Origin of the sequence: Secundilactobacillus mixtipabuli (assembly GCF_002217925.1) — a bacterium.
Lineage (GTDB): Bacteria > Bacillota > Bacilli > Lactobacillales > Lactobacillaceae > Secundilactobacillus > Secundilactobacillus mixtipabuli.
Genome location: NZ_BCMF01000004.1, coordinates 57,672 through 114,649, shown reverse-complemented (window position 1 = coordinate 114,649; position 56,978 = coordinate 57,672). Strand labels below are relative to the sequence as shown.

The 56,978-nt window shown below is 44.4% G+C and carries 57 protein-coding genes, 1 tRNA gene, 1 pseudogene and 1 riboswitch (2 of these 60 cut by a window edge); of the genes and pseudogenes, 35 read left to right on the top strand and 24 right to left on the bottom strand.

What is annotated here, in order from left to right:
* Nucleotides 1-219, top strand: partial view of an SIS domain-containing protein gene (locus IWT5_RS04430; protein ID WP_089108755.1) — the end only. Its footprint begins 771 nt before the window's first position; only the last 219 of its 990 coding nucleotides appear in the window; its start codon lies beyond the left edge, outside the window; it ends in the stop codon at nt 217-219.
* A gap of 105 nt (nt 220-324) precedes the next feature.
* Here IWT5_RS04430 and IWT5_RS04425 read toward each other — a convergent pair whose 3' ends face one another.
* Complete coding sequence (locus tag IWT5_RS04425; RefSeq protein ID WP_089108754.1) at nt 325-1,434, bottom strand: lactate oxidase; 1,110 nt, start codon at nt 1,432-1,434, stop codon at nt 325-327.
* A 141-nt stretch (nt 1,435-1,575) separates the two neighbouring features.
* A complete protein-coding gene (locus IWT5_RS04420; RefSeq protein ID WP_089108753.1) occupies nt 1,576-2,931 on the bottom strand; it encodes a DUF2252 domain-containing protein in 1,356 nt (451 codons plus the stop codon).
* Nucleotides 2,932-3,171: 240 nt separating this feature from the next.
* Here IWT5_RS04420 and IWT5_RS04415 point away from each other — a divergent pair, with 240 nt between their 5' ends.
* From IWT5_RS04415 to IWT5_RS04395, 5 genes are all read left to right on the top strand, one after another.
* Nucleotides 3,172-4,899, top strand: a complete 1,728-nt coding sequence (locus IWT5_RS04415) for a phospho-sugar mutase (protein WP_089108752.1) — start codon at nt 3,172-3,174, stop codon at nt 4,897-4,899.
* Between the two features lie 265 nt (nt 4,900-5,164).
* The gene (locus IWT5_RS04410) at nt 5,165-6,337 is read left to right on the top strand and encodes a galactokinase (RefSeq protein WP_089108751.1); all 1,173 of its coding nucleotides are present in this window, start codon (nt 5,165-5,167) and stop codon (nt 6,335-6,337) included.
* Nucleotides 6,338-6,425: 88 nt separating this feature from the next.
* Nucleotides 6,426-7,430 carry a UDP-glucose 4-epimerase GalE gene (gene galE / locus IWT5_RS04405; RefSeq protein WP_089108750.1) on the top strand — a complete coding sequence of 335 codons (1,005 nt, stop codon included), beginning with the start codon at nt 6,426-6,428 and terminating at the stop codon, nt 7,428-7,430.
* A gap of 1 nt (nt 7,431) precedes the next feature.
* Nucleotides 7,432-8,895: a UDP-glucose--hexose-1-phosphate uridylyltransferase gene (locus tag IWT5_RS04400; RefSeq protein ID WP_089108749.1), complete on the top strand. Its 1,464-nt coding sequence runs from the start codon at nt 7,432-7,434 to the stop codon at nt 8,893-8,895.
* A 26-nt stretch (nt 8,896-8,921) separates the two neighbouring features.
* Nucleotides 8,922-9,917, top strand: coding sequence for a LacI family DNA-binding transcriptional regulator (locus IWT5_RS04395; RefSeq protein ID WP_089108748.1), 996 nt, complete (start codon nt 8,922-8,924; stop codon nt 9,915-9,917).
* 97 nt (nt 9,918-10,014) lie between these two features.
* Here the strand turns inward: IWT5_RS04395 and IWT5_RS04390 are convergent, their stop codons facing one another.
* The 3 genes from IWT5_RS04390 to IWT5_RS04380 all read right to left on the bottom strand — a co-directional run bounded on the left by IWT5_RS04390 (nt 10,015) and on the right by IWT5_RS04380 (nt 13,438).
* On the bottom strand, nt 10,015-10,962 hold the full coding sequence (locus tag IWT5_RS04390) for a nucleoside hydrolase (protein WP_089108747.1): 948 nt from the start codon (nt 10,960-10,962) through the stop codon (nt 10,015-10,017).
* Nucleotides 10,963-11,086: 124 nt separating this feature from the next.
* Nucleotides 11,087-13,006, bottom strand: a complete 1,920-nt coding sequence (locus tag IWT5_RS04385) for a M13 family metallopeptidase (protein WP_089108746.1) — start codon at nt 13,004-13,006, stop codon at nt 11,087-11,089.
* A gap of 207 nt (nt 13,007-13,213) precedes the next feature.
* Entirely contained in the window at nt 13,214-13,438 is a 225-nt protein-coding gene (locus IWT5_RS04380) for a hypothetical protein (protein WP_089108745.1), read from the bottom strand.
* A gap of 244 nt (nt 13,439-13,682) precedes the next feature.
* On the opposite strand from IWT5_RS04380, the gene IWT5_RS04375 reads away from it, so the two are divergent.
* From IWT5_RS04375 to IWT5_RS04355, 5 genes are all read left to right on the top strand, one after another.
* Nucleotides 13,683-14,111 (top strand): universal stress protein, encoded by a 429-nt coding sequence (locus IWT5_RS04375; RefSeq protein ID WP_089108744.1) that lies wholly within the window; start codon nt 13,683-13,685, stop codon nt 14,109-14,111.
* A gap of 347 nt (nt 14,112-14,458) precedes the next feature.
* Nucleotides 14,459-16,192 carry an ABC transporter ATP-binding protein gene (locus tag IWT5_RS04370; protein ID WP_089108743.1) on the top strand — a complete coding sequence of 578 codons (1,734 nt, stop codon included), beginning with the start codon at nt 14,459-14,461 and terminating at the stop codon, nt 16,190-16,192.
* Complete coding sequence (locus IWT5_RS04365; protein ID WP_089108742.1) at nt 16,185-17,987, top strand: ABC transporter ATP-binding protein; 1,803 nt, start codon at nt 16,185-16,187, stop codon at nt 17,985-17,987. The genes IWT5_RS04370 and IWT5_RS04365 overlap by 8 nt, the downstream gene beginning before the upstream one ends.
* 390 nt (nt 17,988-18,377) lie before the next feature.
* Nucleotides 18,378-19,514, top strand: coding sequence for a YibE/F family protein (locus tag IWT5_RS04360; protein WP_089108741.1), 1,137 nt, complete (start codon nt 18,378-18,380; stop codon nt 19,512-19,514).
* Entirely contained in the window at nt 19,493-20,260 is a 768-nt protein-coding gene (locus IWT5_RS04355; protein ID WP_089108740.1) for a YibE/F family protein, read from the top strand. Before IWT5_RS04360 ends, IWT5_RS04355 begins: the two co-directional genes overlap by 22 nt.
* 50 nt (nt 20,261-20,310) lie before the next feature.
* On the opposite strand, the gene IWT5_RS04350 is transcribed toward IWT5_RS04355, so the two are convergent.
* The 3 genes from IWT5_RS04350 to IWT5_RS04340 form a co-directional block, all read right to left on the bottom strand.
* The gene (locus IWT5_RS04350) at nt 20,311-21,309 is read right to left on the bottom strand and encodes a peptidoglycan recognition protein family protein (protein WP_089108739.1); all 999 of its coding nucleotides are present in this window, start codon (nt 21,307-21,309) and stop codon (nt 20,311-20,313) included.
* Nucleotides 21,310-21,592: 283 nt separating this feature from the next.
* Entirely contained in the window at nt 21,593-22,057 is a 465-nt protein-coding gene (locus IWT5_RS04345; RefSeq protein WP_089108738.1) for a Fur family transcriptional regulator, read from the bottom strand.
* A gap of 80 nt (nt 22,058-22,137) precedes the next feature.
* Nucleotides 22,138-22,527, bottom strand: a complete 390-nt coding sequence (locus IWT5_RS04340) for a hypothetical protein (protein WP_089108737.1) — start codon at nt 22,525-22,527, stop codon at nt 22,138-22,140.
* A 179-nt stretch (nt 22,528-22,706) separates the two neighbouring features.
* Between IWT5_RS04340 and IWT5_RS04335 the strand changes: the two genes are divergently transcribed.
* The 3 genes from IWT5_RS04335 (at nt 22,707) to IWT5_RS04325 (ending at nt 25,099) form a co-directional block, all read left to right on the top strand.
* Nucleotides 22,707-23,750: a lactonase family protein gene (locus IWT5_RS04335; RefSeq protein ID WP_089108736.1), complete on the top strand. Its 1,044-nt coding sequence runs from the start codon at nt 22,707-22,709 to the stop codon at nt 23,748-23,750.
* A 194-nt stretch (nt 23,751-23,944) separates the two neighbouring features.
* The gene (locus tag IWT5_RS04330) at nt 23,945-24,226 is read left to right on the top strand and encodes a hypothetical protein (protein WP_143443081.1); all 282 of its coding nucleotides are present in this window, start codon (nt 23,945-23,947) and stop codon (nt 24,224-24,226) included.
* 159 nt (nt 24,227-24,385) lie between these two features.
* Complete coding sequence (locus tag IWT5_RS04325; RefSeq protein ID WP_089108734.1) at nt 24,386-25,099, top strand: SGNH/GDSL hydrolase family protein; 714 nt, start codon at nt 24,386-24,388, stop codon at nt 25,097-25,099.
* A gap of 41 nt (nt 25,100-25,140) precedes the next feature.
* Here IWT5_RS04325 and IWT5_RS04320 read toward each other — a convergent pair whose 3' ends face one another.
* The 3 genes from IWT5_RS04320 to IWT5_RS04310 are packed head-to-tail and all read right to left on the bottom strand — an operon-like array spanning nt 25,141 to nt 29,113.
* Nucleotides 25,141-26,031 (bottom strand): sce7725 family protein, encoded by an 891-nt coding sequence (locus IWT5_RS04320; RefSeq protein ID WP_089108733.1) that lies wholly within the window; start codon nt 26,029-26,031, stop codon nt 25,141-25,143.
* Nucleotides 26,028-26,723, bottom strand: a complete 696-nt coding sequence (locus tag IWT5_RS04315) for a hypothetical protein (protein ID WP_089108732.1) — start codon at nt 26,721-26,723, stop codon at nt 26,028-26,030. The genes IWT5_RS04320 and IWT5_RS04315 overlap by 4 nt, the downstream gene beginning before the upstream one ends.
* Nucleotides 26,720-29,113, bottom strand: coding sequence for a helicase C-terminal domain-containing protein (locus tag IWT5_RS04310; RefSeq protein WP_089108731.1), 2,394 nt, complete (start codon nt 29,111-29,113; stop codon nt 26,720-26,722). Before IWT5_RS04310 ends, IWT5_RS04315 begins: the two co-directional genes overlap by 4 nt.
* A gap of 364 nt (nt 29,114-29,477) precedes the next feature.
* On the opposite strand from IWT5_RS04310, the gene IWT5_RS04305 reads away from it, so the two are divergent.
* From IWT5_RS04305 to IWT5_RS04290, 4 genes are all read left to right on the top strand, one after another.
* On the top strand, nt 29,478-30,422 hold the full coding sequence (locus IWT5_RS04305; protein WP_089108730.1) for an aspartate carbamoyltransferase catalytic subunit: 945 nt from the start codon (nt 29,478-29,480) through the stop codon (nt 30,420-30,422).
* Nucleotides 30,423-30,424: 2 nt separating this feature from the next.
* Nucleotides 30,425-31,705: a dihydroorotase gene (gene pyrC / locus IWT5_RS04300; RefSeq protein WP_089108729.1), complete on the top strand. Its 1,281-nt coding sequence runs from the start codon at nt 30,425-30,427 to the stop codon at nt 31,703-31,705.
* Between the two features lie 71 nt (nt 31,706-31,776).
* Complete coding sequence (locus tag IWT5_RS04295; protein WP_089108728.1) at nt 31,777-31,986, top strand: hypothetical protein; 210 nt, start codon at nt 31,777-31,779, stop codon at nt 31,984-31,986.
* A gap of 132 nt (nt 31,987-32,118) precedes the next feature.
* Nucleotides 32,119-32,508, top strand: coding sequence for a hypothetical protein (locus tag IWT5_RS04290; protein WP_089108727.1), 390 nt, complete (start codon nt 32,119-32,121; stop codon nt 32,506-32,508).
* A 74-nt stretch (nt 32,509-32,582) separates the two neighbouring features.
* On the opposite strand, the gene IWT5_RS04285 is transcribed toward IWT5_RS04290, so the two are convergent.
* Nucleotides 32,583-32,921 (bottom strand): hypothetical protein, encoded by a 339-nt coding sequence (locus IWT5_RS04285; protein WP_089108726.1) that lies wholly within the window; start codon nt 32,919-32,921, stop codon nt 32,583-32,585.
* Between the two features lie 234 nt (nt 32,922-33,155).
* Here IWT5_RS04285 and IWT5_RS04280 point away from each other — a divergent pair, with 234 nt between their 5' ends.
* The 3 genes from IWT5_RS04280 (at nt 33,156) to IWT5_RS04270 (ending at nt 34,733) form a co-directional block, all read left to right on the top strand.
* Entirely contained in the window at nt 33,156-33,836 is a 681-nt protein-coding gene (locus IWT5_RS04280) for a Crp/Fnr family transcriptional regulator (protein WP_089108725.1), read from the top strand.
* 65 nt (nt 33,837-33,901) lie between these two features.
* A tRNA-Ala gene (locus tag IWT5_RS04275) sits at nt 33,902-33,974 on the top strand.
* 96 nt (nt 33,975-34,070) lie between these two features.
* Entirely contained in the window at nt 34,071-34,733 is a 663-nt protein-coding gene (locus IWT5_RS04270; protein WP_089108724.1) for a hypothetical protein, read from the top strand.
* Nucleotides 34,734-34,820: 87 nt separating this feature from the next.
* Here the strand turns inward: IWT5_RS04270 and IWT5_RS04265 are convergent, their stop codons facing one another.
* Complete coding sequence (locus IWT5_RS04265) at nt 34,821-35,528, bottom strand: MIP/aquaporin family protein (RefSeq protein WP_089108723.1); 708 nt, start codon at nt 35,526-35,528, stop codon at nt 34,821-34,823.
* A gap of 90 nt (nt 35,529-35,618) precedes the next feature.
* Nucleotides 35,619-35,987 (bottom strand): hypothetical protein, encoded by a 369-nt coding sequence (locus tag IWT5_RS04260; RefSeq protein ID WP_089108722.1) that lies wholly within the window; start codon nt 35,985-35,987, stop codon nt 35,619-35,621.
* 175 nt (nt 35,988-36,162) lie between these two features.
* Between IWT5_RS04260 and IWT5_RS04255 the strand changes: the two are divergent.
* A pseudogene (locus tag IWT5_RS04255) lies at nt 36,163-37,613 on the top strand (MFS transporter).
* On the top strand, nt 37,613-38,299 hold the full coding sequence (locus IWT5_RS04250; RefSeq protein WP_089108721.1) for a YjjG family noncanonical pyrimidine nucleotidase: 687 nt from the start codon (nt 37,613-37,615) through the stop codon (nt 38,297-38,299). Before IWT5_RS04255 ends, IWT5_RS04250 begins: the two are co-directional and overlap by 1 nt.
* 221 nt (nt 38,300-38,520) lie before the next feature.
* Here the strand turns inward: IWT5_RS04250 and IWT5_RS12195 are convergent, their stop codons facing one another.
* Nucleotides 38,521-38,685, bottom strand: a complete 165-nt coding sequence (locus tag IWT5_RS12195; protein ID WP_159459284.1) for a hypothetical protein — start codon at nt 38,683-38,685, stop codon at nt 38,521-38,523.
* A gap of 132 nt (nt 38,686-38,817) precedes the next feature.
* Here IWT5_RS12195 and IWT5_RS04245 point away from each other — a divergent pair, with 132 nt between their 5' ends.
* Nucleotides 38,818-39,984 (top strand): hypothetical protein, encoded by a 1,167-nt coding sequence (locus IWT5_RS04245; RefSeq protein WP_089108720.1) that lies wholly within the window; start codon nt 38,818-38,820, stop codon nt 39,982-39,984.
* Between the two features lie 12 nt (nt 39,985-39,996).
* Nucleotides 39,997-40,332, top strand: a complete 336-nt coding sequence (locus IWT5_RS04240) for a hypothetical protein (protein WP_143443080.1) — start codon at nt 39,997-39,999, stop codon at nt 40,330-40,332.
* 68 nt (nt 40,333-40,400) lie between these two features.
* Here IWT5_RS04240 and IWT5_RS04235 read toward each other — a convergent pair whose 3' ends face one another.
* On the bottom strand, nt 40,401-41,240 hold the full coding sequence (locus IWT5_RS04235) for a DegV family protein (RefSeq protein WP_089108718.1): 840 nt from the start codon (nt 41,238-41,240) through the stop codon (nt 40,401-40,403).
* Between the two features lie 143 nt (nt 41,241-41,383).
* Here IWT5_RS04235 and IWT5_RS12190 point away from each other — a divergent pair, with 143 nt between their 5' ends.
* Both IWT5_RS12190 and IWT5_RS04230 read left to right on the top strand, forming a co-directional pair.
* Nucleotides 41,384-41,551, top strand: a complete 168-nt coding sequence (locus tag IWT5_RS12190; RefSeq protein ID WP_159459283.1) for a hypothetical protein — start codon at nt 41,384-41,386, stop codon at nt 41,549-41,551.
* A 9-nt stretch (nt 41,552-41,560) separates the two neighbouring features.
* A complete protein-coding gene (locus IWT5_RS04230; protein ID WP_089108717.1) occupies nt 41,561-42,061 on the top strand; it encodes an O-acetyl-ADP-ribose deacetylase in 501 nt (166 codons plus the stop codon).
* A 79-nt stretch (nt 42,062-42,140) separates the two neighbouring features.
* Here IWT5_RS04230 and IWT5_RS04225 read toward each other — a convergent pair whose 3' ends face one another.
* The gene (locus tag IWT5_RS04225) at nt 42,141-42,329 is read right to left on the bottom strand and encodes an LBP_cg2779 family protein (RefSeq protein ID WP_089108716.1); all 189 of its coding nucleotides are present in this window, start codon (nt 42,327-42,329) and stop codon (nt 42,141-42,143) included.
* Between the two features lie 286 nt (nt 42,330-42,615).
* Here IWT5_RS04225 and IWT5_RS04220 point away from each other — a divergent pair, with 286 nt between their 5' ends.
* Together IWT5_RS04220 and IWT5_RS04215 are read left to right on the top strand one after the other, a co-directional pair.
* Nucleotides 42,616-43,209: a C40 family peptidase gene (locus IWT5_RS04220; RefSeq protein WP_225360219.1), complete on the top strand. Its 594-nt coding sequence runs from the start codon at nt 42,616-42,618 to the stop codon at nt 43,207-43,209.
* A gap of 105 nt (nt 43,210-43,314) precedes the next feature.
* The gene (locus IWT5_RS04215; protein ID WP_089108715.1) at nt 43,315-43,854 is read left to right on the top strand and encodes a hypothetical protein; all 540 of its coding nucleotides are present in this window, start codon (nt 43,315-43,317) and stop codon (nt 43,852-43,854) included.
* A gap of 79 nt (nt 43,855-43,933) precedes the next feature.
* Here the strand turns inward: IWT5_RS04215 and IWT5_RS04210 are convergent, their stop codons facing one another.
* From IWT5_RS04210 to IWT5_RS04190, 5 genes are all read right to left on the bottom strand, one after another.
* Complete coding sequence (locus tag IWT5_RS04210) at nt 43,934-44,284, bottom strand: hypothetical protein (protein WP_089108714.1); 351 nt, start codon at nt 44,282-44,284, stop codon at nt 43,934-43,936.
* 59 nt (nt 44,285-44,343) lie between these two features.
* Entirely contained in the window at nt 44,344-45,000 is a 657-nt protein-coding gene (locus tag IWT5_RS04205) for an energy-coupling factor transporter transmembrane component T family protein (protein WP_089108713.1), read from the bottom strand.
* On the bottom strand, nt 44,997-46,436 hold the full coding sequence (locus IWT5_RS04200) for an ABC transporter ATP-binding protein (protein ID WP_089108712.1): 1,440 nt from the start codon (nt 46,434-46,436) through the stop codon (nt 44,997-44,999). Before IWT5_RS04200 ends, IWT5_RS04205 begins: the two co-directional genes overlap by 4 nt.
* Nucleotides 46,437-46,451: 15 nt before the next feature.
* Complete coding sequence (locus IWT5_RS04195; RefSeq protein ID WP_089108711.1) at nt 46,452-47,024, bottom strand: ECF transporter S component; 573 nt, start codon at nt 47,022-47,024, stop codon at nt 46,452-46,454.
* A gap of 102 nt (nt 47,025-47,126) precedes the next feature.
* Nucleotides 47,127-47,218, bottom strand: a riboswitch (TPP riboswitch).
* A gap of 66 nt (nt 47,219-47,284) precedes the next feature.
* Nucleotides 47,285-48,508, bottom strand: coding sequence for an MFS transporter (locus IWT5_RS04190; RefSeq protein ID WP_089108710.1), 1,224 nt, complete (start codon nt 48,506-48,508; stop codon nt 47,285-47,287).
* A 270-nt stretch (nt 48,509-48,778) separates the two neighbouring features.
* Between IWT5_RS04190 and pyrF the strand changes: the two genes are divergently transcribed.
* From pyrF to IWT5_RS04170, 4 genes are read left to right on the top strand one after another with little or no spacing between them, the layout of a single operon-like run.
* Nucleotides 48,779-49,489: an orotidine-5'-phosphate decarboxylase gene (gene pyrF / locus IWT5_RS04185; protein WP_089108709.1), complete on the top strand. Its 711-nt coding sequence runs from the start codon at nt 48,779-48,781 to the stop codon at nt 49,487-49,489.
* Between the two features lie 2 nt (nt 49,490-49,491).
* Nucleotides 49,492-50,136 carry an orotate phosphoribosyltransferase gene (pyrE, locus tag IWT5_RS04180; RefSeq protein WP_089108708.1) on the top strand — a complete coding sequence of 215 codons (645 nt, stop codon included), beginning with the start codon at nt 49,492-49,494 and terminating at the stop codon, nt 50,134-50,136.
* 19 nt (nt 50,137-50,155) lie between these two features.
* Nucleotides 50,156-50,962, top strand: a complete 807-nt coding sequence (locus tag IWT5_RS04175) for a Cof-type HAD-IIB family hydrolase (protein ID WP_089108707.1) — start codon at nt 50,156-50,158, stop codon at nt 50,960-50,962.
* 56 nt (nt 50,963-51,018) lie between these two features.
* Nucleotides 51,019-51,819 carry a Cof-type HAD-IIB family hydrolase gene (locus IWT5_RS04170; protein WP_089108706.1) on the top strand — a complete coding sequence of 267 codons (801 nt, stop codon included), beginning with the start codon at nt 51,019-51,021 and terminating at the stop codon, nt 51,817-51,819.
* A gap of 71 nt (nt 51,820-51,890) precedes the next feature.
* Here the strand turns inward: IWT5_RS04170 and IWT5_RS04165 are convergent, their stop codons facing one another.
* Nucleotides 51,891-52,850, bottom strand: coding sequence for a nucleoside hydrolase (locus tag IWT5_RS04165; RefSeq protein ID WP_089108705.1), 960 nt, complete (start codon nt 52,848-52,850; stop codon nt 51,891-51,893).
* 251 nt (nt 52,851-53,101) lie between these two features.
* Between IWT5_RS04165 and IWT5_RS04160 the strand changes: the two genes are divergently transcribed.
* Together IWT5_RS04160 and IWT5_RS04155 are read left to right on the top strand one after the other, a co-directional pair.
* Nucleotides 53,102-54,121, top strand: coding sequence for a PrsW family intramembrane metalloprotease (locus IWT5_RS04160; protein ID WP_089108704.1), 1,020 nt, complete (start codon nt 53,102-53,104; stop codon nt 54,119-54,121).
* Nucleotides 54,122-54,143: 22 nt separating this feature from the next.
* Nucleotides 54,144-55,136 (top strand): NAD(P)/FAD-dependent oxidoreductase, encoded by a 993-nt coding sequence (locus IWT5_RS04155; protein WP_225360218.1) that lies wholly within the window; start codon nt 54,144-54,146, stop codon nt 55,134-55,136.
* 249 nt (nt 55,137-55,385) lie between these two features.
* Here IWT5_RS04155 and IWT5_RS04150 read toward each other — a convergent pair whose 3' ends face one another.
* Nucleotides 55,386-56,978: the 3' portion of an LTA synthase family protein gene (locus tag IWT5_RS04150; RefSeq protein WP_191981285.1), read on the bottom strand. The gene runs 543 nt beyond the window's last position; the window shows 1,593 of its 2,136 coding nt (coding positions 544-2,136); its start codon lies off the right edge, out of view; it ends in the stop codon at nt 55,386-55,388.

Sequence of the window (56,978 nt, the reverse complement as noted above, 5' to 3'; positions counted from 1 at the left end):
TCTCGTGCGTTAGAATTTCTGCAGCGTTTTGATACCAAATATACGGTTATTGATGCAAAGGATTACTGGTTAGATAGTCAGATTGACGGTTCTGTTGTTGACTATTTTGATCCAATGGTGCTAACAGCGGTCATGAGAAAATTTGCTGAACATTTAGCTGATGCACGCAATCATCCACTTAGTAAACGGCGTTACATGTGGAAACTGGAAAATTATTAAGGCTGAAGATTTTATTCAGAAAGCTTTGTTAAACTTTAAAATGAGCAGCAAACAAAAAGAACTACACGTCAAAGCGTGCAGTTCTTTTTATTTAGCAGGATTAAATTAATACTGAACATTCAACAATTCAGCGTGCTTAATATCTTCAATCGTCTTCGTACCAGCTAATTGCATCACGATCTTTAATTCATTGTTCAAGTGTTCGAAGACAGAGTAGACACCATCGGCACCGCCCAGGGCTAAGCCATAGATTGCTGGACGGCCGATACCGACCAAGTCGGCCCCTAGCGCGATTGCCTTAAAGACATCAGATCCGCGACGGACACCAGAATCAAAGATGACGGGTACTTGATGGTTGACGGCTTTCGCAACGCTCTCAAGGACGTCAAAGCTAGCTGGGCCACCGTTCAGTTGACGGCCACCGTGATTAGAAACGTAGACACCAGCAGCACCAGCGCCAATGGCATACAGAGCGTCTTCTGGGGATTCAATTCCTTTTACGATCACAGGTAAATCAGTGTAATCAATGATGCGTTTAACGTCGTCTGGACCGATTTTTTGAGCAGCTGAAGCGTAAATCTCTGAGATACCTTTGCCCTCGCCATCGCCTTCGCTGAATTTAATCAGGTTAGCCATTGGGATTGGGAATTGGAAATGATTAATAATATCAGCTTCACGGTAGCCGCCCACTGTGGCATCAACGGTGAGGATGATGGCTTTTACGCCGGCCTGCTTGGCCTCATCCAAAAGTGAACGGTTAAAGTCCCAGTCTTTACTCATGTAGAGCTGGAAAAATTGAGGCGCACCTTCACCACCAGCAGCGGTGTCAGCAATCGAGGTTGATGAATAAGTACTTTGAGCCATTAAGCCACCAGCTTTTGCGACACCCTTTGCGGTATCAACTTCACCTTTGGCGTGAGCCAATCCCTGTGCGGCTGCTGGGGCCATCATGATTGGTGTTTTCAGGCCTAAGCCGAAGACGTTGGTATCCGTTTGTGGATCTTCAATATTACTCAATGCCTTAGGAACGATTTGACGGTGTTGGAATGCCTTACGGTTAGCCTGTAAGGTCCATTCGTCTTCTGAACCGCTCACGATGTAACCAAAGCCACCGGTAGGAATAATCTTTTTGGCATCTGCTTCTAGTTGGGTCAAATTTAAAATATCGAGTGTTTTTTCGTTTTCATTTTGTTCGTAACCGTTAGTCATTACCATAATCGTTGCCTCCACAAAGTTAATTATTTTTGAATGACTACAGCTTACTTACTTTTTATAAGTGAGTCAAGAATAACCACTTGCTGTTTATCTTAAAAAAACCGTTACCCGACTAAAATCTTGCCAGGTAACGGTTTTATCTTATAAACGGTATTGCTTAAAAGCTTCAAAATCCTGTTCAACTTGCTGAACGTAAGCCGCTGTCCAATTCTGGATGGCAGAATCAAATTTTTCAGAATGGCCAGTATAACCAAGAATCACGCCAGCAGTTGGACTTTGTGCATGAGCAATGCCCAATACCCAGGCACAGGTCTTGGCGTAGGCTTCAAACTGATCCCAATCCAGTTCAGACAGTTCGATGGAGGCTTTCATATCACGGAATTGCCGCACGTAAAAGCTCTTCTTTTCCGTTGCAAAATAACCTAAGAACGGGTCAGAAGCAGATTGAAGAATTTTTTGACAGTCAACGATTCGCTTACCTTCATTTAGTTCGTATTGAACGCTTTCTTCATCCAATTGGTCTGCTAACTGACGGTGAGGCAGGGCTTCTTTAATCTGTAAAACCAAGTGTGAATCGTCCGTGCCGGTCAATAGCAACAAGTAGCACAGTGAGCCAAAGCTGCCGACCCCGACGCTATGACGAACGATGTCAGTGACGTGGTACTGGGAAAGCATTAAGCTCACGTCTGTGGCAAGGGTTTGCCGGTACTGGGTGAGGTACTTGGCGATGTGTTTGGTTACCTGATCTTTGACGTGTTGCGTTCTCGGTGGATTTTCCCGGAATGAGATCTGTCCCTTACTGTCCGTAACAGTAAACTTGCGAACTACCTGTTCAGAATCACGCTTGCCGGCTTTGGATAGAAACTTCATTAATTTTTCCGTGTGCATTACCTTAGACGGAATGGTGTTCAAAATGTTTTCCACGCTATTTACAGGATAGAAACGATTGAGCGCGGTTTTCTCAAACATGTTTTGTAAGCATTTACGGTAAGATTCACCGAGTTCGTTCACGAGACCGTTCAATTTTTCAGCCTCGAATTGGTGCTCTTGACCAGCCAGTAGCGTGCTGACGGCGAGGCGTTTTAAATCCCATTCGAAGGGGTTGATGCCAGCTTCATCAAAATCATTTAAATCAAATAACAGCTGACGCTCCGGAGAGCCGAAGAAGCCAAAGTTACCGATGTGTGCGTCGCCGCAGCTGACAGTATGAATGGGGGAATTATCTTGGTGTGCCAAGTCATACTCCATTAATTCAGCGGTCCCTCGAAAGAAGGTGAAACTCGATTGACTCATGCGCTGGGTTCGCTCTGGTAGTAATTCGGGAATCAAAATGGACCGGACTTCATTCATCAGCTGGTTAGGATCACGCTGTGCTGGCACGTATTCTCCTAGTGCTTCAAACGGATAAGCTTGGCGGAGTTTCTTGCCAAACTTCCTTTGTTCTTTTAAAGACTGCTGTACGACTAACTGACTAAAATCAAATGGTTTCACACTCATTATCGTTCACCTCAGGATTATCATTATGTCCAGTTTACCACTCATACCTGTAAAGAACGGGCTGCTATGTACGAGTTACCGAATGCAAGTTATTCATGAAGATGGTAAAATTATCAGGTATTCAGAAGATAAATACAATTGTTTAGTAAAATTTTTACTCTTTTCGTGTATTTCGGATTATACTAATAGACGGAAGTAGAATTGAGAATGAATAATAGCAATTAAGAGGAGTGCGATACGATGGCTTGGCAAGATAATTATCAAGTATGGAAGAACTATAAAGACCTAGATCCAGCATTAGCACAAGAATTAGCTGATATGAGCGATGACCAAGAAGCTTTGGAAAACGCCTTTACGAAACCAATGGCGTTTGGAACGGCAGGTATGCGGGGACTGATTGGCCCCGGTATCGGTCAAATGAACGTTTATACCGTTGGTGCGGCTGCAGAAGGCTTAGCCCGGTTTATGGATACTTTGGATGATAAGGACAAGCAGCGCGGTGTCGCAATCAGTTTTGACTCACGTTATCAATCACGTGAATTTGCTCATCATTCAGCGGAAGTTTTGGGTGCACACGGCATTCCAAGTTTTGTCTTCGACGACATTCGCCCTACACCAGAACTTTCCTTTGCTGTGCGGCATTTACACACCTATGCCGGTATCATGATCACGGCTAGCCACAACCCTAAACAGTACAACGGGTTTAAGATTTACGGTCCCGATGGCGGTCAAATGCCACCAAAGGCTGCTGACCAAATTACTGACTATGTTAACGGCATCGATAACATGTTCACCGTTAAGACAGTTAAGGAAACCACTTTACGCAAGCAAAAGCTGGTTCACATTATTGGTGAAGATGTTGATGAGGACTATCTAGCTGGTGTTAAAGCGGTATCGGTCAACCCTAAACTGATCGATGAAGTCGGCAAAGACATGACCCTGATTTACACGCCATTACATGGTACGGGGCATATTATTGGGTACCGTGCGCTAAAAGATGCCGGCTATAACCACTTTACAATGGTGAAGGAACAGGCTATTGCTGATCCTGAATTTCCAACGGTTACTCATCCAAATCCCGAATTCCCAGAAGCCTTTAACATGGCGATTGAATTAGGTAAAAAGGAAGGCGCTGACTTACTGGTTGCCACCGATCCCGACGCTGACCGTTTAGGGGCTGCTGTTCGGATGCCTAACGGCGAATACCAACTGATGACCGGTAACCAGATTGCTTCAGTCTTATTGAACTACATCTTGAAGGCTAAGCAGGACGCTGGCAAGTTACCAGCTGACGGGATGGTTGTGAAGTCAATCGTTTCTACTGAGCTGGCCACGAAGATTGCTGAACACTATGGTGTCAAGATGGTCAACGTGCTGACTGGATTCAAGTACATTGCTGAGCAGATCAAACTGGCTGAACAAAAGCATGACCACACTTTCCTGTTTGGTTTTGAGGAAAGTTTCGGTTATCTGATCAACCCATTTGTCCGTGATAAGGATGCGATTCAATCAACGATTCTGTTGGCTGAAGTTGCTGCTGATTACAAGCAGCAAGGACTAACCCTTTACGATGGTATCCAACAACTCTACAAGACGTATGGTTACTTTAAGGAAAAGACGACTGCTAAGGAATTTGACGGTGTCGATGGCGCTGACAAGATGGCAGCTATTATGAAGACGTTACGTGACAGTAAGCCAACGGAATTTGCCGGCATTAAAGTTGAAACGACCGATGATTATCAAACCCAAGTTGCAACCCACCAAGATGGCAGCACTGAAAAGTTAGACTTACCGGTTTCAAACGTTTTGAAGTACTGGTTAGCCGATGGTACTTGGATTGCTGTTCGACCATCAGGGACTGAGCCTAAAATCAAGTTTTACATTGGGACGAATGGGCAGTCTGATGAAGAAGCCACACAGAAGTTAGCTGATTTTGAAAAAGCCTTGACCCAGTGGGTTAAAGATTAAAAACGGCAATTCGCTGAGGAATACTCGGCGTCAGCCCAGTAAAATAAAAGCAATTCGATCGAGTTAATGTGGTATTGATAACGTCGGATTGCTTTTGTTTCAGATGGCAATGATTAGCAGGGGTACATGGTGTGAATTAGTTGTGAGCACGGCTAAAGATTGATTTAAAGCTAAAGAAAACGATTTCATTTTTCGTTGACTTTCACTAAATTTTAGGTTATTTTAGAAGTAGTAAAAATTTAGTAAAATCTGTGGAGGCATAATTATGGATTATCAAAGCTTAAAAGAAGAATTCAACAAAGCTTTTGGCTACGAAGGCGAACGCGTTTACTTTTCACCAGGCCGAATTAACCTCATTGGTGAACACACCGATTACAACGGTGGTCACGTTTTTCCTTGTGCGATTACGATGGGTACTTACGGCGTTTACGCCGCTCGTGAAGACGACCAGGTTCGCCTTTACTCCGCTAACCTTCCAGACGCAGGCATTTTAACATTCCCAATTGACAAGCTAGATTTTGATAAGAACGATAGCTGGGCCAAGTTCCCGCGTGGTGTGATGTACGAAATGGCTAAGCAGGGCAAGACGGTCAACCATGGTTTTGACCTCTTTGTTCATGGTGACTTACCAGATGCTTCTGGCCTGTCTTCATCAGCATCAATTGAACTTTTGATTGGTAACATTTTGAACCAAGAGTTTAACTGGGGCGTCGATCAAATGACGTTGATCAAGAACGGCCAAGCGGTTGAAAATGATTACTTAGGCCTTAACACTGGTATCTTGGATCAATTCGCTATCGGCATGGGTAAGAAGAACCAAGCCGTATTGCTTGATGCAAATACCATGAAATATGAATATGTACCCGTTGAATTGGGTGACAACGTGATTGTGATCATGAACACTAACAAGCGTCGTGAACTCACTGATTCTAAGTACAACGAACGTCGGTCAGAATGTGAAAAGGCAGTGGCTCTTTTGCAAAAGGGCGGCGTTGATATTAAGACGTTGGGTGACTTGTCACAAGAAGAATTTGATAAGAATGCCTACTTGGTTAACGATGACACCTTGATCAAACGGGCACGCCACGCTGTAATTGAAAACCAGCGGACATTGCGTGCTAAGAAGGCTTTGAGCAATGGTCAACTTGAAGAATTCGGTAAGTTAGTCAACGCTTCACACATTTCCTTACATTATGACTATGAAGTGACTGGTAAGGAACTGGATACTTTAGCTGAAACTGCATGGCAGCAACCTGGTGTCCTTGGTGCTCGTATGACTGGTGCCGGCTTCGGTGGCTGCGCAATTGCCATTGTGAACAAGGCTAATGTTGATGACTTCATTAAGAATGTCGGTGACGTTTACAAGAAGGAAATTGGTTATGAAGCCAGCTTCTACGTTGCAAGCATCGGTGATGGTCCTAAAGAAATCAAAGCTTAATAGTTTTAAAAAGGCGCAAAGCAATCAAACTTGCAGAGCGCTTTTATATCGGAATTAGGATTAAGAGAAAGTATGGAGGTAATCATTTATGACAGTTGTTGTATTAGGTGGTGCGGGCTATATTGGTTCACACACAGTTGACCGATTGATTGAAAAGGGGTATGACGTTGCGGTGATTGATAACTTGATCACAGGTCACCGGGCAGCCGTTAACCCTAAAGCTCGTTTTTACCAAGGTGATATCCACGACCGCGCTTTTTTGGACGAAGTGTTTAACAAGGAAACTAACGTGGAAGGTGTCATTCATTTCGCGGCATTTTCAATTGTGCCAGAATCAATGAAGGACCCATTGAAGTACTTTGATAACAACACTGGTGGCATGATTACTTTGCTCAAGGCAATGCGTGATCACGACATTAAGCGGATCATCTTTAGTTCAACTGCTGCAACGTATGGCGAACCAAAGCAGATTCCAATCAAGGAAACTGACCCACAGATTCCAACCAACCCATACGGTGAGAGTAAGTTATGCATGGAAAAGATCATTCACTGGTCTGATCTCGCTTATGGCATTAAGTTCGTGGCTCTGCGTTACTTCAACGTTGCTGGTGCTAAAGCAGATGGCTCGATCGGTGAAGACCACCATCCAGAAACTCACTTAATCCCAATTATTTTACAAGTCGCTGCGGGTGAACGGACTGGTTTAAAGATCTTTGGTACCGACTATCCGACTAAGGATGGGACCAATGTTCGTGACTATGTCCATGTCGTGGACTTAGCGGATGCTCATATCTTAGCTCTGGAATACTTGAAGGCTGGTAACGATAGTAACGCCTTTAACCTGGGCTCATCAACTGGTTTCTCGAACAAAGAAATCTTGGAAGCCGCTCGTGAAGCAACTGGTCAGCCAATTCCTGCAGAGGATGCCCCACGTCGTGCCGGTGACCCTAGCACTTTGATTGCTGCTAGTGATAAGGCCCGCAAAGTATTGGGCTGGAAGCCACAGTACGATGATGTGAAGGAAATTATTAAGACCGCTTGGAACTGGAAACAGACTCATCCAAAGGGCTATAACGACCGAGGTGAAGCCTAAAATGTCAAAAACAGTTGAGCAGTTTGTTGATGCCATTATTGCCAGCGGTACTTATCAGCCACTAGACCGAATTTACGTGACAAATCGTGTTCTCGGGCTAGTCGGTGATGAAGAGGCTGTTGAAGCTAAAAGTGATGATTTACTAGACGTTGTTGATGCTTTATTAGCCACCGCTGTTAAGAACGGTAAAATTGAAGATGGTCAATCTGACCGCGATATTTTAGAGGCTGAATTAACTGATTTACTGACACCAACGCCAGCTAAGGTGAACCAAGAATTCTGGAATGAATACCAAAAGTCGCCTGAAGACGCAACGAATTTCTTCTATAACTTAAGCCGCAAGAACGACTATATTAAGACGAGATCAATTGCGAAGAACATCGTTTTTGATGCGCCAACGGATTATGGTGATCTTGAAATTACCATTAACCTGTCGAAGCCTGAAAAAGATCCCAAGGCGATTGCTGCTGCACGGACGCAAAAGAGCAACACGTATCCATTAAGCCAGTTAGCCATTGAAAACGAAGGCTACCGTGGTCGGCTGGGCTATCCAGCACGGACGAACCACCGGATTATCCGGTTAACCCTCGGCGGTGAACCATGGGGCTTCCAGTACTCACCCTATGCTTACTTTAGTGAACACGCCATTTTCTTGCTGCAAGAACACCGGCCAATGGTGATCAATCAGCATACCTTTGGCAACTTGCTGGAAATCGTGCGTCTATTCCCACACTACTTTGTGGGCAGTAACGCCGATTTACCAATCGTCGGTGGTTCCATGCTGGCTCAAGATCACTATCAAGGCGGCCGTCATGATTTTCCAATGATGAAGGCACCGCTTGATCGCAAGATTAAGTTAGCTGGTTTTGACGATGTGGATGCCGGGATCGTTAAGTGGCCAATGTCTACGATCCGGCTTTCAGGTGACACACCTGAATCGCTGATCAACGCAGCTACAGCCATTGCTAACAACTGGCAGCACTACGATGATGAATCAGTTGACGTTCGTTCATATACCGATGGCGAGCGGCATCACACGGTTACACCAATTGCTTACCGTCGTGGTTCCAAGTTTGTTTTGGATATCGTTTTGCGGGACAACCAGACCTCTGATAAGTACCCAGATGGAATTTTCCATCCACATCAGGATGTTCAGCATATTAAAAAGGAAAATATCGGTCTCATCGAAGTCATGGGACGAGCTATTTTGCCCGCAAGGCTGAAGACTGAAATGCAGGAAGTTAAGCATTACGTCTTAGGTGAACCAAACGAAATGAAGGACTACCACAAAGCCTGGGCAGATCAACTGAAGGCAGCCAACAAGTTTACGGCTGATAATGCAGATGGCATTATTGACCATTCGATTGGGGAAGTCTTCGCACGGGTTCTGCAAGATGCAGGGGTCTTCAAGCGCGATGAAAAAGGTCAAGCTGCTTTTGACCGGTTCATTGCACAAATTAAGTAACTTTATTTAGAAAGGGGGAAGCATCTATGAAAGTGACTTTAAAAGACATCGCTCAAAAAGCAGGTGTTTCCCTGTCCACTGTTTCTCGCGTGCTTAATTATGATACGACACTATCCGTTAGTGATGATACCCGGCAACGGATTTTTGAAATTGCTGAAGAACTGAACTATACCAAGACAAAGCGAGTGTCACAGGTAGCTGATACTTATAAGGTTGCCGTCGTTCAGTGGTATTCCATTAATAAAGAGTTAGATGACCTTTACTACATGACGATTCGGATGGAAATTGAAAAACGCAGTCAGGAACTGCATATTCAAACGATCCCCGTTTTTCAAAATCAGGTGTCTGAGATCAGCAAGGATGTCGATGGAATTATCGCGGTCGGTAAATACAGTGATGCCCAAGTTGATGAGTTAAGTGCGATTAGCGACAATTTGGTTTTTGTTGATTGGAGCGAAATGAAACGAGGCTTTGATAGCATTGTGACTGAATTCAAGCCAGCTGTTTTTAAAGTGGTTGACTACCTTTCGGCCAAAAGTCAGGATATCGGTATTATCTACGGCTCTGAATATACGACTGATGGAGAACTTAAAATTCCGGATCCACGGTACAAGGCATTTAAAGCCATTATGACTGAACGAAAGTTATTTGATCCCCGGTTTGCTTATGAGGGCAATTACACTAACCAAGCCGGTTATGATCTGATGAAGCAGGCTGTACGTGATTTGGGTCATGAACTACCGCACGCTTTCTTTGTCAGCAATGACCCGATGGCCATTGGGGCTTTAAAGGCTTTGGGCGAAGAGGATATTTCAGTTCCTGAGCGAGTTAGTCTTTTTAGCTTTAATGATACGTCTGTTGCCAAGTACGTTTACCCTGAGCTGAGTGCGGTTCATGTCGCAACCGACCAGATGGGAACTGGGGCCGTCGAGCTGATGAAGAGTCGGTTAGATAACGGGCGTGATGTACCATTAAAGGTTGTGGTTGGGACGAAATTGATTATTCGCAAGAGTACTCGGTAGGTGTCAGTGAGTTTTTTAATAGACAATGATTTCAATTAAAAAAGCGGTTATCCGAAAATCACGGATAATCGCTTTTTACGTTTAGCAAAAATAGACGTTAGATTGAGGTATCAGTGGCACTTTTGGCCAGCTGGTCGATTTTATCGAAGAAAGCATCAGCATGCACGTTAGTCACAAATTCAATCTCGCGACCACTTTCGGTAATGAAAGTCCGTCCTTCTGAAGGGGCGTTTTTAATGACATCACTCTTAACGGGAACTGAATCGACTAATTCCGGATAGTCACTCACAAGGGTCGTGAGAACATCCCAGAGATAATAAGTCGAGTTGGCTTCAAACGAATGAACAAGCGAGTAGCCCTGGCCAATGAGGTCAAGAGCTGGATAACGTCGTTGCTGTGCCCAGCGAGCTCTTAATTCTGCCGTTAGTGGGACTTGGTCGGTGCTATCTAAACCGACCATTGTGATTTTTAACGGTGAATCCCAGACGGTTTTAACTGCCTCCGCATCCCAATAGGCATTCCATTCTACCGTGCCATCTTGTCCGGGTTCAGCAACGTTTCCTTGACTGTTCATTACACCGCCCATCCAGAAGAGCCGTTCAATATTATCAGTAATCGTTGGGTCAGTCGCTAATGCCCGGGCCAGATCCGTGAGGGGTCCAGTCATGACTAAGGTGACGGGCGTTTTTGACTGCTTGATTGCCTGAACCATATCGAGGTGAGCAGGCTGTTTGGCTAATGGTGTTTTTGGTGCACCATGTTCGTTTAGGATTGGAAAGTCGTCAAATGAAAAGGCACTCAGTCGCCACTCTTTGGGAAATTGGTGAACGGGACGGGAATTAGACTTGGCGACGGTTGCTGGCTTGCGGCCGGCGTGACCAAAAAGATCGATAATTTTCCGTGAAGCTTCGGAAGCGGGATCCACGTAACCATCGGCGTCAATCACACCAACACCAATTAAGTTAACGTCTGGCATTTGGAGCAGCAGTAAAAGCGAAACGAGATCGTCAACGTTACCATCGTGGTCAAAATAGACATTATGCATTGAAAAGGCCTCCAACCATTTTTAAAAAATAGTAAGCAATTTTATAGTCACAGTCAAGAGCAAAAAAGCATGATAACAAAAAACGGACTCCTCAAAAGAAGTCCGTTTCACAGTCTCATAATGATTACCAGATTTTAACGCGATCGGCCGGTGCCTTATACATTTTATCGCCAGGCTGAACGTTGAAGGTACTAAAGAAATCGTCTAGATTCTGAACTTGAACGTTGGCTCGCAATTTTGCTGGGGCATGAACGTCGATGGACAACAGAAGCTGTTCGCGTTCTGGTGTCGCCTTTTGGCGCCAAATCTTGGCCCAGTTGAGGAAGAAGGCGTTCAAATCCACGTCTGGTTCAGCCTTGGCAGCTTCCAAGGCACAGCTTAAGCCACCGGCATCAGCGATATTTTCAGACACGGTGAGTTTACCGTTTACCGTTTGGCCAGCGTATGGCAGGCCATCAAATTCCTTGACCATGTTTTCGGCTAATTCATGGAAGTGCTGATTGTCAGCGTCAGTCCACCAGTTATTTAGACTGCCGTTTTCATCAAACAACGATCCGTTGTTATCAAAGGCATGGGAAATTTCGTGGGCAATGACTGCGCCGATACCACCAAAGTTTTCGCTAGAAGACTGTTTAAGGCTATAGAATGGTGCCTGTAGAATAGCCGCAGGGAAAACAATAATGTTATAGAACGGATGGAAGTAAGCGTTGACGGTTGACGCACTCATTTCCCAGCGTGATCGATCTACGGGTTGATTCCAGCGAGCAAAATCATCCTCGTTACGGATACGGGTGAACGTCATCAGGTTGGACAGTACGCTGCCGCCTTGGCTAGCAGACGTCACTTTGAATTTACTGTAAAGGGGGTCGATCTTATCTGGGAAGCCGACTTGAATACCCAATTTATCAAGTTTTAAAATGGCCTTTTCACGGGTGGCTTTCCCCAGCCAGGTATTGTTGGCTAACCGTTTCTTATAAACGTTGACCATTTTAACGACCATGTCATGAACGTCTTGCTTAGCAGTTTCACCGAAGTATTTACGGCCATAGTAGTCGCCCACAACCTGGTCAAAGACACCGGTTGCGAGGTCATACGCTGACTTTTCTTGACTACGGGCTTCCTTACGGCCGCTCATGGCACGGCTGTAAATGGTGCTGGCCTGCCGCTGTTCATCACTTAAGTAGCTGGATAAGCCCATAACAGCCTTGAAGAGCATCCAGCTCTTCATCATCTGGAAGTGATCATCAGTCAATAAGTCGCCCAGAGCATCAAAGAAGTCTGGTTCGGTTGTGATGATTTTTTCTGGGGTACCGTGTACCAATGCGGAAATGGCCGTTTTAAGGTCTAATTGGTCCGTGCTGTCAGCGATTTGATCAAGCGTCCGTGGATTATACATCTTGCTGTAGTCGGCGCTCTCTTCAGCTGATTTAACGTGTGGTGCGATCAGTTTATCAAAGGCAGTTGCTTGTTGGATAATCGTCTTAGTAGTTGCGGCATCATAACCGGCTAACTCGAATAACTGAGTCATCATTTTTTCAAGGACGGGCATGAGCTGCTTAGCAGCCTGGTTGTCGTCTTCATAATAAGTTTTATCAGGTAAGAATAGTCGTGGACCACTAGCAAATAAAGCGTACTTCGTGGAATTCTTCATGTCCGAGTCAATATCCAGTGAAAAGGGTGTTGGTAGGCCGGTTAAAATCCAGTCGGCCAGCTGATCACTCAGATCTTGATAGTTGTTAAGGGCTTCGATTCTTTCAAGGTACGGTTTTAAAGGCGCGCTACCATCTTTATCCCGTTTATCAAAATCACTAACGAGTTCATAAAACTGCTTGAATTCGTTCATCTCATCGTTTTCAGTCGCTAAGTGACCAGTTAACAAGGCTTTAAAGTCAGCCATTAACGTTTTTTCAATATTATCCGAAAGGTCGGTAAAGCCCCCCGTAGTTGAGTGGTCACTTGGAATAGTGGCTGTTTTAAGCCAGTCGCCGTTTACAGCGTCGTATAAATCAGTTTTGATTAAGCGATGTTCTATTTTATCTGCCATTTGATAACCTCCATCTAATTGTAGATTGTTCTTATTATACAGCGATATGAGCGCTTTGATGTCATTTCAAGAGAAAAAAGACGGTGCCAAAGTTGTTGATTACTTTTAGCATCCGTCAGATTAACCCTATTTAAATGAACGGTAACTTAATCAGTTGTACAAAAATTTAACGGATCGTCAGTCAGTCGTCACAACGTTGACTCGGATTTAAATCTTCCACCAATTCTTTTCGATCACGGTGACGTCGTCAAGGTCCCCAAGCTCAAACCGTTCGATGTCCCCGTTGTGTGTCAGGTAGAAAACACCGTGACTTGGAGAAGTATTCACCATCCCCGTGACGGCTTTGGCTCTGCTTAACGTCAGCTTGATGACCCAATTATGATGGTAGGCCGCCTGAATTGTTGATGAGATGTCTTTTGTTGTCTGTTGCATTCATATCCCCCCGATTCGAAAACTCATGCTCCATTATAGAGAGCCAAAAATTGGAATTCAATCTTGACATTTTGGGCAGGTAAAGCGACGTACTGTTACATTGCGATTTGTCATCCCGATATTTTTTTAAAGCTGGAAAGTTTAAAACGAGCGTGAAAAAGCTCACATTATTTTAGTACATATTTTAACGATAGCGCTTTCAAATGTGGTAGCATAATAGTAAATATAAAATGGAGGTGTCATTATGTTTGAAAAAATTTTAGTTCCTATAGACGGTAGTGAGAATGCCTATCGGGCGCTTGATGCCGCAGTTGATATTGCTAAGCATTACGGGTCAAAAGTGACAGTTGTTGCGGTTGCAAACGATCAAAGTTACACCCAATATGGAGCGATTTTTGGTAATGACATTATGGCACACATGAAAGAACAAGCTGAAGAATCGTTAAAGACGGCTAAAGCCCGTGCTAAGGATGCGGGTGTGGATGTTGAAACGGATTTTGAGGTGGGCATTCCGAAGCAAGCGATTTCTGAAACATTGCCGGATTTACTGGATACGACGTTGACTGTGATTGGTAAATCAGGTGTTCATGGCTTGAACCGCGCCATCATGGGATCAACGACTTCATATGTGGTTCGGCGGTCGATCACCCCGGTTTTAGTTGTGGGTGATTGATGGCAAGTAATGTTGATAAAGAGTTTAAAAAGAGCTGTGACATCAGTCTATGTCGACAAGGATTTAATCTATTTTCTTGACGTACACACAGCCTAAAATTTATTTTAGTTCATGACTTGAATATAGCCTTAACCTGTTCCACAACTCAGATTCCGGCCATATAACACCAAATAATGCCATCCCGATAAAACCCATCGGGATGGCATTATTTGGTGTTATATTCTGAAATTTACCGAGTTGTGTCGCAGCTTCTTTTTAAGTCAATATTTAGCAAGTGTTCTTTTCATAAAATTGGCGGGACTCGTGGTAAACTGACGGTAATTTCAACACGTGGGGGTGTGTAAGCGATGCTGCACACATTATTAAAATCGGTCCGTGAATACCGGATAAGAACCATTATTTCACCGTTGCTGGTGGTGTCAGAGTCAGCCATTGAGACGTTGATTCCCTTTTTAATGGCAGCCATCATTGATCAGGGGATCCGCCCCGGCAACATGTCAGTTGTGATTAAGGTCGGTTTACTGCTATTACTGATGTCATTATGTTCACTGATTTTAGGTGCAGGTGCCAGCTGGTTTTCAAGTCAAGCCGCAGCGGGTTTTGCGAAGAATCTGCGACACGATATTTTTAGTAAGATTCAAACTTTCTCCTTTAAAAATTTAGATCACTTTGCGACTTCTAGCCTGGTTACTCGGCTGACCACGGATATCACCAATATTCAGACTGCATATCAGATGCTGATTCGAGTGGCAGTTCGGGCACCGTCCATGCTGCTGTTTTCAATTATTATGGCGTTTTTGGTCAGTCGGCAAGCAGGGTGGTTATTTGTTTGTGTGGTCCCCGTGTTGGGAATTGGCCTCTTTTGGATCGTTAAAAAATCACGGCCGTTATTCAGGCAGGTTTTCCGGCAATACGATAAGTTAAACCGAGTCGTTAGGGAAAATCTTCGGGGGATTCGAGTGGTAAAAACCTATGGGCAGCAAGACGCTGAGGTGACTAAATTCCGTCAGTCGGCTAAGGATATTGCCCAGGTTTTCGCTAAAGCCCAGCGGATCGTGGCCTTTAATATGCCTTTGATGCAGTTTGTTATCAGCACAACGATGCTGATTTTATCCTGGTTGGGTGCTAAGCTGATCGTCGGCAAATCATTAGAAATTGGCCAATTTGTCAGTTTGTTTACTTATAGTATTTCAATCTTATACAGTCTAAATATGCTAGCAATGATTTTTTCCCAGCTGTCCGTGTCACAGGCCTCCGCAGAACGAGCAGTAGAGGTGCTGGAGACAGCGCCGGACATCGTCGCATTACCGAATGCAGCAACCCAGGTGGCAGATGGCAGCATTGATTTTGAGCACGTGACGTTCAGTTACCCTGGGACGGATGATGACCAGTTGAAAGACGTTAACCTGCACATTGATAGTGGGGCAGTAGTGGGGATTATTGGCGAAACGGGGACGTCCAAAACGACTCTGGTGTCACTGATTCCCAGGCTATATGATGTCTCAAGCGGTGTCGTTAGAGTTGGTGGTAAAAACGTGCAGCAATATGACTTGAAAACGTTGCGGGATCAAGTGGCGATGGTGCTGCAAAATACCATTCTGTTTTCGGGGACGATTCGGGAGAATTTGAAGTGGGGGAATCCGGACGCAACGGATGACCAGCTGAAGAAAGTGCTTGAACAGGCACAGGCCATGGATTTTGTGGCGAATTTACCCAATGTTTTAGATACTCAAATTGAACAGACTGGACAAAATGTTTCAGGCGGTCAGCGCCAGCGGCTAACCATCGCTAGGGCGTTATTAAAACAGCCCAAAATTCTGATTTTGGATAACGCTACTAGCGCTACTGATACTCAGACTGAAGCACGAATTCGCCAGGCCTTCAAACGTGACCTGCCAGACGTGACTAAGCTGATGATCACGCAACGGGTGGGGAGTATCATCGATGCTGATCAAATCATCATTATGAAACGCGGCGGTATTGAAGCTGTTGGCAGTCACCAAGAATTGCTAGCTTCTAATCAATGGTATCGTCAACTTTATCAAGCACAGCAGAAGTTTGGAGGTGGCACGCATGAATAAACGACGTGAGACACTCTGGCGACTTTTACGCTTACTTGTGAGTCAGTATAAGGGCTGGCTCTTTATCAGTCTTGTAGCCATCATTTTAAGCGCTTTATCAGGTGTGGCGGGTTCGCTATTCATCCAGCGGTTGATTGACCGCTATATTATGCCATTAACGCGTGCGAGTCATCCAGCTTTTACGCCGCTGCTGTTTGCGATTGGCATCATGGCAGTCATTTTCTACGTTGGCGTTATTGCGACCGTGATCTATTCCCAAATCATGGCAGTTATTGGTCAGCGAATCCAGGAATCGATTCGAAATCAGATGTTTACCAAAATGGAGACACTACCGCTCCGTTACTTTGACCAAAACGATTATGGTAACGTCATGAGCCGCTACACGAACGATGTTGATACGTTGATGCAGCTGATTACACAAAGTTTTCCGCAGTTTGTCGTGGCACTCTTCAATGTCACTTTCGCGCTGGCGGCGATGCTGTTACTGAGCCCCGTCCTGACGCTGATTTCGCTAGCCATTTTTGCAACTAGTATTTTGATTGTACGGTGGTTGACCCACCGTAGCGCCAAGTATTTCCGGGCTCAGCAAGCTTCTTTGGGCAAGCTGGACGCCTTTGTTGAAGAAATGCTGAACGGCGAGCGGGTCATTAAAGTGTTTTCCCATGAAAAACAGGTGCAAACGGCCTTTGAATCGTATAATGACGCTTTGCGAAACGATGCGCGATATGCCAACGGCTTTGCCACCATGCTGTTTCCGATTATGGGCAATATGGGCAATCTACTGTACGTTTTAATTGCGGTACTAGGTGGCGGTTTAGCTATTTTGCACCCAACGCTCATTACATTAGGGACCATTGCGGCGTTTCTGCAGCTTAGCCGCTCCTTTAGCCAACCCATTGCACAGATTTCCCAGCAGTTGAATTCAATCGTTCAAGCGATGGCAGGGGCTGGGAGAATCTTCCAATTACTGGATGAGAAACCTGAAGATGATCAGGGGACGACTAGATTGATCAAGGAGGGTGAGCGCTGGTTTTGGCAACCGGCTGATGCCCAACAGCCACGAATCCAGGTAAAGGGCCACATTGAATTTCAGCACGTTAACTTTACCTATCCGCAGTCTAATGCTGGGTTGCATGATTTAACGTTTGAAGCAACGGCGGGTGCCAAAATAGCCCTGGTTGGCGAAACCGGGGCGGGGAAGACGACCACGACTAATATGCTGAATCGATTTTACGATATTGATAGTGGCCAGATTATGTATGATGGAGTAGATATTGCGACAATTAAAAAAGCTGATCTCAGGCGGGCACTGGCAATTGTCTTACAGGATACCCACTTATTTACCGGCACGATTAGAGATAACATTCGTTACGGTGATCCGCAGGCGGATGATTCGGCGGTTATCGCAGCCGCTCAGTTAGCACGGGCAGATGTGTTTATTAAAGAACTGCCAGCTGAATACGATACGGAGATCACTGGCGACGGCGAAGAACTATCGTCTGGGCAGCGGCAAATGCTATCCATTGCCCGAGCAGCTCTTGTGGATCCGCCCGTGATGATATTGGATGAAGCAACGTCAAATATTGATACGCGAACGGAGCGTTTGGTTCAGGCTGGCATGGATAATTTGATGGCCAATCGGACCACCTTTGTCATTGCCCACCGATTATCGACAGTCTTTAACGCTGACATGATTTTGGTGATCGATAACGGCCGGATCGTTGAGCGAGGCACGCATGAAGAACTGCTTAAACTGCACGGCCGTTACTATGACTTATATCAGGGGTTAGCATAGTGCACAAAAAAAGTCTCATTTAAGTGACCATGCATAGTCGCTTAAATGAGACTTTTTTACTCGCAATGCTTACAGTTAGAAAAAATTACTTCTTGCTGCTCTTAAGCCATTGTTGCAAGTTTGAAATTTCTTTTTGGCGCTTCGCGTCCTTCTTTTGGTTCACTGGACGGCGACCTTGTACGCCATGTGGATGTGCTTTTCTCATATGTCTAACCCTCGCTTTATGAATATGGTGTAATCAATCACTCGACCATTCTACCCTATATACCCACTCAATTGCAAGAATAGTTGTTGAAAAAAGTAAAACTAACGGTTAGTTTAAATCTGGGAAAGCTTTTAATTGGACCTCAATTGATATGATATGATGGTTTGTGACAAGGTGGTAGTGAAATGATAATTGGAGCAAAGAAAACCCGTTCCTTCTGGCAACATTGGTGGCCCTATTTCGTGGTTATCTTGGGTGCGTTGCTAGTATTGGGGGTGGCTCATGATGATGGGCTGTACCAAACGCCCATTTTAAAAATTCAATCCGTTAAAGTAATCAGCGTCGAAAAACAATCCGATCAGTTTAATAATGAAGATCATCAAGTTGAACAAAAACTTGCTGGTGTGATTACAAACGGGGCTAATAAAGGAAAGCGGCTGAAAGTTGAGAATACTTATTTAAAATCGCAAGCGACTACGCTGGGGTATCATACCGGACAAAAGGTATTTTTGACCGTTCACCAAAACCAGCGGCATTTTTCGGCGACGATCAGCAACCTTAAACGGGATACAGCGTTAGCTTTTACGGTTTGGCTGACCGTTAGTCTACTATTAATACTGATGCGGTTTAGTGGGCTGATGGCATTAACGAGTGTCATCGTCAATGGGGTACTGTTCTGGCTGGCAGTTAGTTGGAATACGCATACTCAAGGCGGTATTGTATTAGTCATTTTTGGTGGGTTGGCAGTGGTGTTTGCTGCTTTGACCTTATTGATCGTGATTGGCTTTAACCGGCAAATGCTGATGACTCTGCTGGCGACGATTGGCGGGACCGCGCTTTCAGTCATTGTGGCTTTAACCGTCTTTGCACTTACTCATGAACGCGGCGTCTACTATGAATCAATGCAGTACGTGACGCAATTACCCCGGCCGCTGTTTTTAGCTGAAACCATTCTTGGCTCACTGGGGGCGGTGATGGATGAGTCCACAGACATCATCGCGTCACTCATGGCTTTGAAAACTGAAAAACCAGATATCTCTGCCAAACAAATTTTTAAATCAGGCCGGCAAATTGGTGGCGAAATCATGGGACCATTAGTAAACGTCCTGTTCTTCATTTTCGTTGCTGAAACGTTGCCACTAGCATTGCTGTTCTTAAAAAACGCCAATTCTTGGGGTTACACCTTTAACATGACAATGTCACTTGGAGTGGTTCAGAGTCTGATCAGCGGTATTGGTATCGTGTTGACGATCCCGCTTGCCTGTGGGATCACAAGTCTAATGATTGGAGGCCATCACTCATGGGAACGATTACGGCATTAGGCTTATTATTACTGATCTGCATGGTTGCCGTTGGGGGAACTCAGGGGTTACAGGCTTGGATCAGTTTAATTTTTAACTTCGGTGCCCTGTTTTTTGCGATGGTCCTGATGGCGTTTCATTTACCACCCGTTCTCGTGACGTTAGTAACGGGAGTGATTGTGCTGGCAATGACCATCTTTCTTGGGGGCAATGATTCAAATAGTACAATGATCGCATTCTACGCGTCCGTTGCGGTGCTGATCTTACTGGTCCTGTTAATTATTCCGGTGGAACACTGGGTCCAGATTCAAGGATTTGGGCAAGAAGACAGTGAAGATCTTGAGGGAATGTCAAACATATTAGGTATTAGTTATTTAAATGTTGCCATCGCCACAGCTATTTTAAGTACGCTGGGAGCGATTGCTGAAGCAGCGATTGCCATTGCAGCTGGTTTAGCCGAAATCTTGGAACAGCATCCTAAAATTACGCTTAAAAATTTACAAGGTGCCGGTTTTAAGGTGGGGTCACAGATTATTGGCACAACGTTTAATACCTTGTTCTTTGGCTTTTTCGGTGGGTTCTTGGCGCTGTTTATTTGGTTTGCAGGGGTCCATTATTCCATCGGTGAAATTTTGAATGATAAGATTCTGGTCGGCGAAGTCTTAATGGTTCTATTCTCTATGATGTCAGTGATTGCGACGATTCCATTGACGACCTGGGCGATGGTCGCTAGTGAACGGTCGGCTAGAAAAAAATTTATGAAATAAAAAAACGGTAGCTCCAACTGGAGTTACCGTTTTTGATTAAGCATAATTATTTAGTTAAGATCAAGCGCACCAGCGTATGCCCAGTATTGTTTGGCATTCTTAGCAGTGCTGAAGGTAAATCGGTACCAAGTTGTACCAGCTTTATCCTTGACGCCCTTATCGTTAACGTAGACCTTTTTACCAGCGGTTGCCTTGACGGATGACCAGCTGTATTTTGAAGTGTTGGCATAAGCGTTCTTCACGTGATTGTAAAGACGATAGTTAGCGTATTGACTGGAAAGCTTTGCGGTTGCTGTCAACTTGCTGTAGGTCACTTTGTCCAAAGGTGTTGCAGATGATGAACTACTTGGCTTTGAAGCAGAACCAGTGAAGTTATCGTAATAGTAAGAATGAACTAACTGATAAAAGTCAGCCATGGTGTAGCTTGAGCCAAAGTATTTCTTACCATTAGCTGAGTAATAACCAACTGGATCGGTATGGTCGGAACCACCGAGGTATTTTGCAACAGCACGGTGAGACCAGACAGTTCCCTTACCATCATAATCGGCAGCGTTTGGTGTCAAGCCGTATTGGTGAAGCAGGTAAGCAGTGTACCAAGCCGCGTTAGAAACTTCGTGGGCAAAGGCACTCTTGCTGTGAACTTCTACTTGTTCGAACTGCACGTAACGCGCGTTACCTGGGAAACCAACGCCCCAAGCAAGGTAGTTAGTGTTAGCAATGTTAATAATGTGCGAAGCATCAACGAATGAGTGGACGAAAGCATTGTTGTAGTGGGCCTTCATATAAGCAATTTCGTTATAAATCGTTGAGCTTGGGTTGGCAGTTTCGTGAATAACCACACCCTCTGGTTTACCAACACCATGACGATAGGCGTTCTTTGGGAAACCGCCCCAAATGCTGCTGCTGATTTTAGCAGGCTTAATGTTTGAACTTGAAATATAATTATTAACGGCAGAACTGGCGTGAGCAGTGGTAGCGTTAGCAGCGCCCACTGTGAATAAGGTCAGTAATCCAGTAAGTAGTAACGAAAACTTTTTCACATTAATCATCTCTCTATAACAAATTTTATTTTTAATGAACGGTCGATTCATTCTCTGAAATCATACTACCGAGAAAAGTGGGTATTGACAAGTGGCTAACCACGATCAAAGCCTAATATTACAGTTATAGACGTTGTTTTGGTAGGCTAAAGCGAGCTTATTTTCATTCATGTTAAAAACAGGTAACAAAACTCTCAGACGACGTGATCGTGTCATGTTGGTGATGTCATTTAAAAAACCGGTTTAACTTAAATTTAAAGTTAACCGGTTTTTTAATTAAAGCTGCTGTCGATTAAGAGGCAACCGTGATACCCTTTGCCTGGCATTCAGGGCAGAGGCCGTAAAGTTCGATGTGGCAGGCATCAAAGTCATATCCAGACTGCTTTTGAGCGGTGTTTTCCAGCATACTGGAAATCTGCGGTAGGTTGGGATCGTAAATATCGGTTACTTTTCCGCAATTCTCACAAATTGCGTGGTAGTGCGGCCGACCAAAGAAATCATACCGAACACCACCGTTTTCGTTAGGAATTTCGATCACGATCCCGAGTTCAACGAAAAGGTTCAAAGTATTATACACAGTAGCTAAACTGAGTGTTGACATTTTAGGTGCCAGTTCTTTATAGATCTCTTCTACTGGTGGATGATTTTCATGGTTCATTAAATAGTCTAGAATTAATTTACGCTGCGGAGTAATCCGAACATGCTGCTCGCGGAGCTTTGCTAACGCAGTACTTAAGGTTGCGTCGGGTTCTTTCATGACCATAGACTCCTTTCAGATTAGAGTAATTATCAGTTACCCTTATTAAAACACTTTTTTTAGAAAGATTCCAGAGAACCTCATTTTAATTCTATTTTCAGTTGCTCACTATGAAGCTCGTTTTTAGAAAATTCGGTCATATAGGTCCTGATTTCGCTGACCAGCATGGTGTTATCCTCAGAGGCACTCGTAATAGTCAGTAACGTTTCCTTAAAATGATCGGTTAGGGGAGCGAGCCTAACGATACCCATAAACTGATCTGTTTGTTTGTCGCTAACGCCCCAGGTCAGGGCTTTGTCGTTCATAACGGTGCTCATTTCGCGATTAATATAATTGGCGGTTTCAATCATTGTTTCATCAGGATTAATTTTTTGGCGCAAGTCATTAACGTCCTTGGCTTTAAAATGGGTGAGCCAATTTAGCTGGTAATGCGGCGTTAATATCGGATGATAAAGTTCAAATTTCGACATAGTTATTCTTCCTTTTAATAAGTGGATGGTTACGAGTGTACCATAAAATACGGTTAACCGTAATGATCTGAGTCCTCGTAAAAATCATCACAAACTTTTTGAGTTACCGCGGAGTCGGACTAGACCTGTGCTATAATTGAATCGTTGAAATTAATTATTAGCATAGTGGAGGATTGAACATGATTGAAACCTTTTTAATCGGTACCTATACGCATAAGAGCAGTGAAGGTGTCTACGAACTGCAGTTAGACACTGAAAAGAAGCAATTACAAAACCTTGAATTGGTTGGCCGTGCCGGTAACCCAACTTACGTTGCAGAATCAAAGGCACATAAAGTTTATGCCATCGATGCAGAATCAGAAGATGGTAAGAAGATTGGTGGTCTGAAGGTTTTTGATGCAGCTGAAAAACCGTTTAAGGCACTAAGCAAAAACTTGATTGCTGGTCCCAACCCAGCTTACGTTGCTGTGGATGAAGACCGTCAATTAGTTTTCACCGCCAATTACCATACCGGTGCTGTGATCGTTTATAAGATCAATGCTGATGGAACCTTGACGACGACAGATACGGTTAAGCACACCGGCGCTGTTGGCCCTGCTCCTGAACAGCAGGACGGCCCACACCCGCACTTTGCTGATTTAACGCCTGATAAGCGCTTAGTTTCCTGTGATTTAGGTGAAGATACGGTTTACCTCTATGATTTAAGTGACGAAGGTAAATTAACCGAAAAATCGACCTTTAAGTGCGCTGCCGGTTTTGGCCCTCGACACATTGTTTTCAATACTGACAAGAACGTTGCTTACCTAGTTGGTGAACTTGGCAGTGCTGTTGATGTGTTGGATTACGATGCCCAAGCTGGTAAGTTTACATTACGCGAAGAACTCAAGACCATTCCTCGCGATTGGACTGAACATAATGGTGCAGCCGCAATCCGGCTATCAAGTGATAACAGATTCGTCTACGTTTCAAACCGTGGTTACAATTCGATTGCAACGTTGAAGGTTGAAGATAACGGCGAATTATCACTGATCGATCAAACGCCTTCAGAGGGTGACTTCCCCCGTGATTTTAACTTCAACGCGGACGAAAGCTTTATTATTTTAGTTAACCAAAATACTGACAATGCAACACTATACAGCCGTGATGCTGATAGCGGTAAATTAACAATGGTTCAAAAGAACTTTGAGGTACCAGAAGGCGTCTGTGTCGCTGCGGTTAAATAAGTCATTTAAGACGTATAAATAAGATTTATCTAAGCACTCTCATTTTTAAAATCCCCCATCTATCATGTTTGAGATGGGGGATTTTTGACTATATTAGAAGTTGCTAAAAGCTCCTGCAAATCCCTAGGAATAAGCAATGAAAGCGTTACAATAGCCTTGGATAGATAATTCAAAAGGTTAGGAGTGAGTTAGACATGATGAATCGTATTAATCTTCAGTTAGTGGCTATGGGACGAGAGGTAACATGGGGACGAGTCATGATTTTGATACTGAACTTTGTCACCTTCATCAGCCTGATTCTAGGTACGTCAGAACTACTATATGCCGGTCTATTGTTTGCCAGCTTGGTCCTTTTCAGCGGTCATTTTATGGTCTTTGATACCACTAAACAAGCTCGCGGATTACAGGAACTAGACCTTTGGCTGATTGGTTTGACGCTAGCTGCAGGTTATTTAAAATTAGTGATGGGTATTTAAAGATAAACTAAGTAAAAATCAAAATGGCTATTCTTAATTTATTAGGAATAGCCATTTTTTTATTTCAAAGTCGGTTATCCTGTTTTGGCTGAAAGTGCTGTCACTTATCCGTCTGAGGGATGGTAAAATGAAAAGAGCGAAGAAAGAGGAGAGTCGATTATGAAACGACACGCAATGCCAAGAAAGCCGGTACTGAAACGGCCAGCTTTCTGGATCGTTTTGATTTTAATTTTAATCGTTGGTGGTACAACAATTGGTCATCAGCCAATCAAAGTCTTGTTCAGCCACCAGACAATGACGAAGTCGAAACCTAAGCCGAAGCCTAAACCGGTTAAACTAACGCCTGGGGAGAAAAAGGTGGCGCAAAAGTATCATTTAAGTTCCAGAGCAACTGCCAATGCGCATGCTGCAAAGGTGACCGCCATCGGCGATTCGGTCATGGTCGATATAACGCCAGAGATGAAAGAAGTTTTCCCGCATGTATTGATAAATGGCGCCGTGGGACGTCAATTCTATGATTTGCCGAATATTACCCAAAGCTTAAAGGCCGAAAATAAACTGGCGGAAAATGTTGTCGTTAATCTCGGTACCAATGGTCCACCGGAGAAGTCTGATATTTCACGCTTTCTAAAAGTGGTGGGTAAAAAGCGGCAGGTCTATTGGATCAACACCCATGTGCCGACCCAAAAGTGGGAAGGGCAGACCAACCGGCTAATTGCCTCAACGGCCAAAAGTCACCGTAATGTGCACGTGGTGGATTGGCATGATCTTAGCCAAAATCAGTCAGCCTGGTTTGCGCCAGATGAAGTGCACCTGCAGACTAAGGGTGCAACTGCGTACGTTGGTTTACTGGCTAAAACGATGGCAAAATAATACTACAAAAAAGAACGCTGGAAAGGCGTTCTTTTTTAGTTTCACAGGTTTAAGTATCTTTTCATGATGGTCAAATGATGTTCAATCGTCAATGTTTTCAACACGCCCATGCCAGGAAAATGGTGTTCTTTAGCCAATGTTAGTAACTGATCGGTAGCTGGTGTTTGATTGATCAGCGGCTGTTGGTTGATCCACGTAACGGCTTTATCTAATGCTTCAAAGTATTTTTCACGCTGATGTTTGAAGTCGGCATGCTGGTCGGAAACAAAGTGGCGGATGCGAACTTGATGACCAGCTAGATAAATGAGGTGTAACGCGACGGTTCGACTCGGGTGACCGTGATCAAAATAGGTGGCACCCTGTGTTAAATAATCGCTAAAGCCAACTTCGTGATATTGGCGGGCAAATTCAATGTCGTTAGACCAAAAGCTGTCGGGCATTTGAGTGAATTCGAAACTGTGCTCTGGTACAGCGTAATGGTCGAAAAGATGGCCGAAGCGACGGCCAGCAAGTAAACGGCGAATCCGCGCTTCGGGTGGGACCAGCAGGGTGACTGATTCAGGCAGCCAATCGTGATCGACAAATAATTTTAAGTCTGCGTAATGCTGGACGATCAGCAAGCTGTCTGGCAGTAATTGCGGCGGCAGTAAGGGGGTTAGAATATAGGCCCGCTGAATCACTGGTTTGTCCAATAAAGCATCAATGGGATGACGTTTAGCGGCTTGATAGCTGTAATGATCGACCTGTGGGTTTTGAATCACCGCTAATGGCTGGTGGTGCGCACTGAAAGCCGCAATTGTTTTCGGTAGTGCAGGAACGTCACGAACGGGTTCAATAATGGGCATGATATTGGCAGTATCCGCCTGTTGAGCAAATTCGGTTAGCGCGCGTAAGTCGAACTGGCGGCCACGAAAATAGGGATAATACATCATTTTGACTTCGCCTCGGAAAGTTGCTGCTGCAGTTTAGCAATTTCTAAATTCAGGGCATCAACCTCTTCTTGCAGTGCAGTGACAGCGTTAGATTGGGTTTCGTTAATAAAACGGTCGTAGAAATTGTTTTCGGGATCGTAGATGTCGTAGTGCTGGTGACGTTTTTTAAGTTCTTTGAAAAGCCGGTCAGTTGAATACTGGCTAATCCCCGTTTCCACCCGTTTAGCTTTACGAACTTCACGGGCTAATGAATACAGAAAGTGTCGCATTAAGTCGCCTTGATCGAGAGTGATTTCTTGGTAACGCGGCTTTTTCTCCACTGTCAAATAACCGGGTGCCAAAACGGGTTCGGTACTGACAGCTAATTGAGCGGGATCATATTTCTGATAACTTAAGACACCGATTTCAGCAGGAATTTCAGTTTTTACTTTTTGATAAAGGGAAAGTGGTAAAACGAAATAATTATAGTTGCCGATAAAAGAAAGCTTGGCATTTGAATGAAAATCACTTTTAGTTACCTTTAGCTCATAACAGCGCCATTCATCTTCACCGTTTGGTAAGTGCTGGTAACTGAGGGTATCAACAATCCCCGCATCATCTGGCATAGTGACTTCCTCTACCGCAATACTGCCAGCTTCCAGGCAAGTCTCGTATAACGTTTTTTCAAGTTCTAGTGTCAGCTTTGTTTTCACGACTTGTTCGTCTCCTTATCAGTCATTTCCCAAAAATGTTCAATGGTGGGAGCTAGTTCCGCCGCACTGTGGACGATCCGGTGATATTGCCAGTGCGGTGGAAAGTAACGCAGGTAACGCTGACTGGCAAATCGTTGGTCCATCAGGAGAATGATTCCTTGGTCTGAGGCGCTGCGAATCAAACGGCCAGCTGCCTGAAAAACGTGATTTAGTCCCGGCAACTGGTAGGCATATTCAAAGCCCGGCTCATCTTGTGAATCAAAGTAGTCACGCAAAAGGTTGTTTTCCGTACTGATACCGGGTAAGCCGACACTCACGATTGCCACGCCAATCAGTCGATTAGCGGTTAAATCGATCCCTTCGGAAAATAAACCGCCGAGAATCGCGAAACCCACTAGTGAAGCGCTGGGATTCGGTGTGAAGGCAGCTAAAAAATCGGTTCGCGCAGTTTCACTCATACTGGGACTTTGCGTGACGGTTTTAACGTTGGGGTAAGCCGTGGTAAAGGCTAGACTGACGGTACTTAAAAAACTGTAAGACGGTAAAAAGACCAGATAATTACCCGTTTTACCGTTGACCATCGTTTTGATCCCCGTAATAATTTTGGCCAAATTGGCCTCCCGATTTCGGTAAGTCGTGCTGATATAGTCGGTGATCAAAATGCTTTGATGTTTTGGTGGAAACGGTGATGGTAATTGATAACAAAGGCTATCTTCATTGCCACCCAGGACGCGTTGATAATAGGCTAGCGGTGACAAGGTCGCTGAAAATAAAACGGCACCGCGGCCTTTATCCAGACAGTCACGTAAAAAGGCGCTGGGATCTAGGCAGACCTGTTTAAAAGTGATTTCGCGATCATGGTCGTCACCCAAGTTAATTTTTGTCCGGTAGGTTTCGTCATAATAATCCGCGATTTTGAGGTAGCTAAGGCAGGTAAAATAGTAGTCGAGAACGGCCTTGGTAAAGTCGTTTTGCGGCCTTTTTTCATCACCAAGCCAATCGCTGATATGGTCACTTAATTTGGTGACGGCTTGATTAAAGTTGATTGCTGGTTCATTAAAAACACTTTCCACTTCCTCGCTGTCAATCAGTGGGCCGGCAACTTTGAAAAACGCTCGGCGCATGGCGCGGAAAGCTCTCAATAGCGCAGGTGTGCATTCAGGCGCGTTTTTAGTGGCAGCAATCAAGTCAGTCAGCGGTGCTAACGATAGTTCCGTTGAATACATATCGCGCGAACGGCTAACCAAATTATGCGCTTCATCTACCAGGAAGAAGTTATCATCGTCATGATCAACCGCAAAGAACCGCTGCAGGTAGACTTGCGGATCAAACAGATAGTTATAATCGCAAATAATCACGTCACAAAATAAGCTGATATCCAACGAAAATTCGAAGGGATCCAGCTGATGTTTGCGGGCGTATGCTTCGACAGTTTCTCGGGTAATGGCGGTTTCGTTAGTTAAAATATCTTTTAAACCCGGCTTTAAGCGGTCATAATAACCGACCATAAAGGGGTTATCTTCCGGCGCCAAATCGGCTTCTTCTGGGAAAGTAATCGTATCCTTTGCCGTTAACGTAATGCTGCGAAGGTTCAGCCCTTGCTGGCCCATTAAGCTTAAGGCTTGTTCAGCAACGCGGCGGGTGCTCTGTTTGGCAGTTAAGTAAAACAGTCGCTGAATCTGATTTTCACCCATGGCTTTAATGCAGGGGAAAACGGTTGAGATGGTCTTGCCAGTACCAGTGGGAGCTTCAATGAACAGCTGTTTTTTCAGCCGTAAAGCCTTGTAGACCGAAACGGCCAGCTCTCGTTGACCCGCACGGTAGTGGTCAAAAGGAAAGGCGAGGTTCTTAATAGACTTATTTCGGGATTGACGTAATTCAGTTTGCAGTTTCAGCCAAGTTTCGTACTCTGCTGTAACTGAATTAAAAAATTCGGTTGCTTCCGCTAAGGTGTAAGTCTGTTTCTTAGTGGTAACTTCTTCAGTGGTACGCCGGTAGTAAGTTAATTGCAGCGTTAGCTGGGTCAAATCTTCATCAGACATCAAAATGTACGCATACATTTTGGCCTGGCCCCAGTACAGGGTGAGCGTGTTTTCGGTGAGATCTTCAAAAGCAGCATCCGATGTTTTGATTTCTTCAATCAGCGGATCATCACCATTTAAGATCACGCCATCGGCACGGCCGTGAATTAAGTATGGCTTGCCTGCCAGTTCAACTTCGCGTTCCAGACTATATTCCTTTTGATAATGGGTTCCGCGGGATTTTTGCAGCATACGGTGAATTCTGGCACCTTCCAGCGCGGTGTTCATACTGTTCATACTGGCGTTAAGATCGCCAGAGCGCAGTGTGAATTCAATCAGTTCGCGGATTCCTAATTTGGTGATTGTCATTTTTTCGTTCCTCTTTGTTCATAGCTGAAATCCATTATAGCATGTTATGCCATGACAACGGCTAATGGCGCAGTCTAACAAGGGTTTCAAAAAAAGTTCAAAAAAATACTTGCCTCGAGCAAGCAAGCAAGGTATGATAACAGCAATGAAACCTTTAACAAATAGTCCTGTGAGGCTAAGAAGGCTCGGTGAACTAGGCGAACAGTCTAGATTTTGGTGAACCTCTCTACCCACAGGCGGTAGAGAGGTTTTTGTTGTCTGACGATTTAATTGTCTCCCGTGAGAGCAAAACGTCCAAAGGTTAATCCTAACAGGCGCGCTTTGCAAACACGGCAAGGCGCGTTTATTTTAGGAGGAAAAAACTATGATTGAAACCACCAAGCCGTTAAGTTACGCAAACGTACTCAGTATGAAAGATTTAGAAGCCGATGAAGTGATGGCGTTTATTAAAGAAGCACAGGCGTTTAAAGCCGGCAAGCAGATTCATTTAACACGACCGGTTTACGCTGCCAACCTCTTTTTTGAAAATAGTACTCGGACTCACACCAGTTTTGAAATGGCTGAACGTAAACTCGGATTGCAGGTTGTCGACTTTAATCCCTCAGTCAGCTCAGTGAAAAAGGGTGAAAGTATGGCTGATACGGTGAAGACCTTGCAGGCAATCGGGGTAGATGTGGTTGCCATTCGTGATCGGCACAACGAATATTACAACGACTTAGTGAACGATCGTAACATTCATTTAGGCATCGCTAACGGCGGTGATGGTTCCGGTGAACACCCGTCACAATCACTGCTTGATATGATGACGATTTATGAAGAGTTCGGCTCGTTTGAAGGCTTAAAAGTTGCTATCATCGGAGATTTGGCCCATTCACGAGTGGCCCGATCAAACATGGAAGTCCTAAATAAGCTTGGTGCTGAAGTCTTCTTCGGCGGCCCCAAGAAGTGGTTTGACCAACGTTTCGACGCTTACGGTACTTGGTTGCCTGTAGACGATTTAGTTGATCAAATGGATGTGATGATGTTTCTGCGAGTTCAGCATGAACGGCTTGATGCTGCGGAAAACAAAGATTTCACTGCAGTCAAATACAACGCGGAATACGGGCTGACACCAGCTCGTAAAGCACGGATGCAAGACCACGCCATTATCATGCATCCAGCGCCAGTCAATCGCGGGGTGGAAATTGCAGATGAACTAGTGGAATGCGACAGTTCACGAATTTTCCAGCAAATGGCTAATGGGGTTTACGTGCGCATGGCCATCATGACGAGTTTGCTGCGGTACCAAGGACTGGTGGAAGAAGACTAATCATGAGACGATTAATTAAAAATGGTCAGTGCCTAGTAGACGGTCATCTCCAGGTCAGAGATATTTTAATTGCTGATGATAAGATTGAAAAAATCGGAGAGCACTTGACTGCAAACGTGCCAGTGGATCAGATTATTGACGCTCAAGGCTTATTTGTTAGCCCAGGATTGGTGGATCTGCACGTCCATTTACGTGAGCCTGGACAAACCGATAAAGAAACGGTTAGAATGGGAAGCTTGGCAGCTGCCCATGGTGGCTATACCACTATTGCAGCGATGCCCAACGTGATCCCAGCACCGGATACACCTGAACGGCTGAAGAACATGCTGGCTTTGAATCAGCGCGACGGTGCGGTTCACGTGGTGCAGTATGCGACCATCACCACTGACCGTGGCGGCGATGAGTTAGTGGACATGGCCGGCTTAAAAGCAGCAGGTGCCTTTGCTTTTAGTAATGACGGCAACGGTGTTCAGACAGCAGGAACCATGTATCAAGCCATGAAGCAAGCTGCAAAATTAAAGCTGGCAGTGGTTGCACATGCAGAAGACGATAGTTTGACATATGGTGGGGTCATGCATGAAGGCGATGTTTCTAAGCGTTTAGGATTACCAGGGATTCCTAGCGTTTCTGAAACGGCTCAAGTTGCCCGGGATGTTGTGTTAGCTGCGGCAACGGGCGTACACTACCACGTTTGTCACGTTTCTTCTGCTGCTACTGTACAGGTTATTCGAGCAGCAAAGGCAGCGGGAGTCCACGTGACCTGCGAAGTCTCGCCGCACCATTTGTTACTGAGTGATGAAGCGATAAACAGAGATAATGCCATGCTGAAGATGAATCCGCCATTGGGCAGTGAACAGGATCGGCAGGCACTGATCGCTGGTTTATTAGATGGGACGATTGACTTGATTGCGACCGACCATGCACCGCATACGGATGCGGAAAAGGCGCAATCGATGCTCAAAGCGCCCTTCGGCATTACGGGCAGTGAAACTGCTTTTGCCATGCTTTATACCCAATTTGTCAAAACCGGCGTATTCAGTTTGGCCCAGTTAATTAATTGGCTGGCCGTTCAGCCGGCAAAGCTTTTTGGGTTAAATGCCGGTAAGTTGGCCGAGGGTAAGCCAGCGGATATTACCTTGTTTGATTTAACCACGCCTTATAAAATTAAGGCGACGGATTTTCTATCCAAGGGGCATAATTCACCGTTTATTGGTGAACAAGTTGTGGGTAAGACGATCCGAACTGTCGTTTCAGGTCAGGACGCGTACGTTAACAAACGGTAGTCGTTAATGATGATTGCTTTGGCTGACCCCCAATCATTATAATAGAAGTTAAAAAGAATGGGGGCAGCAACATGACTGAGACAGAATTAGTAACTTTAAAACCATTACTGGCAAAATATAACGTTGAACTGGTTTCCGAAGGGACGATTATTACCCATGTCAATGGCCATGAGGCCCAGTTAGATGTGACCGGCTACATGCCTGATCAACTGATTAAGGTCGTTTTGGAAATCATTGGGAGCGATTTACGAGCCGCATTGTTTAAAAAAATGTATGAGTGATGTAACAGCTTTATGACAATTGTGTCAAAAAACTGACAAATTTTAACTTGGCTGAGATACCTACGTAATTTTCTTTGATTATACTGATTCGTGTTGCTTCAGAACGAATTAGGAATTTGAGGAGAATTTAACTTGTCATTTAAAACTTGGATCACAACTCTATTACTCACCGTATTAATGTTGGCGGGCGCTGCTGGTTTGACCGGAGCGAACGCTTCTGAAAAATCAAAATATAATCCAAAAGCTGACGCCATTATGAGCGTTTCAGTTTTTAAACGAATGGGACGCGTTCATTATCATCACCGTGTCTTTACGTATTACTCACCAAACGGTTCCCATGTCTATGGGATGGGTGCGTACACTTCAGATGGTACCTATACATTGAATGGCCACGATAAAAACGGTTATTTAATTTTAGCCAACAACAAAAAGTTTGGGACTAAAATCAAGACACCATTAGGCATGGGTGTTGTTCATGATCGTGGAACTTACGGCGGTCATTACGATATTGTCGTTAAATAAATCAAAAACAAAAAGGCTAGTTTTCCAAATTCGGGAAACTAGCCTTTATTGATTTGTTGAGTAAGTAAAATGACTTAGTTGAATTTCCAGTCATCCATTTGTTTTTCATGTTTACCAAGGTAACTGATTGCTTCAAGAACCAGTGAATCAGCTTCTTTATCTAGCTGTTCCTTTGAAACGCCAGCCTCGTGGTCAGCTAGGAAGCCTTCACCGACGGCTTTGTAGACCCGTTCACGGCATTCGCCGTTATCTTTAAACAGTGTGTCTAAGCCTTTAGCATCCTTTTTTGCAGCGTTATAGATGACCTCTGCAAGATCATCACGATTACCTAATTTTTTGGCACCGTATTCCAGTAAAAAATCGTTCATGTCGATAATGACACTCTCTTTGAGCGCTCTCTCAGATTTTTTCAAGACGATTCACCTCCATTTTCATTTTAAAACTTTCTAAGCCTAAAATTCAACGTGCAGGCTATTATAAGTAGCGATAATTTCTGAAAAGCGACAATCTTTGCCAAAAGTAGCGGATTTCTACGACCAGTTAATAGAAAGGTGCTCACTTGATTTACGTCAAGTTAAATGATTGTCCTGTTTGGTATAATCAGGTTAGAATAGTGATGGAAGTTATCTTGACTGGAGGTTAACGTTATGCAAGAAAATCACGATGCAATTGCCTGCGTCAAATTAGTTCCCATTTTTCAACAGCTAGATGATGATACGATTACTGCTGTGGCTAGTTTGGTTCAGGACCGGCACGTTAAAAAGGGCGAATTTGTCTTCATGGCGGGCGACCATGCGGATTCACTTATTATTATGGCTCATGGCCAAGTTAAAGTGACACAGAGTTCGGCGAATGGCCGCGAACAGTTGATCCGGTTGCTTCAAACCGGTGATTTTGATGGTGAATCCGTTTTGTTTGAGGATACAGAACGGCAGACCAGTGCGGAAGCGTTGACCGATACACAAATTTGCTTGATTACCCGAGACGATTTTCAAAAGCTGATCAAACAGTCACCGGCCGTTGCAATTAACATGCTCAACGCGTTAGGCAAACGGGTTGCTGACCTTGAAGCCCAAGCCGCTGCAACCTTAACAACTAGCGTCGGTGAGCGGTTAGCAAACTATTTGGTTGAGACCAGTTCTGAGCTCGAAACGAATGATTTTGACCTACCCTTGCAGAAAAAGGATTTAGCGCTGTATCTTGGTACTTCTCCTGAGACAATCAGCCGTAAATTAAAACAGTTTTCAACTTCAGGATTGATTTCACAGCGGGGACGTAACCACATCAAGCTGAATGATGTGGATGGCCTAATGATGGTGGAAAATTGATTAATGAGGTGAATTAACGATTTAACAGACTGCCAAATTAGTGGTAGTCTTTTTTTAGTGATATTGGGTCCATAGCTCAGTTGGGAGAGCGCCTGCTTCGCATGTAGGAGGTCGACGGTTCAAGTCCGTTTGGATCCACTTTTGGTATAGTAGGGGTTAGCAATTGTATTGTAACGTTTTGAATGATATTATTCTTATGATGTGATTGTTTTTTTCGAAGGGGGAAGCGTTACAATGAAAAAAATTGGGACAAAATTATTGGTTGTATTGACGGTAGCACTTGGGGGAATCGTGGCTTCGCAGCAACCAACCACGGCACATGCCTCAAATACAATTTCTTCAACTCCAAGCGGTCATTTTAAAATTTCTCAGGCGGATTATACTTTCCACTGGCAAACGTTTAAGAGCGGCAATAAAAAAGGGAGCGTGTTAGTCTTTGGTGACTTTAAGCAACCCGCTGTTCACTATGCGGTTCCAACGAAGTATAAGTTAAGTAAGAACCGCCGGACTTTGACGACTTACTATCGGCTGATGAATAAAGATAAGCTGGCTAAAACAACTTATCGGATGGACGTGTATAAGTACAGCAATAGTAAATACCGGGTTAAATTAAACCAGTATAAAGCTGGCCTATTGCCGAGTTATAAAGGAAAGACATACACAGCAACCATCACTAAGAGTTCGCCAGCTCAATATTTTGCAACGACTTATACCAGTGTTAAGTTACTCAAGGCAGTTATTCCTGATTACACGCAGCAAATTCAGACACAGTTTGATCAGGGTAAAATTAAAGCGGATCCAAGCAATCCTGATGTTCAAAAACAAATCAGAGATCGGGCCGTTTCGGATGTCAGCAAAGTCGTCCAAACTTTTGTTTCAGCATACAATGCACGTTAATTTATTAAAACAAACTCAAAAATCTGCTCATCAATCATTCACTGATGAGCAGATTTTTTATGAACTGGTTTAAAAGTTGATCAAAGGCTATTTGACGGCCACTTCAATCGCCGTTGCAATGATGCCGCCCAGTAGCGGGCCACACATCGGCACCCAGGCGTAGCTCCAGTGTGCAGAGCCCTTATTAGGAACTGGCATGATAGTGTATGCGAACCGCGGTGCCCAGTCACGGGCTGGGTTGATGGCGAATCCAGTTGTTGAACCTAAACCAGTCCCAACAACAAAGATTAGCATACCCACGATAAAGGGTTTCAGCCCCGTTGTAAAATTACCTAAGTTTAGTAGGGTGAAGACGAAAGCAAAGGTTGCAATCACTTCAGAAAAAAAGTTAAACAAAGGTGAATTAATTGCTGGTTTAGTGGCAAAAATGCCGACTGTGTTTCCAGATGCCTCATCTTTGGTCGCTTTGAAGTGTGCGCCGAATTGAATCATGACCAAAACGGCCCCGACAAAAGCCCCCAAAAATTGTCCCAACAGGTAAGGCAAAACATTGTGCCATGAAAATAGGCCAAACAGAGCATATGGAATAGTGACTGCGGGATTTAAATGGCCGTCTGATCCAAGCATACCAGCAACGTATACTCCCATTGTGACAGCCATCCCCCAGGAAAGACTGATATAAGTCCAATCAGCCCCTGTTGCGTATGTCTTCTTAAGGTTAACAGCAGCACAGGAACCCGTCCCAAAGATAATCAAGATAGCGGTTCCAAAAAACTCCCCTATAAATCCATGCATAATGACACCCACCTTTTATAGAATAAATTTGTCATCAGAAATCTTCTTAATTTTAGCAGGTTAAATGACGGATTACAAAGGCTTGAATTACTAATGACGGACGGAACGATGGGCACCGCCGTTGCGACCCTTAATGACGTGACGTTTGAATTTAGGCTTGGCGTTATCCGCTTCGAATCTAAAGTGGTGCATTTTACCTGCAAAGGGCTGGCCACTCATGCGGATCCGAAGCCAGGACTGCATTGTTAAAAGCATTTGTTTCGCGTTTTCAACTTGAACGGCCTGACCAGCGTTTTGCGCAGCTGGCAAGATATCTTCTTGAATTTGCTTGATCAGTTTTTGGTGGTATGCCACTAATTCCATTGTTAAAGGGGCTTGAACGTACTGGTTAAATAGCCCTTCGATATAGCGAAGCGCATCCTTTGCGTTTTTAGGTTGATAGTACCGATTTTCTGTCATATTTTCCACCTCGAATATATAGAATAGCAGTCCCCACGCGGTTAAGCAAGGTGCGTGATTTGTTAGCAGTGAAATTCACTAAACAGCGGTTTAAGTGTTTGAATAACGCGGTAAAAAGGCGTAGATTAAGAGTTTGTAAATGAATGGTTTTAATCAATGAAAAGGGGGGTACAACGTGGCAACTGAAAGTTATTTAACCGACCAACGGGTTCAAAAACACCGTTGGTGGATCTTAGCGGCAGTGGGCCTATTTACGTTCATGTCGACTTTGGATGCTAGTATTGTTAACATTGCGCTGCCCGTTATTTCAGGTGATTTAAACGTGCCGATGAATCAGGCTGAATGGGTCGTTTCCATTTATCTGATTGTCATTTGTTCACTGCTATTGCTGTTCGGTAAATTGGGCGATTCAATTGGGAAAATCAGAATTTTCCGAATTGGCACGGTGCTCTTTGTTTTTGGTTCGTTACTGGCTGGATCTAATGGGAGCTTTTACCTATTATTAGCCGCTCGAATCGTTCAAGCATTGGGCGCATCGATGACGATGGCTAATAATAACGGCATTATTACAGAAGTTTTCCCCTTTAGTGAGCGTGGTCGTGCTTTAGGGATGATTGGGTCATTCGTGGCTTTAGGGTCGATTGCCGGGCCGGGACTAGGCGGTATTGTATTATCCCATCTGAGCTGGGGGTATATTTTCTGGTTAAACGTCCCGATTGGGGTGATACCATCATCATTGGACAGACGATTTTACCGAAGGATCTGACCAAATCCCACGAAAAAATTGATCGGGCGGGTGCAGCAACCATGGCTTTATTCATGGTCTCACTATTTGTCGGGATCTTCCTGGGTCAAGAGATGGGCTTCACACAGCCGCTGATTTTAAGCCTGTTCGTCTTTGCACTTATTATTGGCGCAATTTTTATTCGGGTCGAAAGACAGCTTGACAGGCCGCTATTATCGTTTGCATTATTTAAAAATGGTGCTTTTACAATGAGTTTGTTATGCGGTTTTCTGATTTTTGTCACGAACTTCTTCTTTAACGTCATTTCGCCATTTTATTTGGAAAATGCCCGCGGGTTAAAGCCAAACACTGCTGGGTTTATCTTAATGGCCTTTCCAATTGTCCAAGTGATTGTGGCGCCAATGGCGGGGGCGGTGTCGGATCGAATCGGACCTGAACTGATTACCTTCTGCGGTCTGATCATCATTTTAATGAGTCAAATTGGTTACATGTTAACTGATCTTGGCACGCCGCTGTGGCTATTTACCGCTATTGTTGGTTTTGTGGGCCTTGGCAACGGGATTTTCCAAGCACCCAACAATACAATTGTGATGAATTCAGTAGAACCTCAAAACCTTGGCATCGCGGGTGGTTTGAATGCTTTAGTTCGCAATCTAGGAATGGTTGTCGGCATTTCCTTTGCGACAACAGTCCTGTTTGCCGGTATGGGTCATGATATGGGTGAGAAGGTAACCACTTACCTTAAAGGGCGACCAGATGTCTTTATTTACGGCATGCATATTGCCTTTTTGATTGCCACAATTATCTGTGCAATTGCAACGCTGATAACCGGATACCGCTTAATTAAACGGCCAACTGAGCCAGTAAAGGATGAATTTTAATGGCATACCAGACATTACTTTTTGATATTGATGATACCTTACTTAATTTTCAAGCAGCGGAAAAACAGGCGCTAGAAGGGTTATTTAAGGAGCTTAAATTGCCGCTCAGTAGCGCTACTTATGAATTTTACCACGATGAAAATTTAGCTTTATGGCAGCAATTTGAACTAGGTAAAATTAGCAAGTCAAAACTGTTAGTGCAGCGGTTTGAAACCCTCTTTTCCCGTCTGGGGATCAATCACATTGATGGTCAAAAAATGGAAGAACGTTACCGCTACTACTTAGGGCAAGGTCACGAACCAATGCCTCAGGCCCCCCAAGTGCTGAATGATCTGAGTGGCAGTCACGATTTGTATGTGGTGACGAACGGAGTGGCTAAAACGCAGCAACAACGGCTTTCAGCAGCCCATTTTGACCACTATTTTAAAGCCGTCTTTATCTCCGAATTGGTTGGTGCTCAAAAACCTGCTAAAGCTTTTTTTCAACGGGTGACAGCCGATATTCAGGCTTATGAACCAGCCAAAACGATTGTGATTGGGGATTCTTTAACCTCTGACATCAAGGGGGCTGCAAGCTTTGGGCTCGATTCGGTGTGGTTCAACCCTAACCATCAACCCAATTTAACTGAAATTAAGCCAACTTATGAAATTGATCAGCTTGAGAAACTGGAAAGCATTGTTGCTTAAAGTAAAAGGAGGCTGTGATATAAATCTATGTCGATAACGATTTAATCTAATTTCTCGACTCACACACAGCCTAAAATTTACTTTAGTTCCGTTACTTGAATATAGCCTTAACCTGTTCCACAACTCAGATTCAGGCCATATAACCGCAAATAACGCCATCCCGATAAAACCCATCGGAATGACGTTATTTGCGGTTATATTCTGGAATCTACCGAGTTGTGTCACAACCTCTTTTTACGTTTAAATATCTTTGAGAACAAACCCTTTCCCCAGGAGAAAAGCGGGCCCCAATCCATCATGCCACCAGAATTAGGCGGTGTTTTGACGTCTGCTTTAATTTCTGGCAGGCCATGTTGCTTCTCTATTTTGCGAGACTTCTCTGGCATGGTAACATCCCCTTATTAATGAAAATTAATTTTAATTACATTTTAACGCAAATCGATTGTTTTCAGGCCTAAAATAGCGTAAAGTTTCAGTGTTGCCATAGTTAAATGAACGAACGGAGAGGTGGTGCGCCCATGAATTCAATCATGAATGATCTGCAATATGCCTTACAACGAAAAGCTTTAGTGAACGTTTATCAGGCTAAGCAAGATATCGTTTATACCGGGTATGTTGATATTGTTGATGATGCTGGCATTATTTTAACGACTTTTGATGATAGCGGCAGCGAAGACGGCGCCGTCTACCTGACCTTTGACGTGATTGAATTTGTTGAGTTTGAAAGCGACGACCTCGATAATATGCGTTATCGGATTGAAAATGCGACGGCTGAACACTTCTTTACCTTTGGGCGGATGACGACTGAATTCAACGCCAAACGGCCATTGATTCGGCAGGTCTTGGAGAATGCCATGGTGGAAGAAGCCGCGGTAATGATCCTCGATAAAACCAGCGGTAAACTGCATGAAGGCGAAGTAACCCGTATTTCTGAGCGGGATTTTGACTTTCAAGTTTTTAATAAATTTCATCTAGATCAGCGTCCCTTTGATACAGTAACCTTTGATGATGTCTCACTCATTGAATTTGAAGGCAAGGAGCTGACGCTTCAGACTGCTGCCATGGGTTATCTACAGACCCTGAAGCCAGTGGCAAAGGAATCGTTGTCAAGCCTAACTGATATTGCGGCTGTTTTGCATCGGGCTGAAGAAACCCAGCAACTGATTTCAATTAACCCAGTTGCAGATGAAGGCATGTTTTTTGTCGGCCGAGTGAATACCATCGGCTCTGACAGCGTTATGATGAACTTAGTCGACATCACGGGGCAGTTTGGCGGTTATTGGCTGGTCAAACTAACAGCGATCGCACAGGTAACGACTAAGTCCGATTACTTAGCGGTGGTAAAGACCTATATGACATTAGATAGGACGTTAGGTGTTACAGCGCAGCCAGGCTTGAATGATGAACGATTATTTGATAGTAACGATAATCTGTTTCAGGAAGTATTAAGCCAGGCCAGCAAGTTTCAGCGCGTGATCCGCTTACAATTGAGTGACGACGAGAATATGGTGGGCTACATCAGCAAGTTCGGCAATAACCAGATTATTTTTCACCTAGTTGAACAAGGGACCGTTGTTGATAAAATGGGTATTCTAATAAAGTTAAGTGAAATCGACGAAGTGGCGTTTGATTATTTGGATGCGCTACTAACGGAAAAACAGCTCCGTAATCAGGGCGAACTTTAGGGGGAATCTTCTTTGATGGAAAAATGGCAGAAGTTGCCGAAATGGTTTAAAGATACCATGCAAATTATCGTGCCAATGGCGATATTGTTGATTCTGTATGATTTATTGTCACCGCAATTTACGCATCAGCCCTATTCACTGATGACCTTTATTGCCTTTCCGTTTCAAGTGATTGTTGGTTTTGGCCTATTAGGGTTATATAACCATCATAAAATCAAAATCATTGAAAAAGATAAGGCACAAAAGGCCGAAGCTGCTCGTTTAGAACGGATTAAGCAGGAGCAGCAGGAACGCCAGCATGAAGAAAATAGTCAGCGTAACCGAGCCGTTAAGCAAAACCGGCCATGATGGTTTGTGGAAAGTAAAAAGAAGATGCTGCCCATTTTGGGGAACATCTTCTTTTTGAGCTGTCAGACCTAATCAGTGTAAAATTCGATAGCGATGGCGCCAACGCTGGTGTAAGTGCTAATAACAGGACCTGCTTCGTGAATGGTCACGAGTGTGTTGGGTAATGCTGCTTTGATTTGATTAGCAATCTCACTAGCTTGGGTGAGGTTATCCACGTGGGTAAGGCCGACCTTAGGTGGTGCAATGGCTTTGATCCGCTCAACTAAGTCAGCAACTTCTTTCCGGATGAACCGTTTACCGCGCCCCTTGGCCGCCACCCTTAATTCACCATTTTTAACTTCGGCCATGACTTTAATATTCAGCAGGTTAGCGATGCCACCTGCTGCTTTGCTGATCCGGCCACCTCGAATAAGGTTTTCCAGTGTGTTAAGGAAAACGTAGATTTCTGTATGGGAGCGGTGCAGGTCAATGGCGTTGAGAATGGTGTCTAGTGGCGCACCATTCTTGGCTAATTTGGCAGCGGTAATCACCTGAAACGCAAGGCCACGATCGATTGAGAGTGAATCAACAACGGTGACCTTGGTTGCTGTCATTTCTGCTGCCTGTCTAGCAGCGTTAACAGTCCCACTCAAAAAGTGAGTCAGGTTAAGGCACAGAACCTCGTCGCCATTTTTGCCTAACCGGTCAAAAACCTCTAAAAACTGACCGATAGAAGGCTGACTTGTTTTAGGCAGTTCGTCATCATTGACTAAATGACTCAGAAATTGCGTATTGGTGATTTGTACACCATCGTTTAAAAATTCTTGATGACCTAAACGAACGATGAGGGGCACTACCGTAATTGGCAATGTTGATTTTTCCTCATCAGTTAACTGAACGGTTGAGTCCGTTACGATTTGAATAGACATAAGTCCACCTCTTTAAAAAATAAATGCCATAAACTATTGCGCACGATTTTTACGAAGCTCAAGTTTGGCAGTATACTTAAACTAATCATACTAAATGTATTATACCGTAAAAAACACACAAAACATGAAAGTTGGGTTTAAAAATGACTAACGAAAAGAAGGGTGTATCGCCTGCATCGGGGAAAAATCCTTTAAATCTGAATGATTTAGCGTCTAATCCAATGCGGGTAGGAATGGAACGGCTGCAGCAAGAGAAAAAGGCACAACCTAAACGGCAGAAGAAGCATTGGTGGTCTAGAAAAAAGAAGTGAGGGATTAAAATGGCTGACTTAAGACTGATTAAAGGGGACATCACCAAATTTAAAGGTGATGCGATCGTTAACGCGGCGAATACGGGATTAGTTGGTGGCGGTGGCGTTGATGGTGCCATTCACCGCGCAGCGGGTCCTAAGCTGGATGCTGCATGTCGAAAACTCCACGGCTGCCCAACAGGGGAGGCAAAGGTGACACCTGGGTTTAATTTACCCGTCCGCATTGTGATCCATACACCAGGTCCAATCTGGCGTGACGGTTCCTTCGAAGAGCCTAAGTTACTGCGCAATTGTTACGAAAATAGTTTAAAGCGAGCAGTAGAGAATCACTGTCAGTCGGTGGCTTTTCCATCAATCAGTACGGGTATCTATGGCTATCCACTAGAACCCGCCTGCAAAATTGCCGTGAAGGCGATTAGGGAGTTTGATGCACCACTTCATGTGACGCTGGTAGCGTTTGATCAAGCGACTTATGACGCGTTTGAAAAAGTGATGACAAAAACAGCTTAACTACCGGAAGCCCGGTGGCTAAGCTGTTTTTTACTGCAATGCGTTGCTTCAAATTCGTGAGCTTTGACTTTCAAACTGACTAACTGGCGCTGATAAAATGATTCAGTACCGCTGTTTCCTCAGTCGTTGGGTCACTTTCCATTGATTTGATATTGTGTAACCGTTCAACAGTAATGTGAAGATTTAAGGCCAGTTCAGTATCTGTAAGATTATGCTTCTTTTGATATTGAATGATTTTTTCTGCAATACCGGTAACTTCTTGCTCCATAATATACCTCCACCTGATATGACTTAAAACTAAACACAACTAAACCTACATCTTATTATATACGATTTTTGGGAGTCCGCCAAAGAATTAGAAACGGGTTAATGGCTAAAATGGCTTCTTAGAATGACGGAAGGGACTTGAGGACTGCTCTGTTGGGGTTGAACAGAATAAAGAAAGTGTTGCAAACAAATGTTACAAAAAATCAATTGCGCTGTAATCTCCTCGTGATGTTAATCGGGTATGATTAATACTATTAATAAATAATATATTATATGAGGTGATTACTTTGAAATTAAAACATAGTTTACTTATCCTAACAGCAACCTTTTCCCTCTTTGGGGCAACGATGACGACGGCTTCAGCTGCCACGATTCAAGCTTTGCCTAATCAAGCAGCGGCCAAAGCAGCTCATGATGCAGTTGAAGGTCATTCTAGCAATTACAACGATACTGCAGCTACACAGTCTACAACCAGTTCGACAGCAGCTATCAGTGGCGGTGAAACAGCCAGTACACCTCGCGCAAAAGCCGTGGTGAATTTGGCCAAAAAGCTTGCGACGATGAATATTCCCTACGTCTGGGGCGGCGAATCTTTACGCGGTATGGACTGTTCCGGTCTAACGGACTACGTTTATGCACATGCGGCTAACCGCCATTTAGGCCACTACACGGTTACTCAGGAGAGCCAAGTGACGACTAAGCCTGTATCACAAGCTAAACCGGGCGATTTACTTTTCTGGGGTGCTAAAGGCGCTTCACACCACGTTGCTATTTATATCGGTAACAATCAGTTTGTAGCAGCACCGCAGCCAGGTCAAAACGTGGATGTTGAAACGATCAGCAGCTACTTTATGCCAAGTTTCGCTGGTACGGTCAACTAACACGCGCTTTACCCTCATTTCTATTTGCACACATGGTATAATGGGCGTAAATAAGTAAGGGGGGAGAGGCAGACTCTGTGGGATGAGTTTGCCAAATGACAAGCGATGAAAACATTAATTAAATTGATTTTACCATTGACTGTTTTGGGGCTTCTTGGAGGATGCGGATCGCAAAATAAGTCTCATTCAGCAACTAGTGAGTCATCGGCTAAAACCGAAAATAAAGTGGCTAATAACGGTTCAGCCAGTCAGTCATCTTCTGAACAAGCGGCTTCTGAGTCGACTTCTCCGTCAGAGAAAACCAGTGACAAGACGGGAGAAAAGGCCGCTTCAGAGCAGCAAAATAAGACCAGTACGACGCAAACTCATCCTGCTGTGACGCAGCAGTCAGTTGCCAATCGCATCTCACAGTCTTTGAGTAGTCAGTACGCACCGCAAGACTTAACCTTTCAATTTAGTCAGTCTGGTTCAGGTACTTACGTTGTTCAAGTTCAGGAAAATCACCAATCTGCCAATATGAGGGCTCAGGGTGCGGATCCAAGTACAAGTCCAACCATTGCCTGGTATAAGACTAACACTAATGGGCAGCTGCTTAAGTCGGTCGATGGTGGCGTGACTTACGTCGTGGTTGGTAATGCTTATTAATAGATTAATAAAAGCAAGCTACTTGCAGTTAAATATGACTGCAAGTAGCTTGCTTTTTTGGTTCTTATTTCATTTTAAACTACCACAACCCATGTTTTTTGCGAATCGATGATCGGAATCCAAACAGTGTCACAATAAAAGCAAAGAACGCGATTACTGCAACAATCGCCCAAAGCCAGCTTGAGGTTTGAACTAAAACGTAGTAACCAGCGCCAACCGCGCTAAAAAAGGTCAGCAGTAAGGACAGAAGCAGGTTGTCGATGCCGAAAAATGCTTGACCAATAGTGAGGACGATAGCGCCCGTAAAAACGGTCTCAGCACTAACCATGCTACCTAAATGATAACCAAATGCGCCTAATTCAAGCAGGCCACCTAGTACCATTACGGTTAATCCGAATGCTGTCGTGAATTTAAGTGGTTTTCGAGCCATAATGATCACCTTCTTTAAACTATATTATAAAACTTTTGGGTTAAATAGGGGTAATCAAATTATTGGAGATGCAGACCAAATAAGGCAACTTGCAAGAGTCCTAAACTGCCCAGCATAATCAGCCAGTCCCACCAGCGAATGCGGATTTGCTTGAAGTAGGTACGAGGAGCACCCTCAGAAAAGCCATGAGAAGTCATGGCTTCAGCTAAGTTTTCCGACCAGTCTAACGAAGCTAAAATGGCCTTGAAATAAAGTTGAGGTGACCAGATATGCAGTGCCTGCCCGCGCATGTTACCAGCTGCCCGGATAATATTAACTTCACTGACGATTTTAGGTAATAGGTTAAAGGCACCTAAAAAGCCATAGGCAAACTTGCTGGGAATGTGGGCGTTTTGTTCCAAAGACATGACCAAATCAGAAACGGAAGTTGTTAACGTTGCTGCAGAGCCGACGAAAACGTACGCGTAGATACGGGTAAAGAGAACCAGTGCAAAGTGAATACCGGCATTGGACTGCAATAAAATAGCGAATGCCAGAGCAAATGCTGGAATCAAGGGCACAAAGAACAAGAGTGCCAAGCGTTTTAGATTGGGACGGCTGCTGAGGATGATGATTAAGCCAATTAAAGCTAATCCAACATTAACCATCCAAGTATTGGTGAAGGAAATTTCAAGGGCAATCAGGACTGCCAATAAGAATTTTAAACTTGGGTTCATGCCAATCCCTCCACATACTGTAATTGCTTGTTTTCCAAAGTGACGTGGTAGTCGATTAACGCGTCGAGGCCAAACAGCTGATGACTGACGATGATCATGGTTTGGTGACAATCGTGTGCCACTTGCTTCATGATGGCCATAATGGTTTGCAGTGAGTTAAAGTCAAGTCCGGTGAATGGCTCGTCAAAAAGGAGGACGGGCGTTGCCATCATTAACATTTCTAAGATCTGTAATTTCTTTTTTTGACCGCCGCTTAATGTATAAACAACGTGATCTTGAAGCTGATCAAGGTGAAGCTGCTTTAAAAAGTCAGCCAATCGGTCTTTGAAGTAATTCTGTGCCTGACTATTCTTTAACGACAGCGCTAATTCTTCTGCTACGGTGACGTTTAAAAACTGCTGATCAGCATCTTGAAATACCAAAGCAACCTGAGAGAAAAGCTGCTTATTACGGATTTTAGCAATCTCTTTTTGCTGTAATAGTAGCGAGCCATCATATTGATGAAGTTTAGCAATTGCCATCAGAAGCGTTGATTTGCCAGTCCCATTGGCTCCCGTTAACAGTGTGATGTAATGTTTAAAAAAGCTGATATCTGGCTGTTTTAATAGCGTTGAAGTACCGGCAGTCAAACTGAGTTGGTTACCTTGAATGGTCGATTGATCTGTAGCTAGTGGTAAATTTAAATGCTGTTTTGAGGTGTCTTGCCGATTAAAGCTAGCCATTTTTTGATTGGCTGCTTCCTGATCTAACAGAACAAGTGAATCACCCGTTCTATTAAGCACAAAGAGGTGGTCAATGTATTGATCGTAGTCTTCAAGGTCATGGTCGGAAATAAGAATCGTTTTGTGTTCTTCACGCTGAAGCCTTGAAAGCTTAGACAGCAGTAGTTGACGGGCAACCGGGTCAACGCTGGCGAACGGCTCATCCAGTAGGATGGTATCTGCTTGCATGGCAATGATGACGGCCAAGGCAACCTTTTGTTTTTCACCGCCAGACAAACTGTTTAATTGACGGTGGCGAAGCTGGCTGATTTCGACGTACTCTAATGCCCGGTCTACTCTAGCCATCATCTCGGCTGGTGGGACGCACTGATTTTCCAAAGCAAAAATGAGTTCCCGTTCAACGGTATCCATGGCGAACTGCTGATTAGGATTTTGAAACATCATTGCCACGAGCTGACCGCGGTCACGTTCCGGAATATCCTGAATTTTAGTATCATTTAACCGGACTTCACCAGCGGTGACAATGCCACCGAATTTTGGATAAAGACCACTAATAATTTTCATGAGGGTAGATTTTCCTGAACCGGAAGGACCGGTTAAAAGGGAAAAATCGCCACTAGGAAAATTAGCTGAAAGATCGACTAATGTGAGTGGTTTTTTGCCATCTTCAGTCGGATATGAAAATGATAAGTGATTGACTAAAATAGTTGCCATGAAGTTACCCCAATTCTAACGAGTTCGTGATTGCATCAAATGTGTCCGATCGAGTAGATTAACAATGGCTTTGGCAAGAACACCGGCAAAAATCCAGGTTGAGACTAAGCGAATAATAAAGAGGGCAATCAGCAAACCGATGTGATACTGCGCGTAGCCGTTTCGAATCATATCCCAACCAAAAGTAACGATGGTTGTGGTGAGCACACTCAGATTTAGGCTAAACCAGTCGTAACGTTTGTAACCCGTAAAAGCGAAGCCCAATTCTGAAGCGACTCCTTGTACGACACCTGAGATCATTGTGCTGGCACCCCATTGACCGCCGAGAAACATTTCGACAACGGCACCTAAAAATTCACCAAGGGTAGCGGAGCCGATTTTTTTGAACAGGTAACCAGCCAGTGGACCAGCCATGACCCAGATACCCATTAAGATATCATTAGCAGCGGGACCTAAGCCAACTGGTGTTAGAGCAACAGTCAGGATATTATAAACGGGACCAACGATCCAATAAATGACACCAAAGAAGATCGCAATTAAAGTTAATAAAATAATGTCACGTAAATGCCAAGCATTTGAATATTTCATGCTGAAAAGCCTCCATATAGTTTGTTGCTAAACCTTTTCTGTACAAAAAAGAGTCAAAGATAAACAGCTATTTTTGACTCGTCCTTTTGGCTTTTTAATTAAAAAATAAATGCATTATGCTCCCTTCGCTGGCATTAACCAGATCAGGTTCAATGGGTGTGTATCTCAGCCAAAAGGCACCCCAGATAACGTTTAGTTCATGTTTAAGTCTACACGGAGTGGTCTAGATTTGCAAGCAAGCGAACCATTGGAATCAAGGCCTAAGCGCGCCCTAATTTCTTGAGGTTTGGAATGGTCAGCATGGTGCAGAGACTGATGATGTAGAGGACTGACAGGAAGCCCATGACTACGATTAAGCTATAGTGGTCCATCAAAAAGCCAATCACCACGCTGGAGAAACCGCCGATTGCACGGCCGATGTTAACGATGACGTTGTTAGCTGTCGAACGAATTTCAGTTGGGTAGAGACGGGAAATGACCGCACCGTAGCCACCGAACATGCCGTTTGAGAAGAAGCCCAATACGCCACCAGCTAATAGCAGAGTGATTTCATTGACAGCTAGGGTAATGCTGAAGACTGCCAACGCTGAACAAACTAAGAAAATACCGAAGGCCAGCCGCGGGCCAAAGTAATCGAGGATACTGCCAAAGGTCATCATCCCAATACTCATGCCGACAATCGTTGCAATCATCCAAATTGAAGAACCGGAAACACTGAGGTGAAGTTTTTGCTGCATGATCGATGGTAACCAGTTCATTAGGCCAAAGTAGCCCGCAATTTGAACGATGACCATGACGCTCAATGCAATGGTTTGGTAGGCCAGCTTAGGTGTCTTGAACAGTGCACTGACGCGAACCCGCTTACTAGGATCCGCTTCGGCTTTTTTAGCAGCTAAAAACTCGTCACTTTCGTGCAGGTGACGACGAATGAAGTAGGTCAAACCAACTGGAATCAAACCGAATAAGAACAATGCCCGCCAGCCAAATGCCGGAATAATGAAGGCGGCGGAGATAGCGGCCAGAATTGCTCCTAGTTGCCCGCCAATTGCGGCAATTGACGTCATTTTACCAATCTTATGGTGGTTAAAGTTTTCGGCAATCAGCGTAATGCCGACACCGTATTCACCACCGGCACCAATACCAGCAATAAAGCGGCAGAGATAGATTAAAGTAATGCTGTTGGCAAAGTACATGGCAGCAGTGGCAAAAGCAAAAATAAAGACGGTATGTGAAAAAGTTCGTACCCGGCCAAAGCGGTCTGCAATGATACCAAATAAAATACCACCCACTAGCATGCCCAAATTAGTGATTGAAGAAATCAGCCCTGCCTGAGCACCGTTGATGTTTAAATCAGCGATGATGGAAGAAAGCGCGAAGGAGAGGAATAAAACGTCCATGTTCTCCAGTGCGAATCCAGCCGAGGTAGAAGCGATCGTCCACTTTTGGTTCTTGCTTAGTGCGTGGTGTCGTACAGTTGTTTCCATATTCAGTTGCCTCCAAAATAAGTGCTCACAGGCACTTGTTATTTTTGCGGTTATGGTCTCTAACCGTCGCTGGTATTGTGACATAGTTTATTGACGATTACAAGTACTTCTTGACGATGACTAGCAGACTGATGTAAACTCAATGCAAGATATCTTTAACTTAGCCCAGAGAGACTAACAAGTTTACGGTAGAAGACCACACTTTTGTGGCACCAGTGAACCGTTTAGCGCTCGAGCTAAACGGCTTTTTTGTGCAGAAAGGAGACTAACATGCGCCCCATTATTATTGCGTTAGACTTTGAAGACCGGGAACAGGTATTTCATTTTCTCGATCAGTTTGATCACCAGGATCAATTATTTGTGAAGGTGGGGATGGAACTCTTTTACTTTGAAGGGCCGAAGATTTTATTGGAATTAAGGAAGCGTGGTATTCAGGTTTTCTTAGATTTAAAACTGTACGATATTCCCAACACCGTGGAACAGGCAATGTACCAACTAGGCCAGCAGGAAGTTTCCATGGTGACCGTTCACGCGGCCGGTGGTGCGGAGATGATCAGTCGGGCGAAGAAGGGTCTGCTTCGTGGCAGTCAAAAAGCGGGGGTCAAACCTGCAAAACTGCTAGCCATCACTCAGCTGACTTCAACGTCTGAAGAACAGATGCGGACTGAACAGCTGGTCAATGCCAGTTTGACTGAGTCGGTACGCCACTACGCACAGCTGGCGGAGTCTAGTGGTGCTGACGGTGTCATTTCATCAGCGCTTGAAGACCCGATGATCCATCGTTCCACCAGTGATGAGTTTTTGTGCATCAATCCCGGTATTCGGTTAGCTTCAGACAGTGCCGACGATCAGAAGCGAGTAGTCACACCAGCTCAGGCTGCCAAGTTAGGCAGCGACGGTTTAGTCGTCGGCCGGTCAATCACCAAGGCGGCTGACCCAGTAGCTGCATATCAAAAAATTGCCAAAGAATGGGAGCTTTAACTATGACAGAAATTGCACGTCAAATTGCAAATGATCTTTTAGAAATCAATGCTGTGACTTTGTCGCCTAAGGAACCCTTTACCTGGGCTAGCGGTATTCAGGCACCAATCTATACCGATAATCGCCGGACAATTGCCTTTCCGACTGTGCGAACCCATATTGCGGACGGCTTGGCGACTTATATCAAGGCCAATTTTCCTGGTGCAACGGTCATTGCTGGTGTGGCAACGGCCGGGATTCCCCATGCTGCCATTGTGGCCGATAAACTTGAGCTGCCAATGAGCTACGTGCGGTCAAAGCCCAAGGATCACGGTACCGGTCAGCAAATTGAGGGGCAAATCTTAGCCACCGATAAAGTGGTTTTAATCGATGATCTCATTTCCACTGGTGGCAGTGTGTTAGGCGCTGCCAAGGCTGTTCAGCGCGCTGGGGCCGAAGTCCTTGGCGTGCTGGGAATCTTTTCTTATGAATTACCAGACAGCGAAGAGAACTTTGCCAAAGCAGAACTGTCCTTGCATACGTTGACCAATTACAGTACGCTGATTCAGTTGGCTAACGAAAACCACGACATTGATCAAGAAGAACTTGATTCGCTGCAGCAGTGGCGACAAGATCCGTGGCACTGGTTACCGACTCAAACTAAGTAAGCGACGGAGATGATTCGGCATGGCAATCAAATTAATTGCGACAGACATGGACGGGACTTTTTTAAATGACCAAAGTGACTATGACCATCCACGATTTCAACGGTTATTAACCAAGTTGCAGGAACACAATGTCCGTTTCGTGGTAGCCAGTGGTAATCAGTACCCGCATCTACCGCAATATTTTACGGGCTTAACTGGTGAAATTACCTACTTGGCCGAGGATGGTGCCCATATCGTCTTAGATGAACAAACCATCAGTGAAGACGTGATTCCACAGTCTTTATTAGGTGGCTTTCTACGGTGGGCGAGGACGCAGCCGCTGTTTAAACAGGCCTGGATTCTACTTTCCGGCCGACAAGCAGCATGGACGGAAATGTTGGCCACTTCAAAGCGGTTTAAGCAGTCCAGTTATTTTTACGGTAACTTGACGCACGTGATGGATCTGACTGAGGTAACGGATGCCATTTATAAAGTTGATATTACCTGGCCTTCCTTTGATGTTTCTGCTCAAGAAAAACTAGTTAACCAGGCGTTTGCTGGTAAACTACGGGCGACCTCCAGTGGGCTAGGCGGCATTGACGTCATTTTGCCTCACGTCAATAAGGCGTACGGGTTGGCCAAACTGCAAAAGCATTGGCAGATCAGCTATGCTGAAACACTGGCATTTGGAGATAGCGGCAACGATTTGGAGATGTTGCAGCAGGCCAAGTATGGCTACGTGATGAAAAACGCGCCTGAATCCGTCAAACAGCAAGTTAATTTAATTACGCCGCTGACCAATAATGACAGCGGCGTTCTTGCCGTGATTGAAGATTTCCTCAAATAGGCCAAAATGGGGTATACTGAACCTATTGTGAAAAATTCAACAACGAGGTGGATCAGATGATTAAATTAGTAGCCCTGGACTTAGATAATACGTTACTAACGAATGATAAAAAAATCAGTCAAGTAAACGAACAGGCGTTAAAAAAGTTGATGGCAAAGGGTGTCAAAGTGGTATTGTGCACGGGCCGGCCGATCAATGCGATTTGGCACTATATTGAACAGCTTGGCTTAACGAACGACGATGACTTTACGATCACCTTTAATGGTGCGTTGGTGATTAATAATACCAGTCGTGAGGCTTTGGCTAAGCAGGGGCTTACTAAGACCGACCTAGTACCGCTGCACGATTTTTGTGAGGCTAAGGGATTCCCAATGGATGTTTTGGATTTTGATCAGGTTTATCCTGTCACTGATTTAGTGAAATCCATTTATCAACTGGGTGGCGGCATTAAGTTTGCACCGATGACCTTTGATAAATTGCCTGATCACCTTTATGCCAAAGTTGTTGCTGCTCAAGAACCAGCAGTCTTGGATAAAATGATTGCTGCGTTGACGCCCGAGCTCCATGAACAGTATCATATTGCTCGTTCGCAGCCGCATATTCTAGAATTTCTAAGCACTACTACCGATAAGTCGGTGGGCTTGCATGCGTTGTTGCAGCATTTCGGCTGGGATGAAAGTAATCTCATGGCGTTTGGGGATGCTGAAAATGATGCAGGAATGCTCAAAGCAGCTTCCGTTGGGGTCGCTATGGCTAACGCGATTCCCGAAATTACGGCAATCACGAATTACCATACCGGTACCAATGAAGAAGACGGTGTGGCAACCTTTGTTGACGAGTATTTTAAATTAAGTTAATGGGTTAAAAAAGAGGCGCTTGATTTTCCACGCAGGAAATCAAGTGCCTCTTTAATCGTTATTTAGGGCTATTAGTTCTTAGCAAACAGGCCAGTTAAGTATTTCATGAAGGTTGCTAAGTAACGGTCAGCATCAACGTTGATACCAACATTGACGTTGGTCTTTGGTTGATCCAAGCGAGCTTGGTCACCAATTGTCCGACCGTAAGTTTCTTTATCAGTTGAAACGAACATGTTCAGTCCAAGAGTGGTAATGAAACTAGGATCTAAGGCAACACCAACGGCAAGTGGGTCATGCAGGGCACAGCCAGGAACTTGTGGGTTGGTTTCTTCGTAGGCTTCGATGTAGTAATCAACGATATCAGCGAAGGCTGCACCAGCTTTGGTGTTTAATTCACGCCATTGAGAGGTTTCTTTACGGGTCAATAAGGTCCGTAATGTGACATCCAGGCCAACCATCGTCAACTGCATTGGACTGGTGAAGACGGCGTTAGCAGCTTCGGCATCTTGGTTGATGTTGGCTTCAGCATAGGCGTTAACATTACCTTCAACGGTTAAAGCACCACCCATGAAAGTGACGTTACCAATTTCAGTTGCAATCTCAGGTGCTTTTTCCAGTGCTTTAGCCAAGTTGGTCATTGGACCAGTTGGTACTAAGGTCAAGTCTTTACCATACTTTTTAACGGAATCGATTAAGAAGTCGACACCTGAAGTGGTTTCCAATTGACGTTTAGGTTCTGGCAGTTCAACTTGACCAATCCCGTTTTCGCCGTGAATCCGTGCACTGACCTGCATCCGGTCAAAGTGGTCACTTGTAAGGGAGTGACTTTCACCAAGGTAAACAGGTACGTCAGTTGCACCGAGTAATTCCAAAATCTTCAGTGAGTTGATACCGCCATCTTTGACGTAGACGTTACCGTATGAGCCAATGATACCAATTAAATCAACATCGGGTGCTGCTAAAGCGTAGGCGATTGCTAATGAATCGTCAATACCAGTATCCAAATCCAAAATCATCTTTTTTGTAGCCATCAGAAAACCTCCATCGAGCAACTTATACCGAGTTACTCTTTGATATTATTGAAAGCGCTGCACTATACTCTTTAATGATAAGTGATGAGCAAATGAAATACAAGAAAATTACGTGCTAATTCAAGCATATTCACCATTTGGTTCGGCGGATGTGCTTAGTAGCCTGCTTGGGTATCGCTACTGGTAAACGGTTACCTGTGGTACAATATTTTTGTTCAACACATGAGAGACCCATGATTTTGGAGGTAATAATGACTCAAAATTTATCAGAAGAACAATTAAAAAAGAAGCGTCGAGAAAACCTCCTGGATGATGCGACCAAAGAACTGAATGAATGGACGGGGGATGACACAGCCGTGGAAATTCACGTTTTTCGGATGTTCTCAGAGGTTTTTAAGCGCCACAATAAGGATGATGCGGACGCACTCTTTATCGTTGGTACCAAAACAACCACACCGAGTTTATCCGAGGTCTCCTCAGCGCCGGTAAAGCCTTGGGTCTTTTCTAGGGTATTGGCTTTATTGGGATTAAGTTTTGCGTTACTGACAATGCTATTTTTAGTCTTTCACAGTAATAAGGCCGTTCCTGGAATGGTGTTTATCGGTTCATTAGCGGTACCATTTTCCCTAGCAATTATGTTTTTTGAGATCAACGTTTACAAGAATATTTCTGTTTTCCAAGCGACGGAAGTCTTTTTAATTGGCGGGATCGCGTCGCTAATTGCGACAATGGTTCTTTATCAGCTAATTCCGTCGGGTAATGGGGTGGATTTAGTCTCCGCTTTAACCATCGGCTTTATTGAAGAGACGGGTAAGCTACTGATTATTGGCTACTTTATCAATAGTTTTCGAGTGAACTACATCTTCAATGGCATGCTGATTGGCGCTTGCGTGGGTGCAGGCTTCGCTGTTTTTGAAACTTCCGGCTATACTGGTGAGTTTGGCTTGGTGACGTTATTCGTCCGTAGCTGGCAGGCCATTGGGACGCATACCATTTGGTCAGCGCTGATTGGTGCCGCCATTATTCTGGCGAAGGGCCGGCATAAGCCGGTGCAGGGAAAAACCATGGTTCGACCGAAATTTTTGCGCTTTTACGTATTAGCCGTTTTGCTCCATGCCGGTTGGGATTGGCAAGCACCAACGCCATTGCTTGCCGACTTCGACATTCAAAAATGGCTGATTATCATTGCTGGCTGGATTGCAATCTTTGTTTTGATCGATGCTGGCCTGCGTGAGGTACGAACGCTTCAGGGGCAGCATATTATTAATTAAATTGGATAGAGGGGTGTCAAGGTTGGATAAACAGTATGATTTAACCATTATTGGTGGCGGTCCGGCTGGTATTTTTGCCGGGTTTTACGCCGGTTTGCGGGAAGCTTCTGCACAACTGATTGAAAGCTTACCTGTTCTAGGTGGCCAAGTGAGTGCTTTGTATCCGGAAAAACGGATCTTGGATGTCGCTGGGATACCTGATATTCAAGCGCAACACTTGATCAATAGTCAGGTGGAACAGTTCAAGCAGTTCCCAATTGAATTAAAAACTGAACAAACCGTCACTAATATTGAAAAGACGGCTGATGGCTTTGTTGTGACAACACCGACTGAGGTCACCCATTCGAAAACGGTGTTAATTGCGGTTGGTAATGGCTCATTTTCGCCACGGCCACTGGTCATCGATAATGTGAAAGAGTTTGAGGGTAAAAGCCTCTTTTATGCGGTCACTGATCTTAGCCACTTTAAGGACCACCGCGTCCTCATTGCCGGTGGGGGTGATTCCGCTTTGGATGAAGCACTCATGTTAGAGCCGGTTGCGAAGTCGGTTCACCTCATTCATCGGCGGAATGAATTTCGGGCATTGGAACATACCGTTGCTCAGGTCAAGGCTTCAACCATTGACGTTCAAACACCGTACATGATCAAAGCCATTGAAAAAACAGCTAATGGCATGTTAGTGACCGTTAAAAAAATGCGTTCGGAGGATGAAACCGAAACGTTTGAGGTTGATGATGTCATCGTCAGTTACGGGTTTACTTCAGATCACAAGACCGTTGATGGCTGGGACATCGATTTGGCAACGGAACACCGGTTATTTAAGGTCAATTCACAAATGGAAACCAGCGTGCCCGGCGTCTACGCGATCGGTGATAGCGTGACGTATCCCGGCAAGCAGGCGCTGATCGCCACCGCTTATGGCGAGGCACCGATTGCGGTCAATTCGATTATGGTAGCGTTGTATCCAGATCGTCGCGGACCAATGCACTCATCTTCAATTATTCGTCAAAAGTAATGGCGTTAGCAACTAAGTATTAAAGAATAGAGGTTGTGCCATAAGTCTATATCGACAAATATTCTAATCAATTTTTTAATTAAAACTCGTTAGGATTATCCTTTGGTTCGATACTTCAATATAGCCTAATCATGCTTCAAAACTCAGATTCCGGCCATTTAAAGTAAAATATGCCTACCCCGACAAAGTTCGCCGGGATAGGCATATTTTACTTTAAATTCTGGAATCTACCGAGTTTTGTCACACACTCTATTTGTCACCACTGTTGGCATCCGGGTTCGTAATCTTGATCCGGTTGGTGTCAGTGGATTTATGATGCAATTCTGGGGCATTGGTCTTGTACTCTGACTGAGTGGATTTGTTGCCATTCTCACTGAAGAGACTCGTTGACTTACCCTTTAAGCGGCGTTCAATGTTAATTTCCTTGCTTAACCCATTGGCATAGTTGTACTTCGCGGGATTAACGGGTTTTAGCCCTTTCGGATGGTAAAAACGCAATAAATTCTTCTGGTTAAGTGAATCAGAAAGACTGAGCTCTAATTTGACTTTAGCCTGCAGTTTATCGATTTTAGCCTGCAATTTCTTGTTGGGATGCAGTTCCTGGCCGGTCTTGTTATCGTAAATTACATCTGAAAGGCAAGTGTACTTTTCACTGACCCAATCTTCATTTCTAAAGGCGACCACGGTATCGTGGTTCTTCGAAAATAAATCAGTCCCAAACTGGATGTAATGCTTCGTGCTGATTCCCAACAAATGCAGCAGTGTCGGCAAGACGTCGATTTCACCGCCATAGGTGTGGCTGATGTGGCCACCCTTTGTGCCGGGCATATTGAACATGAGGGGTACCCGCTGGAGCTGAGCATTATCAAAATCGTTCCAGTCGTCGGGATTCTTCCCAAGGACTTTAGCTAAATTAGTGTTCTCTGAGTTAGAGATTCCATAATGATCACCATATAGAACAACGATACTCTTCTTGTCCAAGCCCGTTTTGTGCAGGTAACTGTAAAATTCCTTGATTGACTCGTCCAAATAATGGGCAGTCATAAAGTAATGATCGACCGTTTTATCGCCAGTATTAGGCCCCTTAAAGCCATCATCCTGGTCTTCCTTATCAAGCGAGAAGGGGAAGTGATTGGTGACAGTCAAATACTTCACGTAAAATGGCTGCTGCAGGTGTTCTAGGTACTTCACGGAGTCGTTGAACAGTAACTTGTCCTTCAGCCCGAAGCCCAGCGATTTATCACCCGAAGTATCGTAGTAACTGGCGTCAAAGAAGTATTGATAGCCCAGATTCTTATAGGTAATGTTTCGGTTCCAGAAACTGGCCACGTTACCATGGAAAACGGCACTGGAGTAACCGCCCTTTTGTTTCAGAATTGAGGGTGCCCCTTGGAAGGTATTATCACTGCCAAGCTGCGCAAATAATGACCCTTGAGGTAATCCGTACGTGCTGGTTTCAAGCATGTTTTCAGCATCACTGGTCTTTCCTTGGCCAACTTGATGGAAGAAATTATCGAAGGCGTAGGTCGATTGACTATGGTAGATTTTGTTTAAAAATGGTGTGACTTCTCTGCCGTTGACTTTTTTGTCAATCATGAATTGCTGGAAGCTTTCCAAGTGCAAGACAATCACGTTTTTGCCCTTTGCCTTACCATAATAGGCTTGATTAGGCTTGGCATAATGCTTATGCACGAATTTCAGGATGTCCGTTAATTCGGATTTCTTAGCCGTTGCACGGACATCACTGTTATGCTGAGTTTTGGCACCGTCGTAAATGGTAAAGGTATCCAGGCCAAGATATTTGACGACGTAAGCTCGGTCAAACGTTTTAGTGAGTAACTG

Bases quoted from the DNA above. Each gene is read 5' to 3' on its own strand.
- pyrE (WP_089108708.1), top strand. From the start codon at position 49,492: ATGACAGAAATTGCACGTCAAATTGCAAATGATCTTTTAGAAATCAAT.
- IWT5_RS04325 (WP_089108734.1), top strand. From the start codon at position 24,386: ATGAAACGACACGCAATGCCAAGAAAGCCGGTACTGAAACGGCCAGCT.
- IWT5_RS04195 (WP_089108711.1), bottom strand. From the start codon at position 47,024: ATGAAATATTCAAATGCTTGGCATTTACGTGACATTATTTTATTAACT.
- IWT5_RS04210 (WP_089108714.1), bottom strand. From the start codon at position 44,284: ATGGCTCGAAAACCACTTAAATTCACGACAGCATTCGGATTAACCGTA.
- IWT5_RS04305 (WP_089108730.1), top strand. From the start codon at position 29,478: ATGATTGAAACCACCAAGCCGTTAAGTTACGCAAACGTACTCAGTATG.
- IWT5_RS04225 (WP_089108716.1), bottom strand. From the start codon at position 42,329: ATGGAGCAAGAAGTTACCGGTATTGCAGAAAAAATCATTCAATATCAA.
- IWT5_RS04390 (WP_089108747.1), bottom strand. From the start codon at position 10,962: ATGCATAATGTCTATTTTGACCACGATGGTAACGTTGACGATCTCGTT.
- IWT5_RS04170 (WP_089108706.1), top strand. From the start codon at position 51,019: ATGATTAAATTAGTAGCCCTGGACTTAGATAATACGTTACTAACGAAT.
- IWT5_RS04215 (WP_089108715.1), top strand. From the start codon at position 43,315: ATGAAAACATTAATTAAATTGATTTTACCATTGACTGTTTTGGGGCTT.
- IWT5_RS04410 (WP_089108751.1), top strand. From the start codon at position 5,165: ATGGATTATCAAAGCTTAAAAGAAGAATTCAACAAAGCTTTTGGCTAC.
- IWT5_RS04360 (WP_089108741.1), top strand. From the start codon at position 18,378: ATGATAATTGGAGCAAAGAAAACCCGTTCCTTCTGGCAACATTGGTGG.
- IWT5_RS04340 (WP_089108737.1), bottom strand. From the start codon at position 22,527: ATGTCGAAATTTGAACTTTATCATCCGATATTAACGCCGCATTACCAG.
- IWT5_RS04280 (WP_089108725.1), top strand. From the start codon at position 33,156: ATGCAAGAAAATCACGATGCAATTGCCTGCGTCAAATTAGTTCCCATT.
- IWT5_RS04370 (WP_089108743.1), top strand. From the start codon at position 14,459: ATGCTGCACACATTATTAAAATCGGTCCGTGAATACCGGATAAGAACC.
- IWT5_RS04260 (WP_089108722.1), bottom strand. From the start codon at position 35,987: ATGACAGAAAATCGGTACTATCAACCTAAAAACGCAAAGGATGCGCTT.
- IWT5_RS04230 (WP_089108717.1), top strand. From the start codon at position 41,561: ATGGCTGACTTAAGACTGATTAAAGGGGACATCACCAAATTTAAAGGT.
- IWT5_RS04365 (WP_089108742.1), top strand. From the start codon at position 16,185: ATGAATAAACGACGTGAGACACTCTGGCGACTTTTACGCTTACTTGTG.
- IWT5_RS04385 (WP_089108746.1), bottom strand. From the start codon at position 13,006: ATGGCAGATAAAATAGAACATCGCTTAATCAAAACTGATTTATACGAC.
- IWT5_RS04270 (WP_089108724.1), top strand. From the start codon at position 34,071: ATGAAAAAAATTGGGACAAAATTATTGGTTGTATTGACGGTAGCACTT.
- IWT5_RS04350 (WP_089108739.1), bottom strand. From the start codon at position 21,309: ATGATTAATGTGAAAAAGTTTTCGTTACTACTTACTGGATTACTGACC.
- IWT5_RS12195 (WP_159459284.1), bottom strand. From the start codon at position 38,685: ATGCCAGAGAAGTCTCGCAAAATAGAGAAGCAACATGGCCTGCCAGAA.
- IWT5_RS04345 (WP_089108738.1), bottom strand. From the start codon at position 22,057: ATGAAAGAACCCGACGCAACCTTAAGTACTGCGTTAGCAAAGCTCCGC.
- IWT5_RS04420 (WP_089108753.1), bottom strand. From the start codon at position 2,931: ATGAGTGTGAAACCATTTGATTTTAGTCAGTTAGTCGTACAGCAGTCT.
- galE (WP_089108750.1), top strand. From the start codon at position 6,426: ATGACAGTTGTTGTATTAGGTGGTGCGGGCTATATTGGTTCACACACA.
- IWT5_RS04265 (WP_089108723.1), bottom strand. From the start codon at position 35,528: ATGCATGGATTTATAGGGGAGTTTTTTGGAACCGCTATCTTGATTATC.
- IWT5_RS04295 (WP_089108728.1), top strand. From the start codon at position 31,777: ATGACTGAGACAGAATTAGTAACTTTAAAACCATTACTGGCAAAATAT.
- IWT5_RS04330 (WP_143443081.1), top strand. From the start codon at position 23,945: ATGATGAATCGTATTAATCTTCAGTTAGTGGCTATGGGACGAGAGGTA.
- IWT5_RS04375 (WP_089108744.1), top strand. From the start codon at position 13,683: ATGTTTGAAAAAATTTTAGTTCCTATAGACGGTAGTGAGAATGCCTAT.
- IWT5_RS04320 (WP_089108733.1), bottom strand. From the start codon at position 26,031: ATGATGTATTATCCCTATTTTCGTGGCCGCCAGTTCGACTTACGCGCG.
- IWT5_RS04205 (WP_089108713.1), bottom strand. From the start codon at position 45,000: ATGAACCCAAGTTTAAAATTCTTATTGGCAGTCCTGATTGCCCTTGAA.
- IWT5_RS04400 (WP_089108749.1), top strand. From the start codon at position 7,432: ATGTCAAAAACAGTTGAGCAGTTTGTTGATGCCATTATTGCCAGCGGT.
- IWT5_RS04200 (WP_089108712.1), bottom strand. From the start codon at position 46,436: ATGGCAACTATTTTAGTCAATCACTTATCATTTTCATATCCGACTGAA.
- IWT5_RS04165 (WP_089108705.1), bottom strand. From the start codon at position 52,850: ATGGCTACAAAAAAGATGATTTTGGATTTGGATACTGGTATTGACGAT.
- IWT5_RS04415 (WP_089108752.1), top strand. From the start codon at position 3,172: ATGGCTTGGCAAGATAATTATCAAGTATGGAAGAACTATAAAGACCTA.
- IWT5_RS04175 (WP_089108707.1), top strand. From the start codon at position 50,156: ATGGCAATCAAATTAATTGCGACAGACATGGACGGGACTTTTTTAAAT.
- IWT5_RS04250 (WP_089108721.1), top strand. From the start codon at position 37,613: ATGGCATACCAGACATTACTTTTTGATATTGATGATACCTTACTTAAT.
- IWT5_RS04235 (WP_089108718.1), bottom strand. From the start codon at position 41,240: ATGTCTATTCAAATCGTAACGGACTCAACCGTTCAGTTAACTGATGAG.
- IWT5_RS04395 (WP_089108748.1), top strand. From the start codon at position 8,922: ATGAAAGTGACTTTAAAAGACATCGCTCAAAAAGCAGGTGTTTCCCTG.
- IWT5_RS04335 (WP_089108736.1), top strand. From the start codon at position 22,707: ATGATTGAAACCTTTTTAATCGGTACCTATACGCATAAGAGCAGTGAA.
- pyrF (WP_089108709.1), top strand. From the start codon at position 48,779: ATGCGCCCCATTATTATTGCGTTAGACTTTGAAGACCGGGAACAGGTA.
- IWT5_RS04190 (WP_089108710.1), bottom strand. From the start codon at position 48,508: ATGGAAACAACTGTACGACACCACGCACTAAGCAAGAACCAAAAGTGG.
- IWT5_RS04160 (WP_089108704.1), top strand. From the start codon at position 53,102: ATGACTCAAAATTTATCAGAAGAACAATTAAAAAAGAAGCGTCGAGAA.
- IWT5_RS04355 (WP_089108740.1), top strand. From the start codon at position 19,493: ATGGGAACGATTACGGCATTAGGCTTATTATTACTGATCTGCATGGTT.
- IWT5_RS04245 (WP_089108720.1), top strand. From the start codon at position 38,818: ATGAATTCAATCATGAATGATCTGCAATATGCCTTACAACGAAAAGCT.
- IWT5_RS04425 (WP_089108754.1), bottom strand. From the start codon at position 1,434: ATGGTAATGACTAACGGTTACGAACAAAATGAAAACGAAAAAACACTC.
- IWT5_RS04380 (WP_089108745.1), bottom strand. From the start codon at position 13,438: ATGCAACAGACAACAAAAGACATCTCATCAACAATTCAGGCGGCCTAC.
- IWT5_RS12190 (WP_159459283.1), top strand. From the start codon at position 41,384: ATGACTAACGAAAAGAAGGGTGTATCGCCTGCATCGGGGAAAAATCCT.
- IWT5_RS04310 (WP_089108731.1), bottom strand. From the start codon at position 29,113: ATGACAATCACCAAATTAGGAATCCGCGAACTGATTGAATTCACACTG.
- pyrC (WP_089108729.1), top strand. From the start codon at position 30,425: ATGAGACGATTAATTAAAAATGGTCAGTGCCTAGTAGACGGTCATCTC.